Annotated in this window: 51 protein-coding genes and 3 pseudogenes (1 of these 54 running past the window's edge); 36 read left to right on the top strand and 18 right to left on the bottom strand. The window is 63.0% G+C overall.

The annotated features are described in order from the left end of the window. The 11 genes from IQ782_RS23475 to IQ782_RS23425 form a co-directional block, all read left to right on the top strand. Positions 1-947 carry the 3' end of a VirB4 family type IV secretion/conjugal transfer ATPase gene (locus IQ782_RS23475; RefSeq protein ID WP_194137101.1) on the top strand. Its footprint begins 1,408 nt before the window's first position, so 947 of the gene's 2,355 nt are visible here — the last part of the coding sequence; the start codon falls outside the window, past its left edge; its stop codon occupies positions 945-947. A gap of 71 nt (positions 948-1,018) precedes the next feature. Further along, positions 1,019-1,660, top strand: a complete 642-nt coding sequence (locus IQ782_RS23470; protein WP_338092640.1) for a type IV secretion system protein — start codon at positions 1,019-1,021, stop codon at positions 1,658-1,660. Positions 1,661-1,675: 15 nt separating this feature from the next. Further along, entirely contained in the window at positions 1,676-1,936 is a 261-nt protein-coding gene (locus tag IQ782_RS23465; RefSeq protein WP_240989519.1) for an EexN family lipoprotein, read from the top strand. 30 nt (positions 1,937-1,966) lie between these two features. Next, complete coding sequence (locus tag IQ782_RS23460; protein ID WP_194137099.1) at positions 1,967-2,854, top strand: TrbL/VirB6 family protein; 888 nt, start codon at positions 1,967-1,969, stop codon at positions 2,852-2,854. A 47-nt stretch (positions 2,855-2,901) separates the two neighbouring features. Beyond that, positions 2,902-3,102, top strand: a complete 201-nt coding sequence (locus tag IQ782_RS23455) for a hypothetical protein (protein ID WP_194137098.1) — start codon at positions 2,902-2,904, stop codon at positions 3,100-3,102. After that, positions 3,099-3,785, top strand: coding sequence for a VirB8 family type IV secretion system protein (locus IQ782_RS23450; protein ID WP_194137097.1), 687 nt, complete (start codon positions 3,099-3,101; stop codon positions 3,783-3,785). Before IQ782_RS23455 ends, IQ782_RS23450 begins: the two co-directional genes overlap by 4 nt. Further along, positions 3,782-4,633: a P-type conjugative transfer protein VirB9 gene (virB9, locus tag IQ782_RS23445; protein ID WP_194137096.1), complete on the top strand. Its 852-nt coding sequence runs from the start codon at positions 3,782-3,784 to the stop codon at positions 4,631-4,633. The genes IQ782_RS23450 and virB9 overlap by 4 nt, the downstream gene beginning before the upstream one ends. Before the next feature lie 2 nt (positions 4,634-4,635). After that, positions 4,636-5,823: a type IV secretion system protein VirB10 gene (virB10, locus tag IQ782_RS29970; RefSeq protein WP_240989526.1), complete on the top strand. Its 1,188-nt coding sequence runs from the start codon at positions 4,636-4,638 to the stop codon at positions 5,821-5,823. Beyond that, the gene (gene virB11 / locus IQ782_RS23435) at positions 5,820-6,881 is read left to right on the top strand and encodes a P-type DNA transfer ATPase VirB11 (RefSeq protein ID WP_338092639.1); all 1,062 of its coding nucleotides are present in this window, start codon (positions 5,820-5,822) and stop codon (positions 6,879-6,881) included. Before virB10 ends, virB11 begins: the two co-directional genes overlap by 4 nt. Further along, positions 6,878-9,010, top strand: a complete 2,133-nt coding sequence (locus tag IQ782_RS23430; protein WP_194137094.1) for a type IV secretory system conjugative DNA transfer family protein — start codon at positions 6,878-6,880, stop codon at positions 9,008-9,010. The genes virB11 and IQ782_RS23430 overlap by 4 nt, the downstream gene beginning before the upstream one ends. Continuing rightward, the gene (locus tag IQ782_RS23425) at positions 9,003-10,619 is read left to right on the top strand and encodes an LPD7 domain-containing protein (RefSeq protein ID WP_194137093.1); all 1,617 of its coding nucleotides are present in this window, start codon (positions 9,003-9,005) and stop codon (positions 10,617-10,619) included. Before IQ782_RS23430 ends, IQ782_RS23425 begins: the two co-directional genes overlap by 8 nt. A gap of 189 nt (positions 10,620-10,808) precedes the next feature. On the opposite strand, the gene IQ782_RS23420 is transcribed toward IQ782_RS23425, so the two are convergent. After that, the gene (locus IQ782_RS23420; RefSeq protein WP_194137130.1) at positions 10,809-11,999 is read right to left on the bottom strand and encodes a Fic family protein; all 1,191 of its coding nucleotides are present in this window, start codon (positions 11,997-11,999) and stop codon (positions 10,809-10,811) included. A gap of 316 nt (positions 12,000-12,315) precedes the next feature. Here IQ782_RS23420 and IQ782_RS23415 point away from each other — a divergent pair, with 316 nt between their 5' ends. After that, positions 12,316-13,233, top strand: a complete 918-nt coding sequence (locus IQ782_RS23415; protein WP_194137092.1) for a DUF6635 family protein — start codon at positions 12,316-12,318, stop codon at positions 13,231-13,233. Positions 13,234-13,564: 331 nt separating this feature from the next. On the opposite strand, the gene IQ782_RS23410 is transcribed toward IQ782_RS23415, so the two are convergent. Continuing rightward, positions 13,565-16,723, bottom strand: a complete 3,159-nt coding sequence (locus IQ782_RS23410) for an efflux RND transporter permease subunit (RefSeq protein ID WP_194137091.1) — start codon at positions 16,721-16,723, stop codon at positions 13,565-13,567. Next, the gene (locus tag IQ782_RS23405; RefSeq protein WP_240989518.1) at positions 16,720-17,898 is read right to left on the bottom strand and encodes an efflux RND transporter periplasmic adaptor subunit; all 1,179 of its coding nucleotides are present in this window, start codon (positions 17,896-17,898) and stop codon (positions 16,720-16,722) included. The genes IQ782_RS23410 and IQ782_RS23405 overlap by 4 nt, the downstream gene beginning before the upstream one ends. 105 nt (positions 17,899-18,003) lie before the next feature. On the opposite strand from IQ782_RS23405, the gene IQ782_RS23400 reads away from it, so the two are divergent. Further along, on the top strand, positions 18,004-18,702 hold the full coding sequence (locus IQ782_RS23400; RefSeq protein WP_194137089.1) for a TetR family transcriptional regulator: 699 nt from the start codon (positions 18,004-18,006) through the stop codon (positions 18,700-18,702). A gap of 263 nt (positions 18,703-18,965) precedes the next feature. Here the strand turns inward: IQ782_RS23400 and IQ782_RS23395 are convergent, their stop codons facing one another. Together IQ782_RS23395 and IQ782_RS23390 are read right to left on the bottom strand one after the other, a co-directional pair. Continuing rightward, on the bottom strand, positions 18,966-19,865 hold the full coding sequence (locus tag IQ782_RS23395; protein WP_194137088.1) for a LysR family transcriptional regulator: 900 nt from the start codon (positions 19,863-19,865) through the stop codon (positions 18,966-18,968). A gap of 151 nt (positions 19,866-20,016) precedes the next feature. Then, positions 20,017-22,509, bottom strand: coding sequence for a membrane-bound PQQ-dependent dehydrogenase, glucose/quinate/shikimate family (locus IQ782_RS23390; protein ID WP_277347898.1), 2,493 nt, complete (start codon positions 22,507-22,509; stop codon positions 20,017-20,019). Positions 22,510-22,931: 422 nt separating this feature from the next. Here IQ782_RS23390 and IQ782_RS23385 point away from each other — a divergent pair, with 422 nt between their 5' ends. The 4 genes from IQ782_RS23385 (at position 22,932) to IQ782_RS23370 (ending at position 26,719) form a co-directional block, all read left to right on the top strand. Beyond that, entirely contained in the window at positions 22,932-24,161 is a 1,230-nt protein-coding gene (locus tag IQ782_RS23385; RefSeq protein WP_194137087.1) for an MFS transporter, read from the top strand. A gap of 70 nt (positions 24,162-24,231) precedes the next feature. Beyond that, complete coding sequence (locus tag IQ782_RS23380; RefSeq protein WP_194137086.1) at positions 24,232-25,341, top strand: oxidoreductase; 1,110 nt, start codon at positions 24,232-24,234, stop codon at positions 25,339-25,341. A gap of 311 nt (positions 25,342-25,652) precedes the next feature. Next, positions 25,653-26,057, top strand: a complete 405-nt coding sequence (locus IQ782_RS23375) for a DoxX family protein (protein WP_194137085.1) — start codon at positions 25,653-25,655, stop codon at positions 26,055-26,057. 17 nt (positions 26,058-26,074) lie between these two features. Beyond that, the gene (locus IQ782_RS23370) at positions 26,075-26,719 is read left to right on the top strand and encodes a TetR/AcrR family transcriptional regulator (protein ID WP_194137084.1); all 645 of its coding nucleotides are present in this window, start codon (positions 26,075-26,077) and stop codon (positions 26,717-26,719) included. Positions 26,720-26,765: 46 nt separating this feature from the next. On the opposite strand, the gene IQ782_RS23365 is transcribed toward IQ782_RS23370, so the two are convergent. After that, the gene (locus IQ782_RS23365; protein ID WP_194137083.1) at positions 26,766-27,389 is read right to left on the bottom strand and encodes an NADPH-dependent F420 reductase; all 624 of its coding nucleotides are present in this window, start codon (positions 27,387-27,389) and stop codon (positions 26,766-26,768) included. A 107-nt stretch (positions 27,390-27,496) separates the two neighbouring features. Here IQ782_RS23365 and IQ782_RS23360 point away from each other — a divergent pair, with 107 nt between their 5' ends. After that, entirely contained in the window at positions 27,497-28,396 is a 900-nt protein-coding gene (locus tag IQ782_RS23360) for a LysR family transcriptional regulator (RefSeq protein WP_095881291.1), read from the top strand. Positions 28,397-28,546: 150 nt separating this feature from the next. Here the strand turns inward: IQ782_RS23360 and IQ782_RS23355 are convergent. The 3 genes and pseudogenes from IQ782_RS23355 to istB all read right to left on the bottom strand — a co-directional run. After that, a pseudogene (locus IQ782_RS23355) lies at positions 28,547-28,957 on the bottom strand (transposase); the annotation flags it as partial. Between the two features lie 323 nt (positions 28,958-29,280). Further along, positions 29,281-29,367: pseudogene (locus tag IQ782_RS30440) on the bottom strand (hypothetical protein); the annotation flags it as partial. Further along, positions 29,364-30,305 (bottom strand): IS21-like element helper ATPase IstB, encoded by a 942-nt coding sequence (gene istB / locus IQ782_RS23345; RefSeq protein ID WP_194137082.1) that lies wholly within the window; start codon positions 30,303-30,305, stop codon positions 29,364-29,366. The gene istB and the pseudogene IQ782_RS30440, both read right to left, overlap by 4 nt. Here istB and IQ782_RS23340 point away from each other — a divergent pair. The 6 genes from IQ782_RS23340 (at position 30,268) to IQ782_RS23315 (ending at position 35,295) form a co-directional block, all read left to right on the top strand. After that, positions 30,268-30,573 (top strand): type 2 periplasmic-binding domain-containing protein, encoded by a 306-nt coding sequence (locus IQ782_RS23340; protein ID WP_194137081.1) that lies wholly within the window; start codon positions 30,268-30,270, stop codon positions 30,571-30,573. The two genes, istB and IQ782_RS23340, sit on opposite strands and share 38 nt — an antisense overlap. Positions 30,574-30,683: 110 nt before the next feature. Continuing rightward, positions 30,684-31,169 carry a TRAP transporter small permease gene (locus IQ782_RS23335; RefSeq protein ID WP_095881233.1) on the top strand — a complete coding sequence of 162 codons (486 nt, stop codon included), beginning with the start codon at positions 30,684-30,686 and terminating at the stop codon, positions 31,167-31,169. Between the two features lie 4 nt (positions 31,170-31,173). After that, positions 31,174-32,454, top strand: a complete 1,281-nt coding sequence (locus tag IQ782_RS23330) for a TRAP transporter large permease (RefSeq protein ID WP_194137080.1) — start codon at positions 31,174-31,176, stop codon at positions 32,452-32,454. 450 nt (positions 32,455-32,904) lie between these two features. Next, entirely contained in the window at positions 32,905-33,807 is a 903-nt protein-coding gene (locus IQ782_RS23325; protein ID WP_095881234.1) for a 2-dehydro-3-deoxygalactonokinase, read from the top strand. A gap of 1 nt (position 33,808) precedes the next feature. Beyond that, the gene (locus tag IQ782_RS23320) at positions 33,809-34,441 is read left to right on the top strand and encodes a 2-dehydro-3-deoxy-6-phosphogalactonate aldolase (protein ID WP_240989517.1); all 633 of its coding nucleotides are present in this window, start codon (positions 33,809-33,811) and stop codon (positions 34,439-34,441) included. After that, positions 34,438-35,295 (top strand): SMP-30/gluconolactonase/LRE family protein, encoded by an 858-nt coding sequence (locus tag IQ782_RS23315; protein WP_194137079.1) that lies wholly within the window; start codon positions 34,438-34,440, stop codon positions 35,293-35,295. Before IQ782_RS23320 ends, IQ782_RS23315 begins: the two co-directional genes overlap by 4 nt. Before the next feature lie 18 nt (positions 35,296-35,313). Here the strand turns inward: IQ782_RS23315 and IQ782_RS23310 are convergent, their stop codons facing one another. Beyond that, positions 35,314-36,039: a FadR/GntR family transcriptional regulator gene (locus IQ782_RS23310; RefSeq protein WP_194137078.1), complete on the bottom strand. Its 726-nt coding sequence runs from the start codon at positions 36,037-36,039 to the stop codon at positions 35,314-35,316. A 181-nt stretch (positions 36,040-36,220) separates the two neighbouring features. Between IQ782_RS23310 and IQ782_RS23305 the strand changes: the two genes are divergently transcribed. The 7 genes from IQ782_RS23305 (at position 36,221) to IQ782_RS23275 (ending at position 44,298) form a co-directional block, all read left to right on the top strand. Then, positions 36,221-37,186 carry a substrate-binding domain-containing protein gene (locus IQ782_RS23305; protein WP_194137077.1) on the top strand — a complete coding sequence of 322 codons (966 nt, stop codon included), beginning with the start codon at positions 36,221-36,223 and terminating at the stop codon, positions 37,184-37,186. Between the two features lie 101 nt (positions 37,187-37,287). Beyond that, on the top strand, positions 37,288-38,811 hold the full coding sequence (locus IQ782_RS23300) for a sugar ABC transporter ATP-binding protein (RefSeq protein ID WP_194137076.1): 1,524 nt from the start codon (positions 37,288-37,290) through the stop codon (positions 38,809-38,811). A gap of 17 nt (positions 38,812-38,828) precedes the next feature. Further along, entirely contained in the window at positions 38,829-39,827 is a 999-nt protein-coding gene (locus IQ782_RS23295; protein ID WP_194137075.1) for an ABC transporter permease, read from the top strand. 1 nt (position 39,828) lies between these two features. After that, positions 39,829-40,704: an aldose 1-epimerase gene (locus IQ782_RS23290; protein WP_194137074.1), complete on the top strand. Its 876-nt coding sequence runs from the start codon at positions 39,829-39,831 to the stop codon at positions 40,702-40,704. Between the two features lie 9 nt (positions 40,705-40,713). Then, positions 40,714-42,357 (top strand): GMC family oxidoreductase, encoded by a 1,644-nt coding sequence (locus IQ782_RS23285; protein ID WP_194137073.1) that lies wholly within the window; start codon positions 40,714-40,716, stop codon positions 42,355-42,357. Next, positions 42,354-43,502 (top strand): galactonate dehydratase, encoded by a 1,149-nt coding sequence (gene dgoD, locus IQ782_RS23280; protein ID WP_194137072.1) that lies wholly within the window; start codon positions 42,354-42,356, stop codon positions 43,500-43,502. Before IQ782_RS23285 ends, dgoD (IQ782_RS23280) begins: the two co-directional genes overlap by 4 nt. A gap of 13 nt (positions 43,503-43,515) precedes the next feature. After that, positions 43,516-44,298, top strand: coding sequence for an SDR family oxidoreductase (locus tag IQ782_RS23275; RefSeq protein WP_194137071.1), 783 nt, complete (start codon positions 43,516-43,518; stop codon positions 44,296-44,298). 246 nt (positions 44,299-44,544) lie between these two features. Here the strand turns inward: IQ782_RS23275 and IQ782_RS23270 are convergent, their stop codons facing one another. The 8 genes from IQ782_RS23270 to dcuC form a co-directional block, all read right to left on the bottom strand. Continuing rightward, entirely contained in the window at positions 44,545-45,297 is a 753-nt protein-coding gene (locus tag IQ782_RS23270; protein ID WP_194137070.1) for a FadR/GntR family transcriptional regulator, read from the bottom strand. Between the two features lie 7 nt (positions 45,298-45,304). Further along, on the bottom strand, positions 45,305-46,294 hold the full coding sequence (locus tag IQ782_RS23265; protein ID WP_194137069.1) for an ABC transporter permease: 990 nt from the start codon (positions 46,292-46,294) through the stop codon (positions 45,305-45,307). Further along, entirely contained in the window at positions 46,291-47,829 is a 1,539-nt protein-coding gene (locus IQ782_RS23260; RefSeq protein ID WP_194137068.1) for a sugar ABC transporter ATP-binding protein, read from the bottom strand. Before IQ782_RS23260 ends, IQ782_RS23265 begins: the two co-directional genes overlap by 4 nt. A gap of 59 nt (positions 47,830-47,888) precedes the next feature. Next, a complete protein-coding gene (locus IQ782_RS23255; RefSeq protein ID WP_194137067.1) occupies positions 47,889-48,857 on the bottom strand; it encodes a substrate-binding domain-containing protein in 969 nt (322 codons plus the stop codon). 23 nt (positions 48,858-48,880) lie between these two features. Beyond that, positions 48,881-49,642: an SDR family oxidoreductase gene (locus IQ782_RS23250; RefSeq protein ID WP_194137066.1), complete on the bottom strand. Its 762-nt coding sequence runs from the start codon at positions 49,640-49,642 to the stop codon at positions 48,881-48,883. Between the two features lie 5 nt (positions 49,643-49,647). Beyond that, positions 49,648-50,775, bottom strand: coding sequence for a galactonate dehydratase (gene dgoD / locus IQ782_RS23245; RefSeq protein WP_240989516.1), 1,128 nt, complete (start codon positions 50,773-50,775; stop codon positions 49,648-49,650). Between the two features lie 845 nt (positions 50,776-51,620). After that, a complete protein-coding gene (locus IQ782_RS23240; protein WP_194137064.1) occupies positions 51,621-52,757 on the bottom strand; it encodes a M20 family metallopeptidase in 1,137 nt (378 codons plus the stop codon). A gap of 62 nt (positions 52,758-52,819) precedes the next feature. After that, the gene (gene dcuC / locus IQ782_RS23235) at positions 52,820-54,190 is read right to left on the bottom strand and encodes a C4-dicarboxylate transporter DcuC (RefSeq protein WP_194137063.1); all 1,371 of its coding nucleotides are present in this window, start codon (positions 54,188-54,190) and stop codon (positions 52,820-52,822) included. A 166-nt stretch (positions 54,191-54,356) separates the two neighbouring features. On the opposite strand from dcuC, the gene IQ782_RS23230 reads away from it, so the two are divergent. The 5 genes and pseudogenes from IQ782_RS23230 (at position 54,357) to IQ782_RS29950 (ending at position 56,590) form a co-directional block, all read left to right on the top strand. After that, positions 54,357-55,292, top strand: a complete 936-nt coding sequence (locus tag IQ782_RS23230; protein ID WP_194137062.1) for a LysR family transcriptional regulator — start codon at positions 54,357-54,359, stop codon at positions 55,290-55,292. Positions 55,293-55,400: 108 nt separating this feature from the next. Continuing rightward, positions 55,401-55,508 carry a dihydroxy-acid dehydratase domain-containing protein gene (locus tag IQ782_RS30345; protein ID WP_338092638.1) on the top strand — a complete coding sequence of 36 codons (108 nt, stop codon included), beginning with the start codon at positions 55,401-55,403 and terminating at the stop codon, positions 55,506-55,508. A 175-nt stretch (positions 55,509-55,683) separates the two neighbouring features. After that, positions 55,684-55,914 (top strand): hypothetical protein, encoded by a 231-nt coding sequence (locus IQ782_RS29960; RefSeq protein ID WP_240989515.1) that lies wholly within the window; start codon positions 55,684-55,686, stop codon positions 55,912-55,914. A 15-nt stretch (positions 55,915-55,929) separates the two neighbouring features. Next, a complete protein-coding gene (locus IQ782_RS29955; protein WP_240989514.1) occupies positions 55,930-56,067 on the top strand; it encodes a hypothetical protein in 138 nt (45 codons plus the stop codon). Further along, positions 56,021-56,590 (top strand): annotated as a pseudogene (locus tag IQ782_RS29950) (NAD(P)-dependent oxidoreductase). The gene IQ782_RS29955 and the pseudogene IQ782_RS29950 overlap by 47 nt, the downstream one beginning before the upstream one ends. Positions 56,591-56,993: the final 403 nt, after the last annotated feature.

Raw genomic sequence — 56,993 nt, 5'->3', positions numbered from 1 at the left:
AAATTTTCGTGCGGGCCTCGGGCGGAACCTACCTCGATTTCCAGCCCGGTCTGCCCACGGGGTGCGCACCGTTCATGGCGCTCGAGCTTGATGCCGGCGGCCAAGCCTTCCTTGTGGCTCTCGTCAAATCGATGCTGGGCGGCCATCAAACCACCTTCTCGGCCAGCGATGTCCGCCGAATTGAGCAGGCCGTAGCAGGGCTTGCCAATCTTCCGCGTTCCGAGCGCAGCCTATCGGCACTGCGCGAGTTGCTCGGGTTCGGCGGCGGGGCCGAGGACATTGGCGCACGTCTCGACCGCTGGACGGGCGAGGGCCGTCTGGGTTGGGTCTTCGACAATGCGACCGATGAGCTGTCGTTCGACGCCGATCTCGTCGGCTTCGACATCACAGCTTTTCTCGACGATCCGGAAATCCGCAATCCGATCATGATGTATCTCATGCGGCGGGTGGAGCAGCTGATCACCGGCCAGAGGATCGCGATCTTCATCGACGAGTTCTGGAAAGCGCTGTCGGACCCGTATTTTTCCGATTTCGTGAAGAACAAGCTCAAGGTGATCCGCAAGCAGAACGGCATCATCGTCGCGGGCACGCAGTCGGCTTCCGATGTCATTGCAAGCCCGATCGCGCGAACCATCATCGAGCAATGCGCCAGCCAGATCTACTTTGGCACGGACCGCCCCAGCCGAAAGGACCTGGTGGACGAGTTCGGTCTTTCCGAACGTGAGTTCGAGATCGTGCAGAGCGAACTGCCCATGGGGCATTTCCTCATCAAGCAGGCCCAGAATTCTGTGGTCTGCGATCTCAACCTCTCCGGTCTTGATGATGTGCTGACCGTTCTGTCGGGGCGCACCGCGAGCAACGCGCTCATGCATGAGCTGCGGCAGAAATACCCCGCGCCCCGGGACTGGCTCCCGCGGCTCCTCGCGACACGAAAGGACCTGGCATGAAACGGCACGCACTTCGCGCCGCGACCCTACTCGCCTTGCTCGCGCAGCCGGTGCAGGCGCAGGGCGTTCCGGTGATCGACACCACCGCGCTGGCCAATGCCAAGGCGGAATTTGCCCAGCAAATTGCGCAGATGGTGCGGGAGCTCGAGCAGGCGCAGGCCCTTTACGCGTCGATCAACGGCATGACCGACATGGACTCGGTGGTGAATGCGCTCAACTCGCCGGAGGTGCGAGAGCTGCTTGGGCCTGAGGCCATGCAGATCGCCCGGGACTTCGATGTGACAATCGACGATCTGGGTGATCTGGCCAGCACTGCTCAGGACGCGGCGGATTTCGCCTCGCTCGGCAGCACGGACATCGATGCCGAGGATTTCTACCGCAGCGAGCTTGAACGGATCACCAACCGCTCGGCGCGAGACACCGCCATCGGCGAGCGGATCGTGACCCTCTCGGACGACCGGCTCGAGGGGCTCGATCAGCTCCGCGACAAGATTGGTGACGTCTCGACGCAGCGGGAAATGGATGCGCTCTCCGCCCGGATCGCGGTGGAGCAAGCCATGCTGCAGAACGACACCAACCGCATTCAGGGCCTTGCCATGCTGCAGGATGCGCAGACCCGCGTCGAAGACCAGCGCCAAGCGGAAATTGCTGCTCAACGCCGCGCTCGTGAAAGCGCTGGCTACGAGCGCATCTATGGCCCTGACGAATTCTAAGAAGGAGAACCTACCATGAAACTCGCCACTTCGATGCTGGTGACGCTGATCGCGGGCGCCGCGCTGACTGGATGCAAGGAAGAAGAAAACCAGACGGTAGAGTACTTTTCTGCCGACCCCGCCGCGCGCGCCGAGATGCTCGAGTCCTGCGAGGTTTCTGATCGTGCTGCCGAGGATGCCAACTGCGTCAATGCGGACGATGCGGAGCGCGCGGCGCAGCGCGATCAAGACAGCGAGGGCTTCAGCAATGTCTTCGGAGAGCCCTCGTTCGATTGATGTAAGCCCGCGTGGGAAGGGACTGCGGACATGCTGCAAGCTTTGTATGACAACTTCGTCGAGAGTCTGACGGCGAAGATGACGGATATCAGCGCGACGATGTCGGCAGAGCTGACGGCACCGCTGACCGCGGCAATGACCATTTACCTTATCCTCTACGGCTGGGCGATCATCCGCGGCTCTGTTCAGGAGCCGTTGCTCGATTTCACACTGCGGGGCGTCAAGCTCGCCATCATCTGGACCCTTGTTTCTAGCGCCGGCGACTACAGCGCCTGGGTAGGGGACACGATCCTGAACGATATCCCGGACTTTGTTGAACTGCTCGCCGGGGGATCAACAAATTTGCCCTCTGATGCCGTCATGGCAATGGCGGGCCAGATCAGTGTGAAAGTTCAGGAACAGTACGGCTCGGGTTTGGCCGGCACGATGTACGGGTATGCCCTTTCGGTGGTCTTGATCCTGATTGCGGTGCCCTTCGCGGCCCTTGCCTTCGTTTCCAGCCTGCTTGTGCACTTCGGCCTCACGCTATTGGCTGCAATCGGTCCGCTCTTCGTCGCGTTCGCACTCTTCGAGGTAACGCGTGGCTGGTTCTTCGCCTGGCTCGGGCAGGCCATGAACTTCTCGATCCTGAAGCTCTTGGTGATCGTCCTGATGATGACGGTCACGGCGTTCATCGGTGACGTCTATGCGAGCTTCAACATCGAAGAGGCTGCGGCATCGATTTCGGCCTTTCTGGTCGCGATGGCTTGCGGGACGATCTTCTTCTTCCTGCTGCCGTCCATCGCCTCCGCGCTCAGTGCCGGCACGTCGGCATCGACCGGCGCGGCGCAGCGCATGGTCGAGCGCAAGCTGTTTGGCACATCCCCGCGTGCCCATGGCCCCGGCAGTTCGAGTGGCTCGGCAACGCGCACAGATTGAGGTCGACAAATCGGCCTCTCCAACCCGCAAACCTTCAAGGTAACGAGATGAAATTTTCTGTCCTGCTCATGGCTGTTCTCGGCCTGACGGCCTGCGCGACAACCACACCGCTGCCGGATGTCGCTGGTACTCAGGTGCGCCCGCTGAACCCGACCAAATGGAACTACCGGGACGCGGTGCTGCAAAAGCAGCAGGAAATCGGCGTGTCGCCCCGGATCGCAGATACTCGGGGAGGCGCGGAGACATGAAACCCGCGGAGGACAAGGAATTTGCCGCCTATCTCAAAGAGGCGCGCAGCTTTGATTATGACCTGCGCCTTGCCGCCGAGCGCTCCAAGCGCACCGCCTGGATCATAGCCGGGGTCGCAAGCCTCCTTGCTGTGACCAGCGTTGGCGCGGTGGGGGTCATGGCACCGCTCAAGCAGGTCGTGCCCTTCGTGATCCGCGTCGATACCGCAAGCGGTGTTCCGGAGGTCATGACCAGCCTCAGTGATGGCGCCACGAGTTACGAGGAGACCGTCACCCGCTATTTCCTGGCGCGCTATGTCCGCGAACGCGAGGGCTACAGCTTTGCCGAGCGCGAAGCGATCTACCGGGAGGTGACGCTGCTCTCGGCCCCCGCGGAGCAGGCACGCTTCTCGGATGCCTTCAACGGCTCGAACCCCAACAGCCCGCAGTACATCTATGGCACCGACACCCGTGCAGAGATCAAGATAAGATCGATCTCCTTCCTGGGCGACGAGCTCGCGCAGGTCCGTTTCTACAAGACCGCGATCAATGAGCGCCAGAACCTCCGGACCCAAACCCTCTGGGTAGCTACGATCGAGTTTGACTTCGACGGCAGGGCCGAGATCAGCGCCGAGGACCGGACCATCAACCCTCTCGGGTTTCTTGTGGAAAGCTATCGGGCGGATCCGGAGGTGCCGCAATGAGGCTTCGGGCAGCTCTTCTTGCTTGCGCAGTGATGACGGCGGCAACGCCAGTTCTTGCACTCGACGTGCCGCGTCCCTCACGATCAGACACGCGGGTCCGGTCGGTCAGCTACAACGAATGGGACGTGGTGCGCGTAGTTGGCACAATTCGCACCACCGTGCAGGTTGTCTTCGCCCAGACCGAGGAGATCATCGATGTCGGCAGCGGCGATACCGTCTCCTGGGAAATCGTGCCGCGAGGGAACATCCTCTATCTGAAAGCGCGAGAGGCAAACCCGCCGACCAACCTGCAGATCGCCACGATGCGTGCCGATGGGACGACCCGGACGTATTCCTTCGAGCTCATCGTGCGCGAGGGGGCGATCACCAACACGTCCAAGGATGTCTATTTCCAGATCCGCTTTTCCTATCCGACCGATGAGGCCAATAGGCGGCGCGAGGCTGCTGCCACCCAGAAGGCCCGGGCCCAGGAACAGGCGGCCAAGGCTCGGCTGGCGGAGTCGGTGGCGACGTCGGGCTCAAAGAACTGGCGCTATCTCGCGGCCGGCAGCCGAGATCTGCAGCCGACCCAAGCCTACGACAATGGCGAGATGACCGTGCTGACCTTCGCGCGCCGGACCCGCATGCCCGCCGTGTTCATAGTCGGCCGCGCGGGCACCGAGCGTTTGGCCAACACCACCGTGCGGAAAAACCAGGTCATCGTGCACGACGTCGCTCCGGAACTGCGCCTGCGTCTCGGGGGAGAGGTGACCGCCCTTTACAACATGGGGCAGGGCTATGCGGTCGGCGGTGATGCCGGCACTGGCACGACCAGCCCCTCCGTTCGCCGCGAAATCATCGGAGAGTGAGCATGGCCGAGACAGAAAATTCCGATGAAACGCTGGAGGCCGCGGAGACCACCCTTCCGGGCGAGCGGGGCATCTCGTCGTTCGCCGGGGCAAAATCCGCAGGGCTGACCGAGAAGAATAAGAAGCTTCTGGTCGTGACGGGCATCGTGTTCCTTGGCGCAATGGCCTTCCTGCAATGGCCAAGTGACGCAGAGCCCGCCCCGGAGGAGGGGACTGAGCGTAGGGCCAGCACGATCCGCACCGCGGAGGATTTCCAACCCGCGGATCTTCCAGGGCAGGAAGAGAAGACATCCGCGCCTGAGCCTGAGGAGGAGCCCGCGGCGGCAGAGGATCCCGACGCGCTGGGACCCATCGAACGCGCGCGCCAGGAAGAGCAGCAGAGCCAGTCGTCAGAACCCAGCGAAGCCGAGCAGCTCTATGAGGCCTCGAAGCGCGCCCCGCTCATGGCGCATGCGGGCTCAGGGAACTCAGCTATGGGAGGCGCAACGCAAGGCGCAGCGTCCGCAGAAGGCGCCGCACCAACGCTCTTTGGCGGAGGGTCTGCCGAAGGTGCCAGGCGCGAACTCTCAGGACTGGCCGCAGAACTGGTCACCGGCACGCGCGGGGCCGAGCAGGCTCGAGTGCTGGCCCATCCGAACCTGACGGTCACCCAAGGCACCGTCATCCCCTGCGCGCTCGACACGGCGATGGATTCCACCGCGCCCGGTATGGTGCGCTGCACCGTCACGGATGATGTCTATGCCACCACCGGCGCTGTCATCCTTCTCGACCGCGGCACGAAGATCGTTGGCGAGTACCGGGGCGGTCTGCAACGTGGGCAGAAGCGACTCTTCGTTCTGTGGACTCGGGCCGAGACGCCGGCCGGGGTCATCGTGAACTTGGGCTCGCCCGGCGCCGACGCGCTGGGACGCACGGGTCTTGAGGGCGACATCGACACCCAGTTCTGGACGCGCTTCGGCGGCACGATGATGCTGTCGATCATAGATGACGCTCTGATCCTCGCGACCCGCTCGGGCACGGATGACGAGAGCAGCTACGAGAACACGCGTGACGCAGCGCGCAGCCTTGCGGAGACCGAGCTCGAGAGCACGATTGATGTGCCGGTCATCCTGCGCAAGAATCAGGGTGAAGAGGTCTCGGTCATGGTCGCCCGCGATCTCGATTTCTCCGGCGTGTACCGGCTGCGATGATGCAAGTGCGCGACACGAGTCTTGCAGAGCCGAGAGCTGCCAGCAGGGTCGTGCCCTCGGCTCTTGCCTCCCATCTGGAACCGCTTGCGCCTTGGCTCGCGCGGAGCGACGTGCTCGAGATCTGCATCAACCGCCCCGGAGAGGTGTTTGTCGAAGACGCCTCCGGAACCTGGGAGCAGGTTTCCGCTACGGCGTTCACCTATTCCTTTTTGCAGGGTCTCGTCGCCACCGTCGGCAGTTGGACTCGCCAGCAGATCAATGACCAGACGCCGCTCCTGTCTGGTGCCCTGCCGGGCGGTGAGCGCATTCAGGTCGTCCTGCCGCCGGCGGTGCCTGAAGGCACGATCAGCGTTACGATCCGCAAGCCGGCCCAGAAGAGCTACACGCTCGATGACCTGGTGGCTCAGGGCATGTTTGAGCAGGTGAAAAGCTGCTCGCAGGCTGGCGCCTTGAGTGCGGAGGACGAGAGCCTTCTGTCTCTGCACCGCGGCGGCAGCTGGCCGGCGTTCCTGACCTTGGCGGTACGGGCGAAGAAAAACATTCTGGTTTCCGGTGCCACCGGCTCGGGCAAGACCACGTTTTCGAAAGCGCTGCTCCCGCTCATCCCGTCGCACGAGCGGCTAATCACAATCGAGGACACGCTCGAGCTCGACCTGCCGCATCAGAATGTTGTGCGGTTGATCTATTCAAAGGGGGAGCAGGGCGCAGCGCGCATCACCGCCCGCGATCTTCTGGAAAGCGCCCTGCGCATGCGCCCGGACAGGATCTTCCTGCAGGAGCTGCGCGATGCCGCGGCCTTTTACTACCTGCGGAACGTCAACACCGGCCACGGCGGATCGATCACGACGATCCACGCAGACTCCCCCGCGCTCGCCTTCGAGCAGCTGGCGCTGCTGGTCAAGGAAAGCGACGCCGGCCGGGACCTCACGCGCGGCGAAATCAAGGAGATGCTGATCCACATGGTCGATGTCGTCGTGCAGCTCAAACGCACCGAGGTGGGGCGCCGCGTCACCGAGATCTACTTCGACCCCCTCCAGAAGCTGGGAGGCGGCACATGATCGTTCAGAACTGGCATCGTCTCGGCACGCCGGCGCGGGCCGCCGCAATCACCGCGGCCGCCGGCATTGGCGTGGTGGGCGGGCTCATGACCTCGGCCTACGCCCTGCAGTGGGGCCTCAAAGTTCCGGTGCATCTGCCCCGCGACTTGCTGCTCTGGCCGCGCGCGGCGCTCGCCGGGTACACCGATCCCGAGACCCTGAAGTGGGTCAAGCTTGCCGGCTACGCCGGGCTTCTACCCACTGCTGTCCTGGGAGCGGCTATCCTCAAGGCAAAGCCCAAGCCGAATGTCCACGGGAGGGCCGAGTTTGCCCGCGAGCGCGACATCCGGGGCGCAGGCATGCGCTCGAGCGGCGGTCTGATCGCGGGCTTCACCTCCACGCGCCCCCACAAGACTTACGGCAAGCCCGTGGACAGATGGGGCAGGGCGGTCGAGCACGGCGGCAAGCTCAAGATCCACAAGGTGGGGCACCTCAACACCCACAACCTGCTGATGTACAGCGGGGATGAGCATGTGCTCCTCTATGCCCCGACCCGCTCGGGGAAGGGTGTCGGTGTGGTCATTCCCAACTTGCTGAATTGGCCGGGCTCCGCTGTCATCCTCGACATCAAGAAGGAGAATTGGGCGCTGACCGCGGGTTTCCGTAAGTCCGGAGGGCAGGAGGTCTTCCTCTTCGATCCGCTCGAGCCTTCCGGCAAGACCCACCGCTGGAATCCGCTGGCGACCGTGCGCCGGGGCAGCGAGTTCCAGATCGAGGATCTGCAGCGCCTGGCTGATCTCTTCATCCCTGTGGCGTCCAAGGACCCGTTTTTCGACCGGGCCGCGCAGACTGCCTTTGTCGGTGTCGGTGGCTATCTCGCCGAAACCCCCGAGCTGCCGTTCACGCTCGGGGAGATTTACCGGCAGCTCACGCTGACCCCGTCCTTTGCAAAAACGTTCCGCAAGCGCATCGAGGACCGCGCGAAATCCGAACGGCCGCTCTCGATGCAGACGGTCTCGACGCTGAACGACTTCCTGTCGAAGAGCGAAAATACCTTCGAGAGCGTCAAGTCGACCATCACCGCCAATCTTGGGCTCTTCGCGAACCCCATGCTGGATCGGGCGACCGCGGCGTCAGACTTTGATTTTGCCGATCTGCGGCGCAAGCCTATGTCGATCTATGTCGGCATCTCGCCAAACAACCTTGGCCGTCTCGCGCCGCTGATGAACCTCTTCTTTCAGTCCTGTGTCGATGCGAACATGCAGGAATTGCCAGAGCAGAATCCGGCGCTGAAGCACAAGGTGCTCCTTTGCATGGACGAGTTCGCTTCCGTGGGCGAGCTGCCCGCCTTCAAGCGCGGCATTGGCTATTTTGCCGGCTATGGGCTCAAGGTGCTGACCATCGTGCAGACCCCGGCGCAGCTGGCCGACATCTACGGCCGCGATGGTGCCGATGCCTACATGGACAACTCTGGCGTCAGCATTGTTTTCACACCCAAGGGGCTCACCGAGGCGAAGAACCTCTCCGAGCGGCTCGGCACTCTGGGCGTCGAGGTGGAGAGCGAGAGCAAGTCCAAATACCTGGCCAATCGCCAGGGCACGACCGTCAGCCAGAGCGAGCAGCGGCGGTCTCTCATGTTGCCGCAGGAATTGCTGCAGATGGACCAGAGCGAGGCCCTGGTGCTGGTGGGTGGCCATCCGCCGATCAAGGCAAAGAAGATCCGCTACTACGCGGAATCTGCGTTGCTCAAGCGCACGAAGATTCCAGCGCCGCATGTTCCGTCCATCGCGGGCAGCACGCTCGAGCGAGAGCTCGCCGTGGTCAAGGCGCAGAATGCCATGCTGATCGCGCGCCAGGCGGAGATGCAGGAAAAGGTCGATCACATCCTCAGCCTGCAGGCCGCTCATGCGGAGAACATCGCCAAGGGCGAACCCGCGGAAGTGCCGATGTCTGAAGACGAGATCACCGATCCGAGCACAATTTCCTACGAGCGGCTGAGCCTGACGGGACATCAGCAACAGGCAAAGATTGCAGAGCTCAACACCGCCGGAACGATCGGAACAAAAGAAGGCGCCATCGAACTGCTCGAGGCTTTTGGATGTGGCGACATCGCGAACCAGCAGGGCGACGAAAGGGATGAGCATGGATGAGAAACAGAACGAGGTGGGGTTCACCCTTTCCTATGCCGGCAATGACACCATGGTGCGGTTTGCCACGGCAGCGGAGGCCGGACGGGCATTCGCCGATGCGGATGCAGCGCAGCGGCCGCGGGTCATAGAGGCGGTGGGGCAGGGCGCGCGCACGCTGGCCTCGACCGTGACCATCGGGACGGACGTGCAAAAGTCGGTGCCGGCGCTGGAGAGCTTGCCCGACGTCTCGGCGAAGGAGATCGGTTCCAAATCCCGTGAAGGGTTTGGCGAGTGCGACCTCGCGTTTTGGACCGCGTATCATGAGCGCGTTGCGGAGCAGAAGCGAGAGGACGCCGTGAAATCCCCGGTGGCCGAGGTCGCCGCAACAGCGCGAGAGGAACAAGGCCGGGGAACGATCGCCCCGGACGAAGCCACGAAAACCCGGGCAGGGGAGGATCGGTTCTCCCTCCCGGCCAGCTACCATGACCGTTTCCTCGTGACGAAGGCCGCGCATCAGCAGGATCTCTACCGGTCCTACGAAGACGCGCGCCCGGCAATCAGCGACGCGGGTGACCGGCTCAGCACACGCAATGCGGATCGCGGCACCGCCATGGACATGATCGAGCTCGCGGCGCACCGTGGCTGGCAGAACCTGACAGCCCGGGGGCCGGAAGAGTTTCGCCGCGAGATGTGGATCGAGGGCACGGCGCAGGGCCTGAAGGTCCAGGGTTATCGACCGTCCGAGAAGGATCGCGAAGAAGCCAGTCGTCGGGGGCAGATGCTCGGCGAGCGCGTGCTCGAACGCACGGAGGGTGAGCAGATCGAGCGCGGCGGCAGTACAGGAGGGTCGTTGCGATCTGACGGGCCGGCGAAGGACGGAAACGTGGTGCGGATGCCGCGCGCCAACTTCGCCGAGGGGATCACCGGCACGATCACCGAAATCGGCTCTGCACCCTACCGCAATCGCGAAGGCGCCGATCCCGTGCCATTCATCGAACTCACGCGCGAGGGCGGAAAAGCAGAGCGTCTCTGGAGCGTGACCCTGCCCGACGCCGTCGAGAAACATGATCTCAAGGCTGGGGATCAGGTGACGCTGTATTCGCCGGGGGTCGAGCCGGTGACCTACAAAACCATAGACAAGAAGTCAGGCGAAGAGGTCGAAAGACGGGGGCATCGGCGCCTTTGGGATGCGCGGGATATTCAGCGAGCAGCAGAGGTCAATCGGGGTGCGCCGAGCGTCGTCGAGGCGCAACCACGGGAAAAGTCGGCAGCTGTAGCCGAGGAGAATAGCACAGTGTCCGACAAACCGCGGGACCAGGAACTGTCCTCAGAACGTCTCGAGGATCGCATCAAGCACTACGAGCCCGGCGATCAGGTTGTCAAAGGCCCGGCCAGTGTGCTCGCGCATATGGACGCGCGGATGCGGGCCGGCGGGGTGTCGGAAAAGGATCGGGAGGCGGCGCGAGAGAATGTCGCCAAGCTCCTGTCGCAGGGGCTGCAGGCTGGCAAGTCGGTCCGGGTTCAGAGCTTGGCGAATGTTTCCAAGGAGCAGGAAAGGGGGGCGCAGAACGCGGGGCAGGTGGCTGAGAAAGAGCGGGAGCGTGGCGCGCAGAAGGGACAGGAGCGGTGAATGCCGCACGTGGCGTGGTGGGTTGCGGGATTTCAGAATTGGGTCCTGTCCGCATGCTCGTGGGAGTTGCGGCCTTGGTCTGGCTGGAACTCCAGATTTCGATGCATTTGGCACTATGCCATTGACGGCGCTTTGGTCTGTGGACACTAGCTCCACCTGAGGTAGATCTCGCGCCCGTGACGTGCGGCATCAGGCTTCAAAGAGGCGGGGGAAAAGCATCTCGTGCGTCTGACTGGGGAAGCGCAGTTGCAGGGGCGCGCGGGGCGTGGTGGATCCCAGCACCCCATCATCGGTGAGTTCCTTGATAACGGCGCGTGCGGTGCGCGGGGCCACGCCCAGGATGGCCGCTGCATCGCCGCGGTCAACTTCGCCCCGAACGAGGACTGCCCGCAACAGATCAGACGCGCCGGCACGGAAGTCGCGGCTTTTCGCATAGCGCGCGAGACGCTTGCCCATCCCGTCAAATCCCAGAAGCTCGTCCATGAACTCTACCTGGTCGAGACAAACCTTCAGGAACCAGTCGGTATAGGTGGTTAGTGCCGCCAGGGAGAGATTGCCACGCCCGTCGCGATCGCCCTGCCGAACCCGGTCGGCCAAATGCATCATTGACTTGTACTCGTCGCGCCCGGGTAGACCTCCCTCCAGTCCGCGGGCGAGCCCCCGGGAGACCGACCAGAGGCCGCTGGCACCGATCCCGGCATGATGGGCCAGAGCATGGCTCATGAGCCGACTGACGCGGCCGTTGCCATCGTAGAACGGATGGATGAAGTTGAGCCGGTGGTGGGCCGTGGCCACCGCGAGGATCCGGGCCGTCTGCCCGTGCAGCCAGTCAAGCCGGAAGCGCGCATGGAAGTAATCCATGAAGGCCGGCACCTTGTCATGGGGCGGAGGCACATGCTCGCCGATCTCCACGTCCCCGTCACGCCATTCTCCCGGCACCATGACCACCGGGTGCGCGCCTTCCCGGATCGTCAGGGCGGAGGCGTCAAGGTCCCGGTAAAATTCAGCGTGAAGCCAGCGGATGAAGTCGGGTCCGGTCGGATCCTCGAGCGTGCCGGCTGCGGCCTTCGCATCGATCTGCGCCTGGATGCGGACGTGGGCGGCGCTTTCCTGTTGCAGGGCGCGGCGCTTCGGGTCGGCATCAAAAGTGCCTGACAAGGCGCGCTCAATCTCCCGGGGCCGGGTGTTGTTGCCCTCGATCCGGTTCGAGTAGTAGCTGTTCATCACCCGGATCATTGAGGCGACCTCGGCCAAGGTCTCGGCGGGCAAGTTTCGACCCAGCTTTGTGGCAGCCGACGCTAAAGCCAGGGCGCAGTCGGCCAGCTTGATCGGCAGATCCTCGATCCGGGCAGGCTCGATTCGCGTAGGGGCGATGATCATCTCGGCCACTCCGGAACTCCATTTCGTGCCACTAAGTTACTTGTCTAAGTATCTGCATTGTGGAGAATTATTCAAGGATATTTCAATTTCATGCCACTAAGGTACGCCACTACTTCGTGCCACTCTGCCCGACTGCTAGAAATCCCGACGCTTCCCGAGCCGGTGAAGGAGATAGACTACGGCCAGCCAGTGCTGTGACGGCGGGGCGGCGTCCGTGTGGAGGCATGCTAGGTATTGCTCATGGCTTGGAAGCCAGCCGAGGGCGTATTATCTGCGAACAGGGCGGGCAGGGGGCTCGGCCCGGTGAGAGGACAAAATGCAGCGCGGCGCGATCCAGCCTTCGGAGCCCAAGGACTACTTTGCGGAAGCGCGGGCGCGCGTCGATGGTCATATCACATCGACTTTCTCCCTCGCGGGCTCGGCCCGGCTGCATCGCAGGGCCCTGGGCCTCGATATCCTCTGTGCCCCGCTCAACGTGGTCCTGGCGCCCCTGCATGCTCTCCTGCGCCTCATCGCCCTCCTGTTTCGGGCGGTGCGCCTGAGACGCGCTGCAGGCCTTCTGGGGCGCGTCCACCTGATCCTGCCCACGCGCACGGCTCGCGCGGTGGAGGAGGGGCTTCTCGAGCATGTCTTTGCCCTGCCGGACGGTCCGGGGCGCTCTATCGCCGATCGCTTCGCCGAGGCTCCCCCGCTTCGAGATGGCACTTCCCTCAGCGAAGATGAAACGCGCAGGCGGGCGGAGCGGGCCGCAGCGACTATCAAGACCTACACCGGCACCCGGTCGGCCGTGGCCGAAATGACCACGGCACTTCTGACCATCTGCTTCGGGGCCTGGCTATTCCATCGCCTGACGCCGGGCATGCTGTCTCTGGCGCCTGCGCTGGCTGATAGCTATGCCATGGACGCCGCGATCGGGAACTTCCCGCTCGGGAGTGGGCTGGGCGGCCTCTGGTATGGCGCATTCCCTGTCGGCGCTTCGCCTCTGGCCATTGTCACGGTCGCCCTGATGCTGATCGTATCGGCGGCCGTCGTAACGGCCTTTGCGGGCATCCTCGCCGATCCCGTCCAGACCCGGCTCGGTGTTCACCAGGCACGTCTGCGTCGGTTGGTCACCGCGGTGGAGCGGGATATGTCGGGGTCGGACTCGGTGACCTTCGCGGCGCGCGAACACCTCTATGCGCGAGTCTTCGACATCGCCGATATCGCCGGCGGACTGTTCAGGCACTTCCGCTGAGGTCAGCCTGGACCTCGGTGGCTCGGGCGGTGTCGTTGCGTGCTCTTTTCCTTGCGAGCATCTTCTGGACGAACTCGCTTTCCTCAGCCGTGGTGCTGGCAATTATCTCTCCACGGTGGCCCAAGCAAGCGTACCCGCGCTTGGTCGCGAACTTCTGATGATCGCGGAGTGAGCTGACTGGGTAGGGCTGACCTCGATTTCACGACCTCTGCCACCACCGCAGCGGTGTTTCGGATTAGCCGAATAGAACCTCTTCCAGGCCACCGCTCACGAATCGTTAACACTAATTGTTGCAGTGCCAATTCTGGTTCGTGAACCTTCGCGCAACACCTCAGACTTCCCGAGGAGTCCCATCCTCTGTGTCCCGGCCTTGCTCCGGCGCTTTGGAGGGCACCGCACAGGCCGTCCGCGTCTCCCGCAGCATCAGCATCGCCGGGGTCACCACGAGAGTGAGCACGGTGGCGATCACCAGCCCGCCTGCGATCGCGCTCGACAGCTCGGTCCAATACTGCGTCGAGGGGGCACCGAAGACGATCTCGCGCGAGATGAAATTGATGTTCATTCCCAGAACCATCGGCATCAGACCCAGCGCCGTGGTGATCGAGGTGAGCACCACCGGCCGGAGACGCTGCGCGCCGGTGCGCAGTGCCGCCTCGAGCGGCGAGAGCCCGTCCTTGCGCAGATCGTTGTAGGCATCGATCAGCACGATGTTGTTGTTCACAACGATCCCCGCAAGAGCAATGACCCCGACGCCGCCCATGACGATGCCGAAGGGGCGCCCGGTGACGATCAGCCCCAGCAGCACCCCGCCGATGGAAAAGACGATGGCGCTCATCACCACGAAGGACTGGTAGAAGCTGTTGAACTGGACCACGAGGATCAGGAACATCAGCACGATGGCGGCGACGAAGGCGAGCGCCAGAAAGGTCATCGACTCCTGCTGGTCCTCGGCCTCGCCTGCGAACTCATAGCTTGCGCTTTCGGGCAGATCGGCCTCTACAAGCGCGGCGCGCAGGGCGGTGACCTGATCGTTGACCAGCAGCCCCGGGGCGACATTGGCCTCGATGGTGGTGACGCGCTGCTCGTCGATGCGGCGGATGACGCCGACGCGCTCCACCGGCTCGAAAGTCACGAAGTTGGAGATCGGCACGAGCCCCGCCGATGTGGGGACGCGCAGGTTGGTCAGTTCCGACAGCGAGCGCGAGTCGTTCGGGAAGCGCACCCGCACGTCGAGCTCGCCGTCGGCGTCCGGCGGGCGATAGTCGGTGACGGTGATGCCTTGGGTGAGCAGTTGCACCGCCTGTCCCAGCAGGCTGACATCGGCACCAAAGCGCGCGGCCTCGGCGCGGTCGACTTTGATCGCCACCTCGACGCCGGGCAGCGGGCGGGTGTCGGTCACATCGGTGAAGCCGCCGACACGCTCCATCGCCGCCAGCACCTTATCGACCGCCGCGCTCTGCTCGGTGAAATCTTCGGCCGAGACGCGCAGGTTCACCGGCTTGCCGCTGGACGGGCCGCCGCTTTCGGTCTCGACTTGCACGTCGATGCCCGCGATGTCGGCCATCTTGGCGCGGATGTCCTCGCCGATCTCGGCGGCGGTGCGGCGCGCCTGCCAGTCCACCAGATCGAGCTGCAGAGTGCCGATCACGTCTTCCTCGCCGCCACCCGCGCTCATGGTCGAGCGAGCGTAGACGCTCTCGATGCCCTCGGTGCCAGTGAGCCTGTCCTCGACCTTGCGGACCAGATCGTCGCGCTCGTAGATCGACAGGTTGTCGCGGGCGCGCACCTGCACCTGCATGAATTCCGGCTCGACCGAGGGGAAGAACGAGATGCCACGCCCGAACTGCCCATAGAGGGCAAACCCGCCGAGCAGCAGCGCCAGCGCCAGAACGACGGTGGTCCAGGGCCGCAGGATCGCGCGCTCCAAGAGCCGCACGTAGGCGCCGGTAAAGCCGGGGACGCGGCGCGGGTCGCCGCGCTCGGCGGCGTGCAGAGTGGCCTTTGCCTTGGCGGTCTGCGGCTGGTTGCGCCCGATCATACCGCCGAGCACGGGGATGAAGATCAGCGCCATGAAGAGCGAGGCGCCCAGCGTCAGGATCACGGTGATCGGCAGGTATTTCATGAACTGCCCGATCAGCCCGGTCCAGAACAGCAGCGGGAAGAACACCGAAAGCGTGGTGGCGGTGGAGGCGATGATCGGCCAGGCCATGCGCTTGGCGGCATGGGCGTAGGCGGCCTTGGGGCTGTCGCCCTCCTGCAGGCGGCGGTCGGCAAGCTCGACGGTGACAATGGCACCATCGACCAGCATGCCCACCACGAGGATCAGCGCGAAAAGCACCACGATATTCATGGTGAACCCCATCGCCCAGATGATGGCGACCCCGGCGAGGAATGCGCCCGGAATGGACAGACCGACAAGGATCGCCGAGCGCAGTCCGAGGGCGAAGACGATGACGATCATCACCAGCATGACGGCGGCCATGACGTTGGCCTCGAGATCGGAAAGCAGCGTCTTCACCTGCTCGGACTGGTCCTGCAGGTAGGTGACGCGCAGGCTCTCGGGCCAGTCGGCGCTCATCTCGTCGATGACCGCTTTGGTGGCGGCGACGGTGTCGATGATATTGGCACCCGAGCGTTTGGTGACCTCCAGCGCCAGCGAGGGCTGGCCGTCGATGCGCGCATAACCGGTGGGGTCTTCGAAGGTGCGGCGCACGGTGGCGACATCGCCAAAGGTGACGACGGTGGTGCCATCGACCTTCACCGGCATGGCCATCACGTCCTCGAGGTCTTCGATCAGCCCGGGCACCTTCAGCACGATGCGCCCGCCGCCGGTCTCGATGGCGCCTGCGGCGATCAGCTGGTTGTTGCGCTGCAGCTGGCTGGTCAGCGTCTCGAAGCTGAGGTTGTAGGTCTGGAAGACGGTCGGGTCGATCAGCACCTCGAGGAATTCCTCGCGCGCGCCGCCGATATCCACTTCCAGCACACCGGGCAGTGCTTCGAGCTTGTCCTGCACCGCCTCGGCGACGTCATTGAGGGTGCGCTCGGGCAGGGGGCCGGACAGCACGGCGGTGATAATCGGGAAGAGCGCGGTGTTGATCTCGGTGACGTTGAGCGTGGTGGCGTCTTCGGGCAGGTCGCTCTGCACCGTGTCGGCGGCCTCGCGCACCTTGTCGAGCGCCTCGTCGATATCGCCGCCAGCGGCAAATTCGAGCTGCACGCTGGCAAAGCCCTCGGTGGCCTCGGCGGACATTTTCTCGAGCCCTTCGATGGCGCCGAACTCGGCCTCCATCGGCTCGATCAGCAGGCGTTCGGCGTCGGACGGGCTGATGCCATCGAGCGTTGTGCTGACATAGACCAGCGGTAGCGGAACCTCGGGGTTCGCTTCCTTGGGGATCGAGATATAGGCGACGGCACCAAAGGCGAGGATCATCCCCAGTAGGATCATCATCGCCCGGCCACGGGAGAAGGCGGCGTCGATCAGGCTGTTCACGGCTTGTCCTCCGCGATCTCGAGCGGCACGCCCGCGGCTGCATCCGACACCTGCTCAGTCTCTTCCTGAGGCTCGGCGCGGACCTCCTCGCCGTCGCGCACAAAGCCCTGGCCCACGGTGATGATCGTGACGTCGTCGTCGAGCCCGGTGACCCAGACGCTGTCGATCTCGGTCTTCACGATCTGGATCGGGTGGAAGGCGACGCGCCCGTCCTCGACCGTCTTGAGGCCGATCTGCCCGGCCTCGTCCAGCGAGATGATCGACGGGGCGACGCGGTGGGCCGTGGCCTCGCCGGTGGGGATCGTCACTTGCGCCGACACACCGGCGGGCACCTCGCCGCCGGGATTTGCGACCTCGATCTCGGTCAGGAAGGTGCGGGTCTCCGAGGCGGCAGCGGCGCCAACAAAGCTGACCCAGCCCTCGCGCGTCTGGCCGGTGATGAAGTTGACCTCGGCGCTCTGACCCTCGCTGATCCGGCTCAGCGCCTGTTGCGGCACCTGAATGGCGACGGTCAGCGGATCATTGTCGACCACGCGCGAGATCGTGGCCCCGGCCTGCACATACTCCCCCTCGCTTGCGGGAAGCCCTTCGATGCGCCCGGCAAAGGGGGCCTCGACGACAAGATTGTCGATGGCCTCTTCGGCGCTGGCCACATCGGCCTCGGCGGCGGCGAGCGCGGCGCGGGCCTCGGACAGCCGGTCGTTGGTGGCGACCCCGCGTTCGAACAGTTGCGCGGCGTTGTCGAACTCGCGCTGCGCATTGGCCCGCTGCTCTTCGGCTTGGGTGAGCGCCGCCTCGGCGCGGGCGGAATTGAGCCGCGCCAGCACGTCGCCGCGCTGCACCCGGTCGCCCTTGGCAAAGGGCATTTCGATCACCGTGCCTGCGGTTTCGGCGATGACGTCGGTATCGCGGTCGGGCAGGGCCTGACCTTCGGCGCGGTAGCTGAGGGTGACCGGCTCGGCCTTGGACTGCAGGACCATGACCGACGGCGGCAGCGGATCGTCGGCGGCGGCTTCCGCCGCGGGCTCGGAGCCGGGCAGGAAGAAACCGCTGCCCATCCAGAGAATGATGGCGGCGACCAAGAAAATCGCAATCCAGAACGGGCGCGACGAGCCGCGGTCGGTCTCGAACCGCAGAGCTTCGGGCGTCGCCTCGGCGGCGGGGTGGTCGGTCATGCTGCTACTCTCGCTCATCAAGGCGTGATCGAAATGACGTCTGAGCCGCTTTACATACCGGCGGTCGGTCGGTAATCAAGGCCAGAGCTGACGGAGAACGTAATCGTGAACACCAAACGTTCCAGAATGTCCGCCGAAGATCGCCGCACCGCGATCCTCGACGTTGCCACCGACCTGCTGTCGACCCACCCGTGGGAGGAGGTGACCGTGGCGCTGCTGCTTGATGCGGCGGGTATCTCCAAGGGCGGATTTTATCATCACTTCACGTCCAAGGACGATGTTCTCGGCGCTGTGCTTCTGCGGCTCACGGACGCCAGCAATTCTGCCGGGCAGGCGGTTTACGAGCGCAGCGAAGGCGGCGCGGCGGCGCGGTTCACGGCCTATCTCGACGGCACCACCCGCTGGGAGTTGGAGCACGCCGACAAGATCATGGGCGTCATCCGGATCGCCATGATGGCGGGCAATGAGGCGATCTTTCTCAAGCTCGAGCAAGAGGCGCGTCGGCGCGCGACGCCCTTGATGCGCACGCTGGTAGAAGAGGGCGTTCGGGAGGGGGTCTTTGACGTGATCGACGCCCCTATGACGGTCGATCTGCTGCAGCACGCGTGGCGCATGCGCTGGGTGGTCTTCGCGCAGGCGCGTCAGCGCTGTGCGGCGGGCGATCTGGCCGGAGGCGAGGCGATGCTGGAAGAGCGCCTCAGGCTCGAAGAGCGGATGACCAACCGGTTGCTTGGTTGCGATTCCGCGACGCCGGTGGTCATGCCAGCCGTCGAGAAATTCTTGGGGTTCCTGCAGGCTGCCTGACGCGATGCACGCCGATGTTCCAATCCCTGCGCAGGGGGACCTAGCCCGTCTGTCTCGCTACACGTATGGATCGCAGTTCAGATAAGATACTTGTACAACTGTCGGCGCCAGGCACCTTTCAAACTCACATAATTCGACCTTATGCGTCTGGAACATCGGCACAACGTCAGTCAAGGATCGGCGCGGCTCCGATCGCTGGCGACCTGCAGCACCCGCGATTCCATGCCTAGGACGAAGCGCATGCACCAGTCATCGCTCTGAAATTACAGTTGAAGTGCGCGACGCACTGAATCGCGGAAAAGATCGGCGGCGGGGTTCATCGTAGACGTACCACTCTGACTGGCCCAGTACATACCCAAGCCCCAATTAGGCAACGGTGCGCCGCCAAGGTCTACATCCAGTGCCTTGATCGGCATGTCACGAATGAAAACTTCCGGGACCATAGCCAGCCCCAGTCCGCGTTCGACAAATTCCAGAAGCACGGCCACGTCCTCGACCTCGAAAGAGGATTTCCGCCGCATGCCGTGGCTCAGAAAAACCTGATCTACGAGTTTGCGCAGTTCCCATCGAACAGAGACATCGACAAACCGCTCTTGCAACAGGTCGCCTGCGGAGACGGCGCGCTTGTTTGCAAGTTCATGGTCTAGTGATGCGGCAACAACCAACTTGGCGTCGAGCAGGGGTTGCACGTCCAGACCGGGATGAGACACGCCGTAATGGGGCATAAACGCGACATCGACAGAACCGCGTTTCAACTCGGAGGTCAGGTCACCGGGCCGCGTCTCGCGGACATGAATCTCGACATCGGGATTCGCATAACTGAAATCTTGGAGGATACGAGGAAGATCTAGGAGGGATGCTAGGCTTTGTACCATCGAGACAACGATACGGCCGGAAACGCCGGTCTTTACCGCCGAAAGCGCGTGCCTTGCTGCCGTAAGTGCAGACAGGATGCGCCGGGCTTCTGGCAAGAAGACCTCACCAGCTGCGCTCAGTTCCACGCGGCGCGTATTGCGGATGAAAAGAGAGGTGCCCAGCTCTGTCTCAAGCGCTCTTATGGCGGTGGATAGGCCAGACTGGACAATGTTGCAGCGCTCAGCCGCACGTGAAAAGTGCTGCTCTTCAGCTGCGGCGACGAACATCTCGATCTGACGTATCTCCATGGCGACCCTGTTGGTATCCCTCAGAGAGATATATCCTTAGCTGATTAATCTTCACAGGGCATTCTTGCTGTAACAAACTAAGACGAAAATCTGCTGCATCGCACTGCCCCCCCCCGACGACAGAAACCTAGATGGGGGCAGTGCAACGATGTCACCTGGTCATATCAGAACGCACGACTTTCGGCCCGGTATAGCCCTCAGGTCGCAGGCCCCAGGCGACATAGCCATCACCCGAAGTCGTACCCATCCCATCATGACCACCGACCTGCGCAACGATGAGCTGTTGCCCATTGATCTCGTAACTCATCGGGTTCGCGTTGACGCCCGCGTCGGTGCGATACTCCCAAACAAGTTCGCCTGACAGGCTGTCATAGGCGCGCAAGTAATTGTCCAGCGCAGCTCCGATGAACATCAGGCCGCCCGCGGTCGCGAGGGGGCCGCCATTCGAGGGCGTGCCGACGGTGACTGGGAGCCCCGTTTTGATGCCAAGCGGGCCTGAATCCGCGGCAGTTCCCATCGGGCGCCGCCACAGCACATCTTTGCTCTTCAGGTCTAGCGCGGCAACATACCCCCAAGGCGGCGCGATGCAGGGCATTTTAAGCGGCCCCATCCACGGTTGCTTCTTCGCACCGTAGGGCAGACCGATCTGCGGCATGAAGGGGGTCTTGTGGTCCCGATCGTCAACCACGGATTTTGCGTCGGCGATGTCATCGCGTGGGATGAGATAGATCTGGTAGGGGATACGTTCGGAATTGATCAGCATCAGACCCCGGTCCGGATCGATCGCACCGCCACCCCAGTTCATGCCACCATGGTTGCCGGGAAAGCTGATGGAGCCGATGCCGACGGTTGGGGGCGTGAACAGTCCATCATAACGCATCTGGTGAAACTGGATGCGGCAGAGCAGCTGGTCGAAGGGCGAAATGCCCCAGGCGTCCGCTTCGGCAAGCGTCTCGATCTCGCCCTTGTTCGGCGCCCCGATTGTGTTCGGCATGTTGGGCGACATCGGCTGCTGCGCCGAAACGCGCTCTCCGGGAACACCGGGGCCCGTGGTGGCATCGTACATCTCAATCGGCTCTAGGGGCTCGCCGGTTTCGCGGTCGAGGACGAAAATGGAGCCGGCCTTCGTCGCTTGGATCAGAGCTGGACGCAAGCCATTTTCCGTTGGCCAGTCCACGAGGTTCATCGCTGGTCCTATGTCGAAGTCCCAAAGGTCATGATGGACGGTGCGGAAATGCCAGCGTTCCTCGCCGGTACGCGCATCAAGCGCGACAACCGCGTCGGTGTATTCTTCATCCTTTTCGGAACGATTGCCGCCATAGAAATCCCCCGAGGCATTGCCCGTTCCGACATAGACAAGGTTCAAGTCGGAATCGGCCGACATCGGTGACCATACATTGGGCGTTGCGTGCGTGAAATGCTCCCCCTCTGCCAGCGGTGCATTCGGCGTTTCACGACCAAGATCCCAAGCCCACCGAAGCTCTCCGGTAACCGCATCGATGGCGCGCACCACGCCCGCAGGGGCACGGTAATCCTGACCGTCGACGACCATGTGACCGACCACCGCGACGCCGTCGACAATCGTGGGGGCGCTGGTCACAGAAATGAACCCGGGGACGTCCGTGTCAGTATTCTGTTTCAGGTCGTATGCGCCACCATCGGCCCAGTCCTCACAGGGCGCACCGGTTTGAGCATCAACGGCCAGCAGACGGCTGTCCATAGTGCCCCAGATGATGCGGCTTTGACATTGCGTCAGCTGTTGGGGCGCTTCGTAATAAGCAACCCCACGGCAAATAGTTACCCCGTTGGTAAACCCTGCCGCCTTGTCCACATGGGGGTCATAGTGCCACTTCTCCTCACCCGTGCTCGCGTTGATCGCAAAGACGGCGTGGCTGGGGCTGCACAGATACAGTGTGTCCCCCACTTTCAGTGGCGTATTTTCCGCAGCATATCCATATCTGGCATCGGCTGGCCTCAGGTCTCCGGTGTGGAACTCCCAGAGCTTGACCATATCCCCGACATTTTCCGGCGTAATCTGCGAGGCTAGAGAGAATTTCTGGCTCAGGTTGGAGCCGCCATAAGCCGTCCAGCTGCTGGCGTCATGCGATGACGACACTCCGACCGCTCGATCCGGAGCGTTCCGACTGAAGATCGCGGTATCGCGTTCTTTCAGAACAGCATGGTCCGCGGTGTTTACGGCAGGATTGTCCAAGATGGGAACGATGATGCAGGTCAGCATGAAAATTGCCGGAACAAGCGTTGCGACAAAATAGGGGCCGGCTTTGTGGAACGCGAAGACACGGCGGGACACCGGCCACAGGGCGGCCAGGACCCCCCCCATTACGACAAGCCAGTCAAAGCGCGGGATCAGTGCCCAGCCGTTCCATCCGGCTTCCATCAGCCCCCAGACCAGCGTCGCGACAGACAATCCGCAGAGAACCCATACCGACCAGACGCTTTTGCGGAAGATCAGGGCACCAATAAGGATCGCGGCGACAGAGGCGAAGAGGTAATAGGCGCTGCCGCCGACCACCACTAGACGCGCGCCGAGATAGAGCAGCGCCACTCCGGTGAGTATTGATAACACTGCATATGCTATGAGCAACGTTCCAACTCCGCGGAACGACCTAGGATTTTCGCTCATCTTTTTACACTTTCTTCATGCCCGAAAGCCCCGACGGGTGGCTTTATCGGGGCGAGAAGCGGGCTCGACCAATCTGAATTGGAGACCCTCCACCCAATCGGCCTCGCGGAGGCTGCTATCGCCGCCCCACTCATTCAACAAACATGGATTATGGATCACGTTTATCTCACGCGGAGATATGTTGTGTCTTCGATCGCTCCGCCCCGAGGTCGGCTAAAAGCGCGGCTTCGCTCGCTCGGAACCGTTGGCACATCCGACACGAGATGCGCACAGCTCGTCGAGCTGCCCCGTCAGTGAAGTCATGACACTCAACCGGGCGTCTGCAATTCATCGCCAAAAGAGATATGTAGCATCTAAGAAATTCACTTCATCTGATTTATGACTTGCGTCATCCCAGCGAGCCCAACCAAGGACTTGCTCAGATGACACAGACTCAAGACATGATGGAAACGTCGCCGCCCCCACACCACAAGATCGCTGCAAGACGTAAGAGGGTTCTGCCTGCTCTGAGCGTGCTGCTCGTAGTGTTCGTCGCCATGAACCTCCGCCCCTTGCTCACCAGTGTCGCGCCGCTTGTACCCGACATCAGCGCAGGCCTTTCTTTGTCTAATTTCTGGATGAGCGTCCTCGTTACCATCCCGGTAATTTGCCTCGGAATCTTCGGGCCGTTCGCCGCGGTTCTGAACCGTCGCATGGCGCTGGAGTCTGTCATTCTGACCGCACTTGTCACGGCGTTCGTCGGTGCGGCCCTGCGGCCCTTTGGCGTTGTTCCGCTCTACCTTGGAACTATCCTGATCGGCGGCAGCATGTCGATCCTGAGCGTGCTGACTCCGGTCCTGATCCGACGCGACTTTCCCGAAAAGGTCGGCCTGATGATGGGCGTGTTTGCTATGGTGCTCGGGCTCGGGGCCGCCGTCTCGACCGCGTCGGCGGTCCCTATCCGGAATGTCCTGGGCGGCTGGCAGCCGAGCCTGCTGGTATGGGTCCTGCCGATCATCCTTGCAGCTGTGATCACGCTGGCGATGCTTCTCTTACGCGACGGGGCCGAAAGCTCCCAGCCGGCGCACAAAGCGGCAATCTTGCACGACCCAATATCCTGGCAGCTTGCCATCTTCTTCGCATTGATCGCGTCCTCGGCGTATGCGGTCATAAGCTGGGGGCCCAGCATGCTTGCTGATCGGGGCCTCGATCCCGAAACCAGCGGCTTCATCATGTCGCTCTTTTTCCTTGCGCAGATGCCGAGTGGATTCCTGACCCCGATCTTCGCCGGTCGCATGCGAGACCAGCGGCTGATCACTTCGGTCATGGTGCTGCTTTCGACACTCGGACTGATCGCATTTCTTTTCGCACCAACCTGGTCGCTGGCCGGTGTCGCAGTGATCGTGGGAATCGGACAGGGCGGAGGCTTTGCGCTTGCGCTGACGCTGATCGTCCTGCGCTCCGGGACGCAACATGTCGCCGCGCGGCTTTCAGGCGTAGTGCAGAGCGTCGGTTATGTTGGGGGAGGCCTCATCGGCCCCTTCGCCGTTGGCGCGCTGCACGATATCTCAGGTGACTGGACGGTCGTAGCCTGGTTCTTCGCGGCTCTCGGCCTGCTATCGCTGGCCTTCGGCTACGGGTGCAGTCGCAACCATCTGATTTCCGAAGGCTGATTTCTCACTCTTTTATGAAGAATAAGGTCGCACATCAGGTGCGACAGAACTCGACTCCAAAGGACTCAGAATGTCTAAGCTGTTCACGCCATACACGCTCAAGGATGTCACACTTCGCAACCGAATTGCCGTGGCGCCTATGTGCCAATATCGGGCAGTCGACGGTCACGTGACTGACTGGCACCTGGCTCACTACACCTCGCTTGCCCGTGGCGGGGCGGGGCTGGTGATCGTCGAAGCGACCGCGGTCTCGCCCGAGGGTCGCATTACTCCTGGCTGCACCGGCCTCTGGGAGGATGCGCAGATCGAAGGGCTGGCCCGCATTGCAGCCGCAATCCGGGATGCCGGGGCTGTGCCTGGCATTCAGATCGGTCATGCCGGACGCAAGGCTAGCGCCAATCTTCCATGGGAGGGCGACGATCACATTCTGGAAGGCGACCCGCGCGGTTGGCAGACAATTGCGCCCTCCGCCCAGGCTTTCGGGGGCGCATTGTCGAAGGTCCCACATGAGATGGACCTGTCGGAGATCGCCCGCGTTCAAAGCAATTTTGCAGCCGCCGCGCGGCGGGCACGCGCTGCTGGTTTCGAGTGGCTAGAATTGCACTTCGCTCACGGATACCTCGCCTCCAGCTTTGCATCGGCCTATTCCAACTACCGGACGGATACCTACGGCGGTGACGCGGAGGGTCGGTACCGGTTCTTGGTGGAGACCTTGGCAGCCGTCAGAGAGGAATGGCCGGAGCGCCTACCCCTCACCGCGCGCATGGGGCTGATGGAGTTCGACGGTCAGGACGAGGACCGCTGGCACGAGACGGTTGGCGCCGTTGCAAAGCTCAAGTCGGGCGGACTAGATTTAGTAAGCGCCAGCATGGCCTTCTCCGCACCCGTCGGCCGGGTGCCTTGGGGTCCGGCCTTCCTGATGCCAACGGCTGCGCGGCTGCGCGACGAAGCCGGGATCCCGGTCAGCTCGGCCTGGCTTCTGGATGCTCCGTCCGACGCGGAACGGGCCATTGCCGACGATCACATCGATATCGTGATGATGGCGCGCGCATTCTTGGCTAACCCGCACTATCCTTACCATTTGGCCTTGACTCTTGGTGCGACGCGCCCGGCCTGGACGCTCCCCGCGCCCTATGCCCATTGGTTGACCCGCTATAGGGCCAACAATGGCGGCCTTTGAACTGTAGCCTGACGGTTCAGAGACCTACCCCTTGCCAGTAGGGATACCGGCAAGGGGTAGGTCAGCATGCTCTGCGTTTTAGGTGATCGGCACGGGCAAACACGGAGACGCTTCGGCTCTACCAGGCCTTTTTCCTTGCCACCTGAACCTCGGTGATCTCCGCGCAGGGCAGGGCTGTTCCGTAAGCTCATGGCATGGCCGCTGAGGGACAGAACGTCAGGCGACACGCACGAGACTCCCAAAAATACCGTACTGGACAGTTTGAAAATTATATACCAGAACATCGAGTGCGATAAATCATCGAGAGCTTCATGGAACAGTTACTTCACACCGTCCTCACCCACCCACACGCGATCATCTTCATGAAGGTGATCCTCACCTCTTTCTTCTGGATGGCGGGGCTATTTGGAGTCTTCAACTTCAAGGTCATCGTTCAAGAGATGATCGACGCCAACCTTCCGCGGCCAGTGGCCTTCGCGGTCGCAACGATCGTATGCCAGCTAGGGGGCGCAATGCTATTGATCACCGATTTTCGGGATCTTGCCTGGCTCGGCGCTGGCGCGCTTGGGGTCTTTACCTTGCTGTGTATTCCGATCGGCCACGCGTTCTGGAAATTTGACGGAGAGAAAGGCATGCATGAGTTTCAGGTGGCGCTGGAGCATTTTGCGATGGTGGGCGGGCTGATGATCGCGGCCGCAATTTCCATGATTTACTGAAGGCGGAGAGGGTGCCCATGGACCAGAAGAAACGTCGTCGAGGGCGCCCTAGGGATGCTTCGAAAAAGGCCGCCGTGCTTGAGGCGGCACGGCGGCTGCTTCTGACAAACGGACCTGATGTGACTATCGACGAGATCGCAGCAGAAGCGGGCGTTTCCAAGAGTACGGTCTACGCAAATTTTGCCGGCAAGGAAGATCTGGTAGAGGCCGTGATCCGCCGCGAAGCCGAAGGGACCATCGCCGAAGCGGCCTTCGCTTCGCTCGTCGATGAGATTGTTACAGCCGAAACGCTCGTTTCATTCGGGCTGAGGTATGCGGGCTTCGTGAACAATTTAGATCTTGTGGGCTGGGACCGGGTGATCGCCTCTCTTGAAGCTGAAGCGGCTCGCTCCGACCTGCCTGGCAGGTTCTTCGAGCTGGGGCCTGGACGCGCGCAGAGGCTGCTCGAAACACTTCTGGACAAGGCTCTGGCCGACGGATTGATCCAGACGACCGACACACGTCTTGCGGCGGACCAACTGACCGGTCTGTGGCTCGGTTTCGCCAATCTGGAGGTGAAGCTTGGGGTTCGCAATCCGCTTGCCGAAGCCGAGCTTCAGGTTCGGGTCAGGGCCGGAGTTGAGATTTTCCTGAACTATTACGGCCCCGGAGCCGTAATTTAGCCTGAAGTTGCCGCGGTACATTGCGTACCGCGGCAAACCGACAACGTCAGGCGGCGACCTCGGTCCAGGTCGGAGCGCGCGAGGTGCCCTTGCCAAGGCCGTACCCCATGCGGATGTTCAGCATGGCCAGCGGCTCCAGCAAACGGGCACCATCGAGACCGCCCACGCTCTCGGGTACGAAGCCTGCCTTCTCGACGAGTGCCGCGACGGCGGACAGGGCGTCATGGTCGTCACCTGCGAGGAAGACCGGCACAGTGGAGGTCGCGGCGCGGTCGGTTGCGAACAGTCCGGCGAAGATGGTGTTGAAGCCCTTGACCACCCTGGCGCCCGACGCGACCTTTTGGATCTCCTCGGCGGCCGAAGTCGTGTGCCCGATCTGCAGGCCCGAGAAGTCGGGCAGCACGGGGTTGGTTAGGTCCACGACGATCTTGCCGACAAGCTGGGGCAGGGCGGCCACGCTCAGCGCCGCGTCGTAGCCAAGGGCCAGAACGACGATGTCGGCGCCCTCGATGGCGGCCTCGACGCTGACGCCCTGCGCGCCCGAAAGCGTGGTCGCCAGCGCGGCGGCGTCGTCAGGGTTGCGGCTGGCCAGCAGGAGGGGGATCTGCCCGGACAGGCGCTGCGCAAGGCCTTTGCCCATGTTGCCGAGACCGATGATTGCCGTAGTCATGATGAACTCCCTTTCGATGCGGATCATGTTCTGACTGCAAGCTATCGTTGATCTCATATTACGTGTAGTGAGTGAATGCGCGTTTCTGAATTGCAGGAAAGTATCGAATGAGTGACATCCCCGAACTAGAGACCTTCGTTTGCGTTGCCCATGCCGGAAGCTTCGCAGCAGCGGCTCGCCGTCTGGGGTTGTCACCCGCTATGGTTGGCAGACGGGTTCAGTCACTAGAGGATCGCTATGGCGTGCGGCTTGTCGAACGCACCACGCGCTCGCTGCGGCTCACCGATCAGGGTCAGGAATTCCTCGCTCAAACCAAACGGATTCTCGACGGCGTCGAGGCTCTGGCCGATATTGGTCAGACGAAGGCGGCTCTGAAGGGCAGAGTGCGGATTTCGGCTCCGACCACGCTCGGCACCAAGAAGCTGGCCACAATTGTTGCCGGGCTGATCGAGACTGCGCCCATGTTGACGGTCGAGCTGTCGCTTAATGACCGGAAGGTTGATCTGATCAGCGAGGGCTACGATTGTGCTATTCGCGTAGGGAATCTCCAACCAAGTGGGCTTGTCGCGCGGCGGATTGGGACGTACCGCTTTGTCTGCTGTGCGTCCCCAGATTTCCTTTCGCGCAATACTGCCCCGACTACTCCAGCAGACCTGTCTGGGTTGCCCTGTATTCTCAATCTCAATCTGCAGCCACGAGATCAATGGCGCTTCTTGGACTCATCAGGTCAGCCAGTGATCGCCGAGGTTAAGGGGGCAATAGAACTCGACTATGACGAGGCGCAGAGGATGGCAGCACTTGCCGGAGCGGGTATAGTCCAAGTCCCGCTGCATCTGGTCGAGGAAGACATTTCTCGAGGCGCCCTGATTGAAGTTCTGGCTTCGTGGGGGCAGCCTCAACTGCCCATTCATGCTGTCTATCCTTCGCGGCGCTACGTTCCGCAGAGGGTCGCTGCCTTGGTAGATGCCATCAAAGAAGGTTTGAGAGAAGCCGTGCAAGCCGGATAAATTCAATAAAAAGGTCATTTCTGATGATGTTCCGGGTGGTTCATTAATCGCTTTGGTCAAGTGCTGATCGTACTGCTGGTCCTTCTGCGTGCCGTGAGGTGGTCCCCATTTCCCGGACAGTTTTGCGGCGCTGCTAAGCTTGCCTGGTGATCATGCTGCCGCCTTTAGGTCAGGGCCCTGATGGGCCTCGACCGGTGTTCTACCGCCGAGTGCCGAATGCGGGTGCTCGGTGTCATAGAAGTCGATCCACTTGCCGATGCCTGCCCGGGCTGCGGACCCGGTTTCGAAGGCGTGGAGGTAGACGCACTCGTATTCCAGTGACCGCCATAGACGTTCGATCATGACGTTGTCCATCCAGCGTCCTCGACCGTCCATGGAGACCTTCACCGTCGCGTCCAGCAAGGGCTGCGTGAAGCGCGGGCTGGTGAACTGGCTGCCCTGATCCGTGTTGAAGATCTCGGGCCGTCCGTGAAGCCGAAAGGCATCCTCCAGCGCCTCGATGCAGAATTCGGTGTCCATCGTGTTTGAGAGCCGCCAAGATAGCACCCGGCGCGTCGCCCAATGCCGCTGTCCTGGGAGCGATCTTGCCCTCGCCGCGCGTCCCGGCTGGACGCATTCGGGAGTAGTGAAGTTAGCGTCATGGATCTGGCTTGTTCAGAGGACGGCATCCTCCCGGAAGGGTTTGCCGGTGCGCCAAATGGCGTGCAGCGTGACAGCCAGTTTCCTTGCCATCGCGACCTTTGCCTTCCGCGGTCCGGTGCGTTCTGCAATTGCCTTGGCCCAGTCGCGAAGGCGTCCGCCACCCAGCTTCCGGCAGTAGATCGCGTTTGCCGCCTCGAAAGGCACTTCCTGGTGAACGCATAGCCGCGCTTCGAGACGCGGCCGTTCCGGCTGATCTCGCCCGACTCATAACGGCGCGGCGTCAGGCCAAGATAGCCGGTTCGACCATTCGCCTTGTTCCCACTTGTCATGGGTTAGCATTCGCACTCTCCTGGGCTCGCCATGTGTCAAACGACATCAGGAACTGACCCCTCGGCGTCACGAAGAACTGCCCCCCCTCCATTCTGGGCTGAACATTGGTGTTGTCTTGCGGCGGAGCGGCCTTCCGCAGAAGGCCGCTCCGCCGCTTTTCGCGTAGTCGGTAGCTCTCGCCGCGGATGGTGACCACGTGGCTGTGGTGCAGGATCCGATCGAGGATCGCGGTGGCAACCACGGAGTCGTCAAAGACGGTGCCCCATTCTCCCACCGCCCGGTTCGAGGTCACCAGCAAGGCGCCACGTTCATACCGGCGACTGACGAGCTGGAAGAACATGTGGGCGGCATCTGGCTCGAACGGGAGGTAGCCGAGCTCATCGACGATCAGCAGCTTCGGCTTGGGGTAATGGGTGAGCTTTTCTTCCAGTCGCCCCTCGGTGTGGGCCTTGGCCAGCGTCGCGACCAGCGTCGTCGCCGGCACGAACAGCACGGTGTAGCCCGCGACGATGGCCTCAAGGCCGATGGCAACGGCCAGATGCGTCTTGCCGACACCGGGAGGCCCGAGAAGTAGCACCGCCTCGCCATTGGCGATGAAGCGCCCCGTGGCGAGGTCCCGGATCTGGCCGCGGTCGATGGAGGGCTGCGCGGCGAAGTCGAACCCGGCGAGATCGCGGTAGAACGGGAAGCGGGCCAGGCCGAAGCTCATCTCGATCCGGCGCTGGTCCTTGCGCGCGATCTCGCGTTCACACAGCATGGTCAGCGCCTCGCGGATCGTGAGCTCGCGGCGCCCGGCTTCGTCGAGCAAGCTGTCGAGCTGATCCCGTATGGCTGTCAGCTTCAGGCGCGTCAGCATCCGGTCCAGATGGTCGCGCAGATCGGGCAACCGCACGCCCAGGATGAACAAGGATGAATACTGGCAGAGCGTCGGCTTCATGGTGAACACCCGCGCCCTGGAGGGCCTCTCGCCCGAAACCCGCGACGCGCTGGAACGCGCCTATGCCGATGCCGCCGCCTATGGCACCGAGCAGGTCGAGGCCGCCGCAGCGGAATCGGTCGAGCGGATGAAGGCCGAAGGCGTGAACTTCTACGACATGGACCTCACGCCCTTCGTGGAGACCATGGCAACCTTCTATGACGCGCATTCCGGCGATCTGCCCGATGGCTTCTTCGCCGCCGTCGACGCGACCCGCACCGCGCAGTAAGCGCTGAGCCCTCACAAGACAGCGTTCGGCGGCGCGCCTCACGGGACGCCGCCGAACGCCGCAATTTCCCAAGAGCCGCTCCGCTCGTGACCTACCCCCCTGGAGACAACATGCACCGCATACAAACAAGGCTGTCGGCCGGTCTGGATAGACTGTCCCAGGTCTGCACCGTCCTGATTTGCATCGGCATCACCGTCATGGCCCTGCTCAACGGCGTCAATATCACCTGGCGGGGCCTCTTCGGGACCGACGTCGGAGCGGTCATTCCCTGGACCGTCGTCATCTTCGTCTGGACGGTCTTCCTGGGGTTCTTCCCGCTGACCCACCTGGGCCATGACGTCGTGCTGGAATACTTCCGCACGCGCATGCCCGAGGGTGTGGTGCGCGTTCTGGACGTGCTGGTGGACCTGCTGATCATCGCGGTCTGCGCCGTGATCCTGTGGCAGGCGCCGCGCGCCATCTCGATGCAGGTCGGGCCGATCCCGATGGTCGGGTTTGACCGCTACTGGATGTCCATCCCCCTGTTCCTCTCCTGCGCCCTGATCCTTGTCGACAAGGCCAACAACCTGACGGCACGCCGTCACCCGGAGGTCTGACCCAATGGCATGGATTCTCTTCGGCGGCTTCATTGCCCTCATGATCCTCGGCGTGCCCGCGATCTTCGCCCTGCTCGCCGCCACCCTGGCAGGCGTTCTCTGGGCGGGCTTCGGCGGCATGCTCTTCATCCTGCCCCAGCAGATCCTGGACGGGGTCGAAAGCGACACGCTGCCGGCGATCCCCTTCTTCATCCTGGCCGGCAACCTGATGAACATCACCGGCGTCAGCGATCGCATCTTTGCCTTCGCGGATTCGCTGGTCGGTCGTTTCCGGGGCGGGCTGGCACAGGTCAACGTCCTGGCCTCGCTCATCTTCTCGGGCGCGTCGGGCTCTGCCCTGGCCGATATCTCTGGCATGGGCACGATCGAGGTCGAGGCCATGCGCAAACGCGGCTACCCGGCGACCTTCGCGGCCGCCCTGACCGTGGCAACCTCGATGCTCGGCCCGATGCTGCCGCCCTCCATCGGCCTGATCGTCTATGCCTACCTGTCGGAAACCTCGGTTGCGCGCCTCTTCATGGCCACCCTGGTTCCCGGGGGCCTGCTGGCGGTCTTCCTAATGATCTACGTGGCCATCGTCTCGCGCCACAACAACTTCCCCAAGCAGGCTCCGGCCAAGCCGCGCGAAGTGGTCAATGCCGGCCTGCACGGCATCGGCGCACTGGTCACCCCCGCCATCATCCTGGGCGGCATCCTCACCGGCTGGGTCACCGCGACCGAGGCCGGCGTCCTGGCCAGCTTCTACGCGCTGTTCCTCGGGCTGGCCTACCGGACGCTGAACCTCAAGGGCCTCTACCGCGCCCTTGTCAGCACCGCCTTCTCCAGCGTCTTCATCCTGATGATCACCGGCGTATCGGCGCTTGTCGGCTGGCTGATCGCGATCGAGCAGCTGCCCCAGGCGGTCGCCGCATTCACCATGCAGTTCGTTGAGAACAAGGCCGCCTTCACCGTGGTCCTGGTCCTCTTCCTGCTCATCATCGGCTGCTTCATCGAAAGCGTCCCGGCCAAGATCATCCTGGTGCCGGTTCTGCTGCCGATCCTGGATCACTTCGCCATCGACCGGATCCAGTTCGGCGTGATGCTCACGCTGGCGCTCTCCATTGGTATCGCGACCCCACCCATGGGGGTCGGGCTATTCATTGCCTCGAAGATCTCCAACGTGCCGGTGGAACGCATCACGATCGCGGTCCTGCCGATGATGATCCCCCTGATCCTGCTGCTGTTCCTGCTCAGCTTCTTCCCGCAGCTTTCCCTCTTCCTCCCGAACCTTCTGCTCGGACAATGAGCTTCCCACGATTATTCCGCAGCACGGCGACGCCAATCCTAATGTCGCCGTGCACGCACTAGTATGGCCAGCCTAGCTGGCCTCGACCTTCGAGCATGGTGGCTCGCCAGGCTAGATATCAGTACGTGGATTGCCCGCTTTCGTCTCTGGAGCTTGGATGGCGCACTATTGGCTGCGTCGAGGGAAAGGGCGGCAGAGAAAGCGCCGTCGGGCGTCACTTTTTCGCAATCGGGGAGACCACGAGTTTCAGGGTCCAGTATTACTTGCGAACTATATCCACAGGTTCGCTTCGGCCGTCGCTCCGACTGCGTGCCTCGCACGAATGCGCACCGCGGGCGCACTTCGCCTAAAGTACAGATACGTTTTAGATAGTATAAATAAAGAAAAAAATACTACAATAATGCGCGGCAATCCCGTATCGCGGTGTCAAACGATTGGGGAGAGTCTGACATGCACGAGACGTCTGCCGTGCGCGCGGTCCTTGCGGACTGGGGCACAAGCAAGCTGAGGATGTGGGCCTGGTCCGGGGGAACTGAGATATCCGCCCCTGTGACCGACCCGCGTGGGATGAAGTTCCTTGCGCCCGCCGACTACCCGCAGGTGCTCGCCGAGGGGCTCGAAAAGCTCTCGGTGCCGCCGGGTGTGCCAGTGCTGATCTGCGGCATGGCCGGGGCTGCCGGCGGTTGGCAGGAGGCTGGCTATCTCGAGGCGCCGCTCGGGCTCGCGGAGCTCGGGGCCGGTGCCTGCCGGGTCGATCTGCCAGAGCGGGACGTGCGGATCCTGCCCGGCGTCTCAACGCGGAGCCCTACGCCCGACGTGATGCGTGGCGAGGAAACGCAAATCCTCGGGCTGCGCGGCGGCGCGCAGACCCCGCTGGTCTGCCTGCCCGGCACCCATTCAAAGTGGGTGGCTCTGGACGAAGACAGGCTGACCGGCTTCACCACCTATATGACCGGCGAGCTCTTCGAGGTCGTCTCGCAGCACAGCATTCTGGCCAAGACGCTTGATGAGGCGTGGGATGCCTCCGATTTCCGCACTGCGGTGGACGAGGCGCTGGCCGATCCCGTGCGGGTCTGGCAGGCGTTCTTTGGGCTGCGCGCCTCGGTTGTTCTTGGGGCCGGACAAGCGGCCTCGTCACGGGCGCGGCTTTCGGGGCTGTTGATCGGCGCCGAGTGTGCCGCGGCGCGGGCGCAACACGGGCCCGGCAAGATCACCCTGATCGCAGGCGGCGCGATGGCGCAAGCCTATGACACGGCCCTGCGGGCCGCAGGGTTCGACGTGCACCTCCGCGACGGCGAAGAGGTGACCCGCAATGGCCTGATCCGGGCCGCGCAAGACATCTGGAGAGACTGACATGAGCATGAGCCCCTGGCCCAGACTGACCCGCAACCTCGTTGCGATCCTGCGCGGTGTGCGCCCCGAAGAGGTTGAGCCCATCGTCGCGGCGCTGATCGAGGCCGGTTTCGAGGCGATTGAAATTCCGCTGAATTCCCCTGATCCTTTCGAGTCCATCGGTCGGGCTGCGCGGATGGCCCCCGAGGGGGTGCTGATCGGTGCCGGGACCGTGTTGACCGCCGCCGAAGTGCGCCGCCTGTCAGAGGTTGGCGGGCGGCTGCTGGTCAGCCCCAACGTCGATGCCGAGGTGCTGGATGCGGCCGCCGAGCTGGGTCTTGTGTCGATGCCCGGCGTGCTGACGCCGACCGAGGCCTTTTTGGCGCTGCGCCACGGCGCGTCCGCGCTGAAATTCTTCCCGGCGGCGGTGATCGGCCCGTCCGGCATTGCGGCAATGCGCGCAGTGCTGCCGCCGCAGACCGTCATCGGCGCCGTCGGCGGGGTGGACGAGACCAGCTTCGAGGCCTATCGCACCGCTGGGGTCTCGGCCTTCGGGATGGGCTCGAGCCTCTACAAGCCGGGGATGAGCGCGGCGGATGTGGCCGAGCGCGCGCGGCGCACCGTCGCGGCCTACGATCAGGGGGCCGGGGCATGAGCGAAGCCGTCACCGCGCTGGATCATCCGCGCTGCGAACTGGGGGAGGGGCCGACCTACGATCCGCACACCGATACCGCCTGGTGGTTCGACATCACCGGGCGGGCGCTGCATGAATACAGTTTTTCCCAAGGGCTCTCGCGCGTACATGCGCTGCCCTTCGCCGCGTCGGCGTTGGCGCGGGTCGATGCACGGCGACAGGCGCTGTTCACCGAAACGGGGCTGGTGCTGCGCGATGTCGCCAGCGGCGCGCTCACCCCGCTGCAGGCCATCGAAGCGGACGATCCAGAGACCCGCAGCAACGATGCGCGGGTGCATCCGTGCGGCGCGATGTGGCTGGGTACGATGGGCTGGGATGCGCAGCCTGGTGCAGGCATGATATGGCACTACCGCGCCGGGGTGCTGACCCGGCTGTTCGATGGCATCACCATCACTAACGCGATCTGCTTTTCGCCCGATGGCGCGCTTGGCTATTTCGCCGATACCGCGAAGGGCACGATCTTCCGCGTCCCGCTCGACCGCGCAACCGGCCTGCCGACCGGGGCCCCGCAGATCTGGCGCGACCGTTTCGACGGTGGTCCCGATGGCGCGGTGGTGGACGCAGAGGGCTGCCTCTGGGTGGCGGTCTGGGGCAGCGCATCCGTGGTACGCTACAGCCCGGAAGGGGTGGATGTGGCGCGGATCGGATTGCCGGCGTCGCAGCCGAGCTGCCCGGCCTTCGTTGGGCCGAAGGCCGACCGCCTGCTGATTACCACAGCGGCGCTCGGCTTGGATCGGGGCGGCGAGGCCGACGGGCTGACCCACCTTGCGCCGCTTGCGGTACCCGGCCTTCAGGCGCCCGACCTGATCATCTGAAGCGGATCGCGAACCGGGTCAGGGCCGGGGGTGCACGGTTTCCATGTCGTGCCGCGCGTGCCCAAGCAGCGCCTGCATGGCGGCGCGCGCCTCCTCCGGCTTGCGCATGCGGATCGCCTCGAGCACCCGCCCGTGCATCGCCAATGCCTCCTCGAAGGATTGGCTGGCGCGATTGGTCTTGCGGAAACTGGCCAGCAGCGCGGCGCGGATGGCGATGCCGAACTGCGCGAAGACCCAGTTGCCGCTGGCCTCGATGATCGCCGTGTGAAAGCCGAGGTCGGCCTGACTCCACGCTTCTTCGTCGCGTCCGCCAGAGGTGCGCATGGCCTCGAAATGGCGGGTGATCTCCATCAGGGCGCGGTTGTCTGCGCTGGCGGCGGCTGCGGCGGCGGCGGCGGGTTCCAGCACTTCGCGCGCCTCGATCAACGCGTTGTAGAAGGCAAAATCGTCCGCATGGGCCAGCGCCGAGTCGAGAACCACGGGATCGAGCATGTTCCATTGTTCGCGCGGCATGACAGTGGTGCCAGCGCGGGGCCGGGAGCGGATCAGCCCCTGCGCCACCATGTGCTGCATGGTCTCGCGCAGGGTGGTGCGGCTGACCCCGAAGCGGGCCATGAGTTCGGCCTCGCTCGGCAGGGTGGAGCCTTCTGGAAGATCGCCCGACACCACCGCGTTGACGAATTCCCGCAGGCAATTCGACATCACGCGCCGGCCCTGACGGCCAGCGTCGGCCGAAAGGGTCATGAGGGATGTGCTGGCTGGCTTTGAACCTTCCACGGTCTTTGGCTCCTTCAACTTTTAGGTGCACCGCACTTTAGCGCGGCGCCTTTCGACTGTATACGACAAATGAGGTTAATAAATACTATTTACGGATAGGATACCTACTATTATATCCTGAGACGTGAGGATTCGTTGGGAGGAAACCATGAAATCACTTACCGCCGCGATGGTCGCGGCTTCGCTTGTCGTTGCGGCACCCGTTGCCGCGCAGGATGCGCTCAAAGTCGGTGCGATCTACATGGACGCGCAGGGCTTCTACGCCGGCGTCCGCAAAGGCATCCAGGACGCCGCAAGCGAGGCGCAGCGCGATCTCGAAATTATTGAGACCAACGCGCAGGGCGACGTCAGCAAGGAAAGCTCGTTCATCGACTCGCTGATTTCGGCCGGGGTCGAGGCGATCATCGTCTCGCCGGTGTCGGCGGACGGCTCGTACCGTTCGATCCGCCGCGCACATGACGCGGGCATCCCCGTTGTGTGTTATAACACCTGTCTGTCGGAAGCCGATCAGCAGGACTTCGTCTCGGCATATGCCGTTGGCGATCCCTATGAGTTCGGCGCGAAGTTGGGCGATGCTGCCGCGGATTACTTCATCGAGGCCGGCATCGAGGAGCCCAAGATCGCGGTGCTGAACTGCGAGTTCGTCGAAGTCTGCATCACCCGCCGCGAAGGTTTCGAGGCAGCGCTTGGCGAGAAGGTGCCCGGCTACCAGATCGTTGCCAACCAAGAGGGCGCGATCCTCGACAACGCCGTGTCGGTTGCCTCGACCATGCTGTCGTCGCTGGAGGACCTCGATGCGATCTTCGGCGAGGCTGGCGGCGCAACGCTCGGCGCGGCACGCGCAGTGCGCTCGCAGGGCCGGGTTGGTGATGTTGTCGTCTTTGGCGGTGACATGACCACCGAGATCGCCCGCGAGCTTGAGGATTTCGACGTCATCAAGGGCGTCGTCGACATCTCGGGGCAGGGCATGGGCCGGCTGGCTTTTGCCGAGGCCGTGAAGGCCATCGCAGGCGAGACCGACGGTGACATCCAGGCGCCGGCCGAGATCGAACTCTACAATACGTCGGAGGGCGGTGCGGCCTGGCTTCAGGCGCATCCCGACGGCATCCCCTGATCTTTGAGCTGCGGAGCCCGCCCCGCGCTGCCGGAGGAATTGGCGGGGGCGCGCTGAGCGCCCCTGCCGGGCGACCCACGCGGTCGCAGAGAGGAGAGCCCATGAAACACCCCATCCCCAAGGACCGTCCGGTCATCGCCAGGCTTGAGGGCTGCACCAAGCAGTATCCCGGCGTACTGGCGCTCGACAGCGCTGACTTCGAGCTGCGTGAAGGACAGGTCCGCGCGCTTCTGGGCAAGAACGGCGCGGGCAAGTCCACGCTGATCCGCCTTCTGACGGGCGCCGAAGAGCCAGATACCGGCATCGTCACAATCGATGACACACCGCTCTCCGCGAGTGGCGCGCAGCGGGCCGCCGAGGCTTATAGTCACGGCGTGCGGGTGGTCTATCAAGAGCTCAGCCTCGTGCCCGACATGTCGGTCGCCGAGAACCTCTTTCTTGGCCGCTGGCCCGGACGCGGCGGTATGATCGACATGCAGGCGCTGCACGAGGAGGCGCGGCACGCGCTCGACAGTCTCGGCCTCGACATCGATCCCCAACAACCCGTGTCGATCCTTTCGCCCGCCGAGCGCCAGCTGGTCGAGATCGCCCGCGTGCTGCCCGGCAAGCCGCGCATGGTCATCCTTGATGAGCCGACCTCTTCGCTGGCCGATGCGGAGGCGCGCAAGGTGCTTGCTGCTGTCGACCGCATCTCCGCCGCCGGGATTGCCGTGGTCTATGTGAGCCACCGGATGAACGAGATCCGCCAGATCGCCGACAGCGTCACCGTGATGCGCGACGGCCGGATCATCGAGACCGTCGACGTCGAGGGCGCCGACACGCAGGAGATTGTCCGCCTGATGCTGGGGGCCAGCGGCAAGGAGCACGACGCAGTGGTTCCAGCGCAACCGGGTCCGGAGATCCTGCGCGTTGACGCGCTGTCCGTGCAGCCCAAAATCGCCGACGTCGGCTTCTCGCTGCGCGCGGGCGAGGTGCTGGGCATCGCCGGGCTGCTCGGCTCGGGGCGCACCGAGATCCTCGAGGCGATCATGGGCGTGCGCCCGTCCTCTGGCGGCACCGTAAGCGTCGACGGCAAGCCCGTTTCCGGCCGCAGTTTCCGAAAGATGAAAGACCTTGGCTTCGGCTTTACCCCCGAGAGCCGCAAGGACGCAGGCATCGTGCCGCTGCTCGGGGTCGACGAGAACACCGTTGTCACCGACTGGAGCAGCGTGACCCGCAGCGGCGTACTGCAAGCGGGGCTGATCGCCGAGGCGACGCGCCGGGTAATCGAGCGTCTGCACGTCAAGACCGCCCGCACCGACAGCGCCATCTCGACCCTTTCGGGGGGCAACCAGCAGAAGGTGGTCATCGGCCGCTGGGTGCATGCCGGCAGCAGGGTGCTGCTGCTCGACGAGCCGACGCGCGGCGTCGATGTCGAGGCGAAGGCGCAAATCTATCAGATCGTCCGCGAGCTCGCCGCCGAGGGCAAGGCAGTGCTCTTTGTCTCCTCCGAGATCGAAGAGCTGCCGCTGGTCTGCGACCGAGTTCTGGTGCTGCGCGAAGGGCGCATCGCCGAGGAGATGACGGCCCCGGACATCCATCAGGACGCGATCTTTGCGGCCTGCCTGGCGTCCGACGCGGCCTGACTACCGGAGTTTCCAACATGACCGAAGCCACAACCAACCCGTCTGTAACCGGAGGCCGTTCCCCGATGTCCCGACTTGGCCAGCACATGAACGAGCTCAGCCTCTTCGCGGCGATCGTGCTTCTATACATCATCTTCGGCCTGACCGCCGATGGGTTCCTGTCGTTCTACAACCAGACCAACATCCTGCGCGACGCCGCCACCATCGGCATCGCCGCGTGGGCCGCGACGCTGATCATCATCGCTGGCGAGATCGACGTATCGACCGGGCCGATGGTCGCCTTCATCTCGGTGGTTCTAGCCTACCTGATCCAATGGGGCGTGCCGACCGTCGGCGCCTTCGTGCTGGCGATCGTGATCGGCGGGCTGCTGGGCTCTATAGCCGGGGCACTGCGCGCCTATTTCGACGTGCCGTCCTTCGTGGCGACGCTGGGGCTGTGGTCGGCGCTGCGCGGGCTGTCGCTCTACTTCACCGATGCGCTGCCGGTCTCGATCGGTCGCAATGACATCGTCGACATGCTTGACCGTCCGATCTTTGGCCTGCCGCCGGCGGCGATCATCATGATGGTCCTCTTCGCGGTCTTCTGGTTCGTCAGCAAGCGCACCGCCTTCGGCCGATCGGTCTTTGCGGTGGGCGGCAACGCGCAGGCGGCCTTCCTGTCGGGCATCAACGTGCGCCGCATCCGCGTCACTATCTTTGTGCTGGCTGGCATGATGGCGGCGATCTCGGGCATGCTGCTGCTTGCACGTCTTGGCTCGGGCAACGCGACCGCGGCCTCAGGGCTCGAGTTTGACGTGATCGCGGCGGTGGTCGTTGGCGGCACCGCGCTTTCGGGTGGCCGTGGCTCGATGCTGGGCACGTTGCTTGGGGTTCTGGTCATCACGCTGATCGGCAATGGGCTGATCCTGCTTGGCATCAACGCCTTCATCCAAGAAGTGGTGCGCGGCATCATCATCGTCGCGGCGGTTCTTGCCAACATCTATGCGATCAAGCGCGGCGCGGCGAAGAAGGGCTGACATGACCATCATCGCGCTTACCAATGGTGATCTGTCGGCGCGGGTTTCGACCCGCGGCGGCAGCATCCTCCGGCTCGACCAGGGCGAGGTGCCGCTGCTGCGGCCCGCAGCGGACAACGCGGCGGCGATCGACAGCGGCTGCTACCCGCTCGTTCCCTTCGGCAACCGCATCCGCGGCAACGGCTTCGACTTCGATGGCCGTCGCTTCACGCTGACCCCGAACACCGAATGGGACGCCCACTACCTGCACGGCGAGGGTTGGCTCTCGGAGTGGAGCGTGGAGCAGGCCAGCGACGATGCGGTGGTTCTGGCGCACGCCCATGAGGGTAGCGCGCTGCCCTACAGCTACCGCGCCGAGCAGAAATTCGCGCTGCGCGACGGCGGCTTCGAGATGCAGCTTTCGGTGACCAACACGGGAGCCCGCCCGATGCCTTTCGGCATTGGCTGGCATCCCTATTTCCCGATGACGCCACAGACGGAGCTGCAGACGCAGACCGGCGCCATGTGGTCGGAAGAAGAAGGCTGGCTTCCCGGCGCGCCCGGCCCGGTACCGGCGGATCTCGACTTTTCGCAGCCCGCGCCGCTGCCGCACCGCTGGGTGAACAACGGCTTCGAAGACTGGTCAGGGCAGGCCGTAATTCGCTGGCCTGAACGCAACGCCGCGCTGGAGATCGCCGCCGATCCGCTGTTCGACGCGATGTTCCTGTTCGTGTCGGACACGAGTTTCGACCCAAGCTACAAGCGCGACTTCTTCGCGCTCGAGCCGATGAGCCATCTCGCCGACGGGCACAACATGCCCGACCTTGGCGGTCTGCGGGTGCTGGAGCCCGGCGAGACCCTGGGCGGCGGCGTGGTGCTGACCCCACGGAGCCTGTGAGGACGGACTATGGCCAAGGCCTATGACTATATCATCGTCGGCGGTGGTTCCGCCGGTCTTGTGGCGGCTGCAGGGCTTGTCGACGCCGGGGCCGAGGTGCTGCTGCTGGAACGCGGCGGCGCCCGCACCAACCCGATCATGCATTTCCCGGCGGGCTACATGAAGTTCCTCGCCAAGGATACCTATCTCGCGATGCACCAGACCGAGCCGCAGCCGCAGCTCGACGGACGCGGGCCGATCGTGCCGCAGGGCAAGGTTCTGGGCGGCGGCAGCGCCGTCAACGCGATGGTCTATATGCGCGGCCAGCCGGGGGACTACGAGGATTGGAACGCAGCGCTGCGCGGTGCTGGCAACAGCGATCCGGGCTGGGGCTGGGACGCGCTGCTGCCGCATTACGTGGCGCAGGAGGACAACGACAGCCTCGGCGGCGCGGCGCATGGCACCTCGGGGCCGCTGAAGGTCTCGCATCTCGGTCACACCAGCGAGATGACCCGCGCCTACATGAAGACGCTGCAAGACATGGGCATTCCCTACACGCCCGATTTCAACGACGGCACGCTGCATGGTGTCGGCCTGATGCAGCATACTCTGGACTGGAAAACGCGGCGACGCTGCTCGGCGGATGACGCTTTCCTCAAACCGCGGCGAGGGGCGGCAAACCTGACGGTGATCACTGGCGCGCTGGTGGATAAGATCGTCTTCGAGGGCAGCCGAGCCGTCGGCGTCGCCTACCGCAGGGGCGGTGCGGCCCAGACCGCGCACGGGCGCGAGGTGCTTCTCGCCGCCGGGGCATATCAGACGCCGAAGCTGCTCATGCTCTCCGGCATCGGCGGCGAGGCAGCGCTGGAGCCGCATGGCATCGCCACCCGCTTCGCCCTGCCGGGCGTGGGCGAAAACCTGCAGGACCACTACGAATGTCCGGTCGTCGCCACCACCAACGGCGCTTATGGCTATTTCGGTCAGGACCGCGGGCTGAAGATGCTCAAGGCAGGGATTCAGTACCTGCTGTTCAAATCCGGTCCGGTGACCACCACCGGTGTCGAGACCTGCGCCTTCCTCGATCCGCGCGGCGACAATGCGCGGCCAACGATCCAGATGTTCTGCGTGCCCACGGTCTACCTCGACCGCGATGTCATGGGCGCGGATCCGGGCCACGGCGTCACCATCAACTCCCTGCTGCTGCGCCCGAAATCGCGCGGCCGCGTACGGCTGCGCTCGGCCGATCCCGACGCCATGCCGGTGGTCGACACGCAGATCTTTTCCGAGCAGGAGGATCTGGACCGCACCATCGAGGGGCTGCGCTTTGCCCGCACGATCCTTGACGCCACGCCGATGCGCGAGCTGATCGAGCGTGAGATTTTCCCCGGCGCCGAAGTCTCCTCTGACGAAGCTCTCGCGACGCATTGCCGGCGCACGGTGAAGACCGGCTACCACCCGGTCGGCACCGCTCGCATGGGCCATGACGCCGACCCGATGGCGGTGCTCGATGCCGACCTGCGGGTGCGCGGCACCGAGGGGCTGCGGGTGATCGACGCCTCGCTCATGCCCAATATCGTGTCGGGCAACACCAACGCGGCGGTGATGGCCTCTGCCTCGCGTGCCGTCGAACGCATCCTTGCAGCGCCCCAGCGGCGGAATACGGAACCAGCATGAAGATCACCGCTCTCAAGACCTTTATCGTGCCGCCGCGCTGGCTGTTTCTGAAGATCGAGACAGACGAGGGCATCTGCGGCTGGGGCGAGCCGGTGGTGGAGGGCAAGGCCCACACCGTCGAGACCTGCGTGCACGAGATGGCCGACTACCTGATCGGCCGCGACCCGGCCTTCATCGAGGACCATTGGCAGGCGCTCTATCGTGGCGGTTTCTACCGTGGCGGCCCGATCCTGATGAGCGCCATCGCCGGCATCGATCAGGCGCTCTGGGACATCAAGGGCAAGGCGCTCGGTCAGCCGGTGCACCAGCTTCTGGGCGGGCCGTGCCGCGACAGCATCAAGGTCTATTCGTGGATCGGCGGCGACCGCCCGGCGGATGTGGCGCAGAACGCCCGCGACGCGGTCGCCCGTGGCTTCACTGCGCTGAAGATGAACGGCGCCGAGGAGATGCAGATCGTCGACAGCTACGCCAAGGTTGACGAGATTGTCGCCAATGTCGCTGCCGTGCGCGAGGCGGTCGGCCCGCATGTGGGCATCGGCGTCGACTTTCATGGCCGGGTGCAGCGCCCCATGGCCAAGGTGCTGATCCGTGAGCTTGAACCCTTCCGGTTGATGTTCATCGAGGAGCCGCTGCTTTCGGATCAGCTCGAGAGCATTCCCGAGGTGGTCCGGGGGTCGTCGACCCCGATCGCGCTTGGCGAGCGGCTCTACTCGCGCTGGGATTTCAAGCGGGTGTTCGAGTCCCGCTGCGTCGACATCATCCAGCCCGATGTCAGCCATGCAGGTGGCATCACCGAGTGCCGCAAGATAGCAACAATGGCCGAGGCCTACGACGTGGCGCTGGCACCGCATTGCCCGCTGGGCCCAATCGCGCTGGCCGCCTGCCTGCAGATCGACGCGGTGAGCCACAACGCCTTCATTCAGGAACAGAGCCTCGGCATTCACTACAACTCGGGCAGCGATATACTCGACTACCTCGTCGATCCTTCGGTGTTCCAATACGAGGATGGCAGTGTCGCCATCCCACCAGGGTCGGGGCTGGGCGTGGACATCGACGAGGCAGCGGTGCAGCGTGCTGCCGAGATCGGTCACCGCTGGCGCAACCCATTGTGGCGCCATGCCGACGGCTCGGTTGCGGAATGGTAAGGAGGCCGGGACCATGACAGGCAGGCTCGACGGACGCAGGATTGTCATCACCGGCGCGGCACAGGGCATCGGCGAAGCCATTGCCCGCGCCTGCGCCCGTGAAGGTGCCTCGTTGTATCTTCTGGATCTCGACGCAGAGGGTGTGTCGGAGGTCGCCGCCACGCTGTCGGCAGAGCACAAGACGGCCCGGTTTGCCGCGGCAGAGCTCGATATCTCGCGTGGTGCCGACGTGGCGCGGGTGTTCGCGCAGGGTGCGGAGCAGATCGGCACTTTCGACGGGCTGGTCAACAATGCTGGCGTAAATGTCTTCCACGACCCGCTGGAAACCAGTGAGGACGAATGGCGGCGCTGCTTCGGGATCAACCTCGAAGGCGCGTGGAACTGCTGCCGCGCGGTGTTGCCCGGGATGATCAAGGGCGGTGGCGGTGCGATCGTCAACATCGCCTCGACCCATGCATTCACCATTATTCCGCACACATTTCCTTACCCGGTGGCGAAACACGCGCTGCTGGGGATGACCAAGTCGCTCGGGCTGGAATATGCAGACAAGGGCGTGCGGGTGAACGCAATCGCGCCGGGCTATGTCGCCACCCAGAAGGTGATCGACTGGTGGAACGCAGCGCCCGACCCGGAGGCCGCGCGGGCCGAGACCTTGGCCCTGCACCCCTCCGGTCGCATCGCCGAGCCCTCGGAAATCGCGAGCGCGGCGGTGTTCATGGTGTCGGACGAATGCCCCTTCATGAACGCCACTTGCCTGACCATCGACGGCGGCCTGAGCGTGCGCCAGCATGAGTAGTGGGATGTTAGTTTGACGCCGATGACTGAGTGACCATCGGTTAATAGAAAGGAATTAGGGAAGGGGTTAGCAACCTTGCGTCCAGCAAGCTTGCATCCGCGGCACCCAGAATAAGAAAGCTGCTGACCGCGCTTGGCAGTTCGAAAGACTGGTATTCGACCGCTGCTCCTCACGCCGGAGCGAGGATGAGGCGTAGCATTTCGGGAACTAGGTCATTGATGTAATATCTTCAGTTCACCCGGCCGATCAATTGGTCAGGGTTTCTGCATCTGGCTGGCTGCGGGCGCGGGCGAGGTCGCGCGCCGCCACATTGATCAGGTCGGACATCAACTTTCGCGACTGATCGGTTTGGCGCATGCGGATCGCTTCCAGAACGGCGCCGTGCTTTTCGAGCGTCGCGGAAAAGTTCTCGGAGGCTCGGGTCGTCATCCTGAAACTCATGCGGAGGGCAGAACCTGTAACCGCCCCGAAGTTGGCGAAAATATCGTTCTTGGAGGCGATTAGGATCGCGACATGGAAAGCCTCATCGGCATCGACCTTTTCTTCGAGGTCACCGTCGACACTGGCGCACATCCGGTCGTAGGCCGCCTGTATTCGTCCGAGGTCGGTACCGTCTGCCCGGCGTGCCGCCATTTCGGCCGCGGCCGGCTCTATGACCTGCCGTGCCTCGGTCAGAGACCGGATGAAACCCACATCGGGCGGCAGGGATTCCCGCCAAGCAAGAATGTCGCTGTCTAAGTGGTTCCATTGTTCCTGGGGCAGGACGACGGTGCCGATCCGCGGTCTGCTCTCGATCAGCCCCTTGCCGGCAAGCATCCTGACGCTTTCGCGCAGGGCAGTGCGGCTGACATCCATCTCCAAGCCAAGTTCCGCCTCCGTGGGTAGGCGGCTGCCGGGCGCGAATTCTCCTGAGAGTATGCGACGGGCCAGCGTACTGGTTACGATTTCCCGCTGTCGCGGCGATCCGGGTCGCAGCGCTCTCTGTCGGATGTCAGCCATGTTCACCTTAGCTCTTGTTAAGGCGGTATTCTGCCAGGAAGACCGCGAGAATTAGAAGGGTGCCCTTGGCAAGCATTTGGTAGAAGGTCGGAACTGCCGTCAGAATCATACCGTTGTTCAGAACACCGATGATAGCGACGCCCAAGAGTGCCCCAATTACTGTCCCGCGACCGCCCTGCATGGCGCATCCGCCAAGGAAGGCCGCGGTGATCGCCTCGAGTTCGAGCCCGTCGGAACCCGAGATCGGTTGTCCGGAACCGGTCCGCGCGGCAAGAAGGATGCCACCGACGCCCGCCATGACACCGGATACCACGTAGATGGCCACCCTATAACGCGGAATGTTAAGGCCGGAAAGGCGCGCGACGATCGGATTGCCGCCAATGGCATAGTAGTTCCGTCCGACAATGCTTTTGTGCATGAAGATGTAAAAGCCGATGGCAACTGCGACGAGAATCCACAGCGGCACGGGCAGGCCGATGATCCGCCCCGTTCCAATCCAGCGGAAGGAGTCGTTGAATATCGAGATGGACTGGCCATCGGACAGGATGAAGGCAATGCCGCGGAAGATCGCCATGGTGCCGAGCGTTACAATCACAGCGTTGATGCGCCCATAAGTCACCAAAATCCCATTCATCAGGCCAGCCAGCGCGCCAATGATGACACCGGCTAGGATGCCCATACCCGCAGCCTCGGTCGACTGGATAGTCATCGCGGTTGCCACCGTGGTCAGGCCAACAATCGATCCGACGGAAATGTCTAAGCCACCAGAGACGATGACCCCGGTCTGCGAGATCGCGAGTACCCCGAGGATGGCCACGCCCATGCCGATGTTGAGCAGATTTCGAGTGGAGAAGAAGACGTCGCCGCGCAGCGTTCCAAAGATCACCAATAGCCCGACCAAGGCGACCAGAAGGCTCAAGTTGTGGATGCCGATACGCTCGATTGTGCGGTGCATGGAGAATCCAGCCTTTTCGGGGGTTGCGGTCTGGGCGGTCATGCGCCGGCTCCTTCGTGTTTGAGGGCACCGTCAAAGGATTGCCCGTGGGGAATGGCCGCCTGCATAACGGCTTCCTCGGTTGCTTCACTGCGATCAAAATGTGCCCGGACCCGGCCGTCGGACATGACGAGCACCCGGTCCGAGAGGCCCAGAAGTTCCGGCATCTCGGAAGAGATGACGATTACGCCGAGACCCTGTTCGTCGGTCAGTTTGCGGATCAGGTCATAGATCTCGGACTTCGCGCCTACGTCTATGCCGCGGGTCGGTTCGTCCAGAATTAGAACCTTGAGATCGCACGCCAGCCAGCGCGTCAGGACAACCTTCTGCTGATTGCCGCCCGACAGCGAAGTGATCGGCGCGTCGAGCGATGCCGCTTTGAGCCGCATCTGACTGGAGATGCCGGATATCAGGTTCAAGGCTTTGGATCGGCTGAAGAAGCCGCCGTTTGAGACCTTCTGAGGTACGCAGAGTACCGCGTTTTCGAGGATCGTCTGCAAGAGCAGCAGCGCCTCGTCCTTGCGATCCTCTGGCGCGAACCCGATCCCGGCCGCGATCGCCCCTGCGGTGCTGCCTGAGGGCAACTCGATGCCGTCGATCAAGACGGTTCCGGACGTGCGGCGATGGAACCCGAAGATACCCTTGGCCAACTCGGACCGGCCGGCGCCGATCAGGCCGCCGATGCCGAGGACTTCGCCGCGCCGAAGCTCGAAGGACACGTCATGGACGTGCTCTGTCGTCATGCCCTGAACCTTAAGCACGACATCGCCGGTGGCGGGATCGCGATGCGGGAACATCTCAGACAGCGGTCGGCCCACCATCATGCGGGTGATCTGCTGTTCCGTCACGCCCTCGGCCGGAAGGTCGTCGACCAAGGTGCCGTCGCGAAGGACCACCACGCGGTCGGCAAGCGCGATAATTTCCGGTAGACGGTGTGAGATATAAATGATGCCGACGCCATCTGCCTTCAGCCGCCGGATGATCTTGAAAAGGCGGCGCGTCTCCTCCTCGGTTAGCGAGGATGTGGGCTCGTCGAAGGCAATCATCCGCCCCCCGGCTTGTACTGCGCGCATGATTTCGATCATCTGGCGCTGCGCCGGGCCGAGGCCGCTGCACAGCTGCCGCGGATGAAGCTCACTGGCCATGCCAAAGGTCTTCAGAAGCCTGGTCGTTTCGGTTAAGAGCGTCGACCAGTCGAGGAAGTACCGGCCACGGCGGGGCAAGGCACCGGCGAAAATGTTCTCTGCCACGGTGAGATCCGGTACGATCTCAGGTTCCTGGTGGATGACGCGGATCCCGGCGGCATGGGCCTCCTTCGGTTGGGAGAACCGCATTTCCTGCCCGTCAATGTAAATCCTGCCCCGTGTCGGAGCAAAGACACCTTCGAGCAGGCGCATCAGTGTTGATTTTCCTGCCCCGTTTTCGCCGACAAGCGCAAGGACTTGCCCAGCGTGAACGTCGATCGAGATATCCGTCAAGGCGCGGACCGGACCGAAATGCTTGGTCAGCGCTTCGGTCCTGAGAAATGGAGTGGACATTGTTTCCTCCCGTCCCTTTGGGTCGTGGCCGGGCAGCAATCACCGCCTGGCCACGTAGCTCAGTTGCAGAGTTGAGCCTGGTAGTCGCCGAAGTTGTCCATCGTGATGAACTCAGGGTCCGAGAATGTCTCTTTTGGCAGTTCGGTCCCGTCCTTGATGGCAGCGAGCAGGATGTTCACTGCATCGCGTCCATGGTTGGCGGAGTTGAGCCACATTGTGCCTTTATAGGCCGACGCGCGACCATTCCCGAAGGCGTCGCAGGCGCGGCTGCCGTCGATACCGATCCCGATGCCTGCGTCCGCCGGATAACTGGAATTCTCCATCGCGCGAGCTGCACCCAAAACGCCGTCGTCGTTGCAAGCATAGAAGATCCAGTTCTCGTACTGGGGATTGGCCGTTAGTGTCGTGGTCATGACGTCGATCGCGTTGACCATGGTGTTGTCGTAGGCCGCGCGGACGATTTGGTCCTCGGACAGGTCGGAGTTCTCCAAGAGTGCCTTCTCCGCGCCTCCGTTGCGCTGCATGCAGGTGTCGGCTTTGCGGTCCTCAATGGAGACGATGCCGACGGAGCTTTTGTCCCAGCCCGCGGCCTTGTAGAAGTTGGCCAGTTCCGCACCTACGCTTTCTCCAATAGCAAATGCGTTCAGGCCGACATAGGGGACGGGATTGCCGTTCTCGTCCTGGATGTCGTCATCGACGGCGACCAGCGGGATACCGGCTTGCGCCGCTCGGGCCGCAACGACCGGGCCGAGCGCTCGATCAGGCACGACAATGGCGATACCATCGACGCCGTCGCCGATCATGGTGTCGAGCGTGGTGATTGCCAGGTCAGCGTTGAACTGGACGTCCTGGCTAACGAATTCGGCACCGCCGGCCTTTGCGGCCTCACTTGCGCCCGCGACCTCGGCAACGAACCAGGGGTGGTCACCCATCTTATTGATGTAGCCGATTTTCAAATCTTGAGCTTGTGCCGCAAGCGGCAGCAGCAGCGCACCAATGGCGCTTGCGGCAGATGTCAGTTTCTTCATGGTTTCTCCTCCCATTTACCAAGTCAGTCGTGATAGATCGCGGAGCGCCCTCCATCGATCACAATGGTCTCCGCATTGATGAAAGGCGCTTCGTCCGAGGCCAGGAAGACGGCGGTCATGGCCACTTCTTCCGGTTGCCCGATGCGCCGGGGCGGGTGCAGATCCTCAGCCTTGCGACGTTCCGCGACCGGGTCCTCGAAATCGTTCCAGTAGGCCTGTGCGATCTTCGTATCGATGTAGCCGGGCGCGATGGCGTTCACCCGGATTCCTTCGGCGGCGTATTCGACCCCTAGAGACCGGGTCAGCCCGATCAGCCCGTGCTTTGCAACCGGGTACGGGAAGGTGTGTGGAATGATCTTGAAGCCGTGCGTGCTGGCGATATTGACGACTGCACCTTCGCGCCGGTCCCGCATGCCTGGAAGCACGGCCTCGATCATGGCCCAGCAGGCTTCCAAATCCAGTGCCATGCAGCGGGCCCATTCATTCCGCGGCATCTCGTGTGGGCGGTGGAAAACATTGGCCCCCGCATTGTTCACTAGAATATCGATGCGGCCGAACTTTTCCATTGCAGCTGCGACAGTTGCGTCGATGTCGCCTTGGTTGGTGACATCGCAACGACAGAACAGGCCAGAGAACTCCTCGGCGGTCGCTCGTCCCGTCGCCTCGTTGATGTCCGCGACAATCACTTGGGCGCCTTCATTTGCGAAGGCACGAGCTATCGCAGCGCCAATGCCCTGGCCAGCACCGGTTACGAGAGCGATTTTGTCATGAAGGCGTCCGGGCATACGTCTCACCAATCCACGACGGTGCCGTCGGCGAGGACCGCGTTGCGCGTGTGAAGGACTTCTTGCCGGAAGGGATGATCGGCAATTTCCTTCTCATTGACCTCGAGGCCTAGACCCGGCTTATCCGGTCGATCCCAACGTCCGGGGATCTTGTCGATGGGCCATTCAACAACGCTGTCGTACCAAGGCACGGCGCCCACCATCTCTTCCTGAATGATATGGTTCGGGGTCGAGATGCCAAAGTGCAGCGCGGCGATCCCTGCGATCGGGCCAAGCGGGTTGTGGGGAGCCACGCCGATCCCGGCGGTTTCGCACATTGCCGCAATTTTCTTTGTTTCCCAGAGCCCGCCAGCATGCACGATATCAGGTTGGGCGATGTGGAAAGCGCCGGCTTTCAGCGCCGCATCGAACCCAGCGCGACCCACAATCCGCTCGCCTGCGGCGATCGTAATCGGAGAGGTCCTTGTGAGCTCCGCCAGTGCATCAAGGTTTTCCGGCGGCACCGGCTCTTCCGCGAAGAGGATCCGAGATGGCTCCAGAACCTTGAGGAATTCACGCGCTAGAGAGGCCGAGGCCGGTCTGCCGTGGAAGTCCACCATGATGTCAATGTCAGGGCCCACCGCGGAGCGCAGGGCATCCATGGATTCTCCGACTTGGTCGATAGCCCGGTTTGGGGCGATGTAATGGGTGTAGGGGATCGATACGACTTTTACCGCGCCGTAGCCGGCCTGGACAACCGCACGTCCGCGTTCGGCCAACTCGTCTGCACCGGTTTCGTAGACCGAGTTCATGTTGCCCATGCCGAGGTGAGTGTAGGTCCTCAGGTGGTCACGTACCTGACCGCCAAGAAGGCGCCACACCGGTGTGTCGAGGGACTTCCCCAGGATGTCCCAAAGCGCGATTTCGATGCCGCTTATCGCGGACATGCCAATGACGCCCATCCGCCAGAAGCCGTGTCGCGTCATGATCTGGTAGCACTGCTCGATGTCGCGAGGGTCCTGCCCGACCAACAAGGGCTGGATGTCTTCTATGGCTCCGACGACGGCCCTTGTCTTCCATTCCAATGTCGCCTCGCCCCAGCCGATGAGGCCGGGTACGTCGGTTTCGACGCGAACGAATACCCAGTTGCGCATCTCGGCATTGCATACGACAGCCGAAATCTTGGTTATATGCACTACGAATCCTCCCTTATTGTAGTATGATTAATGACCGCAAAAATTTAATCAAGAGAGATGAAACGCGCTCAGGCTCGGGATGAATTGCCGTGCTCAGCGTGGCTGGCAACGGTCCTGACCACGAGATTGCTGGGTCCGCGTCCCTTTGGGGCCTCGTCGGTCTGAGATTCAGACTGACGAATCCGTCAGATTCGTGTGGACGGTGCAGCTTCCACCTTAAGATTGTTTCGTAGACCCAGAAGAGATGCAGAAAGACGGCAATGGGGCGGGCCAGAGCAACCATCGTCCAGTCGCGCCCGCGGCATCTGGCAACACGGGATGGCTATGTCCGGAGTGTATTGCTGCGCCGCCGGTTCAACGTGACCGTGGCCGCCTGGCACAAGGCAACCCTGAGGTTCTCATCTCCGGCCTAGGCGATGCCGCCTGTGACATCTCGCTCCTCAGATGGCTGTGAGAAGGTATCCGGCCACCCCAGGGCCTTAACCTCTTCGATGACCGAAAGTGCGATGATCGCGCAGGACGCCGTTTGGAGAACCCTTAGGTAGGTGGCGTCAATTATCAGGGTCTTCTTCTAGCCGTACTCAGCAGCCAGTTCCGCCATAGTCTTTGCGCAGAAGCGACTTTCATGTGACTCGATGTTGACAACCCGGTGTTGCGGCATGCGTTGCGCGCCAGCTTCACGAAGGGACTGAATTGGGTCTTCACGGGGATCTCCCTCGGGTGACCCGGGCCCCCGCCGTCGGGCGGGGGGTCACTTTTCATGGGACTTTCAAGCATTCTGCCCTAAGCCCTTGGTTGTCGGATCAGTTCTGGTTGGACTTCCCGACAACAGCCATAAGTAGGGCGAAACGCTCAGAGATACTGGCGATCTCAAGGTACTCGTCCCTGCTGTGCGCGGCGCCACCGACTGGTCCAACACCGTCGACGGTCGGAATTCCCAAGGCGGCCGTGAAGTTCCCGTCGGATCCTCCCCCGGTATGCTGCCATCCTATCGTCATCCCCAACCCGAGAGCAGCCTCGTCGAAAACTGTGGCGAGGTCTCGATTGGCTTCGGAGGCAGGCATGGGCGGGCGGGTCATTCCTCCGCTCACATCGACGGTCACACCTGCGGTAGAGGGGCTGGACTGCAACTCGTCGATCCGGCGACGAACCGCGTCTGCCTGCTCTTGCGTGGAGATCCGCACATCCAGCTCTGCTCGCGCCGCGTCGGCCACGGCATTCACCGAGGTTCCACCTTCAATGAGACCGACATTGAGATTTATGCCCTGATCGAAGTCGGTCAGCTTGTGCAACTCGAGGGTCCAATGGGCGAGTTCGTTGATTGCGCTGGCCCCGTTTTGCGGGTCGACCCCTGAATGGGCGGCCTTGCCGTTGAAGGTGAACGTATACCGGCATGATCCCTTACGGGCGATAACAAGATCGCCATTGGCTCGTGCGGGCTCGAGCACAAGGGCTCGGCGAGTGCGTCTGGCCAGGTCCTCGATCCAGCTGCGGGCATGACGCGAGCCGATTTCCTCGTGACTGTTCACGGCAACGCAGATCGAAGGCGGCACCTTTCCGGCGGTATGGTAGGCTCGCGCGAGGTAGAGCGCGAAGAGCGCCCCGGACTTCATGTCCATCACCCCGGGACCGTAGGCGCGCCCGTCCTTCGTCGAAAATGGGCGCTCGGCCACTGTCCCTATGGGGAAGACGGTGTCCGCGTGTGCCAGAAGAAGGTAGTCGATCGTGTCGCCGCATCCGGGGCTGAAGACCTCGAGGCAGGGCGCGAGATCGTCATGGACATGGACCTCGCGGCTGGACCAGCCGAGCTTGGCGAACTCCGCGGCGAAGAACGCGGAGACCTTGCAGACGCCCTCGCGATCATAGCTGCCGCTGTCGATGTTCACCAGGAATTCCAGGTCCGAGAGGTAGCTTGTCAGGTCAAACCCGAAAGTGTTCATTGGGTGTCCCTTTCGTGAATTGGCGATACGCTGCCCCCGGGTATCGGGGGCAGCGCTGCTCGTCAGGTGAAGATCACTGCGCTGAGCATCACGGCGACGATGCCGCCTGCGAGGGGGATGGCGCCGCGGCGCACGATCTCCATCGGGCTGCATTGCCCCGCGTCACTGACGGCGATGATCACACCTGCCACCGGGGACAGGGAGCGGCCCAGGCCCGCGATGAGCTGCATGGGCAGCAGCATCAGCACGGGCGATGCGCCCAGGCCGCCGGCAAGGGCCGGTGCCATGTGGCCGAAGGAGAAGAACGCCGCGTTGCCGGAACCGGTCACGATGGTGACGAGAATCACTAGGATGCACATCAGGACCGTCATCGCCGTGAGGCCGAAGCCAGCACCTTGAGCTAGATCGATCATGAAACCGACCATGCCGATGGTTGTCAGGCCTGCTGCGAAGACTTCGGCGCAGACAACGAGCGAGACAATGCGCGAGAACATGCCCCCCATGCCATCGAAGAAGGCCATGAAATCCTTAGAGACCTGGCGCGGATCACCTTTGCGGAAGAACTCGCAGACAAGGCCGAGGAGCGCACCGATGAACATGGCGGTCACCACGCTGACGCTGATCCAGCTGACAAGCAGCTTGGAGAAGATCAGGATGAAGGTCAGCGGCACCAGCGGGAGCATCGCGTAGAATGCGGGCACGTCGACCTTCTCGGCTGTGCTTGCATTGGCGTTTGCCTCTTGCTCCGCCACATGGCCCGCGCGCTTGTCGAAATACCGTGCGGTGAAATAGGTGAGGATAGCTATCACGGGGATCGTCACGAGGGCTGTTGGGACCTGATACTGGCTGAAGTAGATGGCCACATCGAGGTCAGCGGTCGTGGCCGCGAGGTTTGCGTTGGCGGAGCCAGGACCGAGGTCGAGCACCGAGGTCATGCCGATCATCGTCGCGGCTGCCGCAGGGCTCACGCCAAGCCGAACCAGGGTCGGGAAGAATGTGCCCAGCAGCAGCATCGCAAGACCCGAGGCGGAGGGAATGAAAATGTTGAGGACCTGTCCGACGACATAGCCCAAGGCGAGGACGAGATAGGGTGCCTTCAGCCGCCCCAGCGGACGGATCGCCATGTTCACCATCGCGTCGGTAGCGCCGATATGGTTCATGTACTTCGCGAAGCCGCCCGCTGACATGATGATCAGGCCAAGGCCTGCGATGCGGCCAGCGAGGTTGTCGCTGAAGTAGTCGAAGATATCGAGGAGCGAGAGGCCGGTAGACTCGGACTTTTTGTAGAGGATCGAAGTTTCCGGCTGCACGACCAGCGTCAAGGCGAGCAACAGCATACCCGCCAGAAGCAGGACTGTGTGAGCTTGAAATTTCTTGATGATGAGCCAAGCGGCCGCAAGCGTCACCGCCAGGCCAATGATGAACCCGAGCATATTTTCTTCCTGTCGTTGTGAATCCGACCCTGTTCGGCGGGCCTTGCGCAGCGCAACGGGAGTCGCGCGCTGTCCAGATTCTGTGGTCAGGAAGCCCTAGCAGACTAAAAGCATGACATTTATGCATATATTTTATGGTAGAATCGAATTATCTGATGGATGAGCTATGAACCTTCGCGCCTTGCACGCCTTCTCTGCGGTCATAAGTGAGGGCTCCGTGACCGGGGCAGCCAGAGCTATGAACCTGAGCCAGCCGGCTGTCAGTCGTCTGATTTCAGTTCTGGAAGCTGAGCTGAAATTGAAGCTGTTCCGAAGGAAGGGTCGTAGCCTGAGCCTGACAGATCATGGTCAGGAGTTTGCACGTGAGGCAGGTCGAATCTTGGCAGGAGTCCGCGAGCTCCCTGCGATTGCGGAAGAAATTCGGAACCGTCGGAGCAAGATCTTCAGGGTCGTCAGCATGCCGCGCACCTCGCTGTCCGTCGTCGCGCCAGCTATTGCGCGTTTCTCGGAGGCGCATCCTGACGTCAAGGTGTCGCTGGATGTGAGGTCGCGGCGCGAGCTCGAGAGCTGGATCGCGGGGCGAGAATACGACATGAGTTTCGGGAATGTCCCGATCAGCGTTGCAACGGCGACCAGCGTGCCGCTTGCGCGCGCGGCGCTTGAGGTTTTGATGCCGGTAGGACACCCCTTGGCAGCGAAGGGCGAGGTCACACTACAGGATCTGACCAGCTACGTGCTAATCCAGAACCACCCCGGTCAGATGCTGCGGCGGCAGACGGATGTGCTTTTTGATACTCAGGGCATTCGGATCGAACATGAAATACTTGCCACAACCTCAGGCATGGCGCAGCAACTTGTCGCCGAAGGAGCAGGACTGACGATCCTGGATAGGTTATCCACCTTCGCTACAGACGATCGCGTTGTGACTAGTAGGCCTCTGCTCCCACAAACTTGGGTCAAATTCGGTATCATCCGTCACCGCGATGACGAGTCAAATCCGTTGGTCGATCTTCTCACCGAATTCCTGAGAAACAGGATACTTGAGTGCGCGCGATTGTGCGCCACCTCCGGCTCGATTGTCTCTATCGAGCCGGGGGACTGAGATTCCCAATGGCATGCCTTAATGCGCGGCGACACGATGCGCAGATGTTTGCCGCAGCAGCCGGAGATGGTTTAGATGATGGAAAGGCCGAGCCCGTTTCCCTGAGCGGTGCTGCCTCGCGAGAGCTTCGCCGGCGGGCCGCTGGCGCTGCTGAAGACCGGCGACATCGTGCGGCTCGACCTGCCCAACCGCAGCCTCGACATGCTGGTCGACTAGGAAGAGATCGCCCGCCGCAAGGCCGCATGGACGCCGCCGGAGCCGCGCTTCGAGCGGGGCTGGGGCTACATGTTCTCCCGGCACGTCACCCAGGCCGACAAGGGCTGCGACTTCGACTACCTCGAACGCGACTTCGGCCGTGCCGCCGGTGAGCCCGAAATTTTCTGAAGTGACCATGAACAGACTCGTGCTCTACAAGCTCCGCGCCTTCGCCACGAGCGAGGGACGCCTCCACGGATACCAGCTCACCGGACCCGATCAGACTGGCCGCGACGGCGAGGTGCGGGCCATGGCCGTCGCTTGCACCGGCAAGGTCGATGCCAGGCTGATGGATCGCTTCTCCGCTCTGGAAATCACCGCGAAGTTCGGCCTCGGCTACCACAGCATCGACGTGGCCGCGGCGTAGGCGCGCGGGATCGTGGTGACCAACACGCCCGACGTGCTGACCGAAGAGGTTGCCGACTTTGCGCTCGGCCTGCTGATCGCCACGTCGCGGCAGCTGCCGCAGGCCGCTGCCTACCTGCGCGCCGGGCACTGCCCGCAAAACCCTATCCGCTGACCTTCTCGCTGCGGGGTGGAGGATCGGCCCGCTCGGGCTCGGCCGGATCGGGCAGGCGATTGCCGAGAGGATCACCGCGATGAAGCTCGAGGTCGCCTATTGCACCCGCAGGCCGCGCGATCTGCCCTTTGCCCACTAGCCCGATGCGCTGGCGCTTGCCGAGGTCTGCGACGCGCTGGTGGTGATCGTGCCGGGCGGCGCCGAGACCGCGGGCCTCATCGATGCAAAGGTGATCGAGGCGCTGGGGCCGCAGGGCGTCCTGGTCAACGTCGTGCGCGGGTCCGTGGTGGATGAAGCCGCGCTCATCGCGGCGCTGTCGACGGGCAAACCCGGCGCGGCTGGGCTGGCTGTGTTCGAATACGAGCCGCAGGTGCCGCAGGCGCTGATCGAGCTGCAGAACACGGTGTTGCTGCCGCATGTGGGCTCGGCAACCGAAGTCACCCGCGGGGCGATGGGCGACCGGGTTCTGGACAGCCTCGATGCCTGGTTCAGCGGCGGCAAGGTTCCGGATCAGGTCACCTGAGACGTCCGGGCACTGGAGGCGAAAGCGCTCGCATCGATGCTGTGGGCGCGTCTGCTTCGGGGGCAGGAAGACGGCTCAGCGACCCGCCTTCGCGCGCCAGTCCTGGAAGAGCGGCCCGTATTTCTCTTCGTTGACACGCGGGTAGAGCCCGATGATCGGCTCGCCGCCTTGACCTGCTCAATCTCCTCGACGTGTGTCGTTCGCTCATGGTGCCATCCTCCCGTGAGTGAACCTAACGCGCGCGTCCGAACAGACTTTCGTAGATGCAGCTGAGCGCTGTCCTGCCGCAAAGCACCTCAGGCCCCTTTGTGTCAGGGGATAGAGTATCCTTGACAAGTGCCATCCTGTATAACAGGTTTGTCGCACATCATGAGGGCGCCGCGCGCCCCTGTGCCGGATCAGG

Source organism: Salipiger mangrovisoli (genome assembly GCF_015223355.1).
GTDB classification, from domain to species: Bacteria; Pseudomonadota; Alphaproteobacteria; order Rhodobacterales; family Rhodobacteraceae; genus Salipiger; species Salipiger mangrovisoli.
This window is presented reverse-complemented; position numbering and strand designations above follow the sequence as displayed.

Excerpts from the sequence above, each read along its gene's own strand:
- IQ782_RS23465 (WP_240989519.1), top strand. The coding sequence starts at position 1,676 with ATGAAACTCGCCACTTCGATGCTGGTGACGCTGATCGCGGGCGCCGCG.
- IQ782_RS23460 (WP_194137099.1), top strand. The coding sequence starts at position 1,967 with ATGCTGCAAGCTTTGTATGACAACTTCGTCGAGAGTCTGACGGCGAAG.
- IQ782_RS23455 (WP_194137098.1), top strand. The coding sequence starts at position 2,902 with ATGAAATTTTCTGTCCTGCTCATGGCTGTTCTCGGCCTGACGGCCTGC.
- IQ782_RS23450 (WP_194137097.1), top strand. The coding sequence starts at position 3,099 with ATGAAACCCGCGGAGGACAAGGAATTTGCCGCCTATCTCAAAGAGGCG.
- virB9 (WP_194137096.1), top strand. The coding sequence starts at position 3,782 with ATGAGGCTTCGGGCAGCTCTTCTTGCTTGCGCAGTGATGACGGCGGCA.
- virB10 (WP_240989526.1), top strand. The coding sequence starts at position 4,636 with ATGGCCGAGACAGAAAATTCCGATGAAACGCTGGAGGCCGCGGAGACC.
- virB11 (WP_338092639.1), top strand. The coding sequence starts at position 5,820 with ATGATGCAAGTGCGCGACACGAGTCTTGCAGAGCCGAGAGCTGCCAGC.
- IQ782_RS23430 (WP_194137094.1), top strand. The coding sequence starts at position 6,878 with ATGATCGTTCAGAACTGGCATCGTCTCGGCACGCCGGCGCGGGCCGCC.
- IQ782_RS23425 (WP_194137093.1), top strand. The coding sequence starts at position 9,003 with ATGGATGAGAAACAGAACGAGGTGGGGTTCACCCTTTCCTATGCCGGC.
- IQ782_RS23420 (WP_194137130.1), bottom strand. The coding sequence starts at position 11,999 with ATGATCATCGCCCCTACGCGAATCGAGCCTGCCCGGATCGAGGATCTG.
- IQ782_RS23415 (WP_194137092.1), top strand. The coding sequence starts at position 12,316 with ATGCAGCGCGGCGCGATCCAGCCTTCGGAGCCCAAGGACTACTTTGCG.
- IQ782_RS23405 (WP_240989518.1), bottom strand. The coding sequence starts at position 17,898 with ATGACCGACCACCCCGCCGCCGAGGCGACGCCCGAAGCTCTGCGGTTC.
- IQ782_RS23395 (WP_194137088.1), bottom strand. The coding sequence starts at position 19,865 with ATGGAGATACGTCAGATCGAGATGTTCGTCGCCGCAGCTGAAGAGCAG.
- IQ782_RS23390 (WP_277347898.1), bottom strand. The coding sequence starts at position 22,509 with ATGAGCGAAAATCCTAGGTCGTTCCGCGGAGTTGGAACGTTGCTCATA.
- IQ782_RS23385 (WP_194137087.1), top strand. The coding sequence starts at position 22,932 with ATGACACAGACTCAAGACATGATGGAAACGTCGCCGCCCCCACACCAC.
- IQ782_RS23380 (WP_194137086.1), top strand. The coding sequence starts at position 24,232 with ATGTCTAAGCTGTTCACGCCATACACGCTCAAGGATGTCACACTTCGC.
- IQ782_RS23375 (WP_194137085.1), top strand. The coding sequence starts at position 25,653 with ATGGAACAGTTACTTCACACCGTCCTCACCCACCCACACGCGATCATC.
- IQ782_RS23370 (WP_194137084.1), top strand. The coding sequence starts at position 26,075 with ATGGACCAGAAGAAACGTCGTCGAGGGCGCCCTAGGGATGCTTCGAAA.
- IQ782_RS23365 (WP_194137083.1), bottom strand. The coding sequence starts at position 27,389 with ATGACTACGGCAATCATCGGTCTCGGCAACATGGGCAAAGGCCTTGCG.
- IQ782_RS23360 (WP_095881291.1), top strand. The coding sequence starts at position 27,497 with ATGAGTGACATCCCCGAACTAGAGACCTTCGTTTGCGTTGCCCATGCC.
- IQ782_RS23340 (WP_194137081.1), top strand. The coding sequence starts at position 30,268 with ATGAACAAGGATGAATACTGGCAGAGCGTCGGCTTCATGGTGAACACC.
- istB (WP_194137082.1), bottom strand. The coding sequence starts at position 30,305 with ATGAAGCCGACGCTCTGCCAGTATTCATCCTTGTTCATCCTGGGCGTG.
- IQ782_RS23335 (WP_095881233.1), top strand. The coding sequence starts at position 30,684 with ATGCACCGCATACAAACAAGGCTGTCGGCCGGTCTGGATAGACTGTCC.
- IQ782_RS23330 (WP_194137080.1), top strand. The coding sequence starts at position 31,174 with ATGGCATGGATTCTCTTCGGCGGCTTCATTGCCCTCATGATCCTCGGC.
- IQ782_RS23325 (WP_095881234.1), top strand. The coding sequence starts at position 32,905 with ATGCACGAGACGTCTGCCGTGCGCGCGGTCCTTGCGGACTGGGGCACA.
- IQ782_RS23320 (WP_240989517.1), top strand. The coding sequence starts at position 33,809 with ATGAGCATGAGCCCCTGGCCCAGACTGACCCGCAACCTCGTTGCGATC.
- IQ782_RS23315 (WP_194137079.1), top strand. The coding sequence starts at position 34,438 with ATGAGCGAAGCCGTCACCGCGCTGGATCATCCGCGCTGCGAACTGGGG.
- IQ782_RS23310 (WP_194137078.1), bottom strand. The coding sequence starts at position 36,039 with ATGACCCTTTCGGCCGACGCTGGCCGTCAGGGCCGGCGCGTGATGTCG.
- IQ782_RS23305 (WP_194137077.1), top strand. The coding sequence starts at position 36,221 with ATGAAATCACTTACCGCCGCGATGGTCGCGGCTTCGCTTGTCGTTGCG.
- IQ782_RS23300 (WP_194137076.1), top strand. The coding sequence starts at position 37,288 with ATGAAACACCCCATCCCCAAGGACCGTCCGGTCATCGCCAGGCTTGAG.
- IQ782_RS23295 (WP_194137075.1), top strand. The coding sequence starts at position 38,829 with ATGACCGAAGCCACAACCAACCCGTCTGTAACCGGAGGCCGTTCCCCG.
- IQ782_RS23290 (WP_194137074.1), top strand. The coding sequence starts at position 39,829 with ATGACCATCATCGCGCTTACCAATGGTGATCTGTCGGCGCGGGTTTCG.
- IQ782_RS23285 (WP_194137073.1), top strand. The coding sequence starts at position 40,714 with ATGGCCAAGGCCTATGACTATATCATCGTCGGCGGTGGTTCCGCCGGT.
- dgoD (WP_194137072.1), top strand. The coding sequence starts at position 42,354 with ATGAAGATCACCGCTCTCAAGACCTTTATCGTGCCGCCGCGCTGGCTG.
- IQ782_RS23275 (WP_194137071.1), top strand. The coding sequence starts at position 43,516 with ATGACAGGCAGGCTCGACGGACGCAGGATTGTCATCACCGGCGCGGCA.
- IQ782_RS23270 (WP_194137070.1), bottom strand. The coding sequence starts at position 45,297 with ATGGCTGACATCCGACAGAGAGCGCTGCGACCCGGATCGCCGCGACAG.
- IQ782_RS23265 (WP_194137069.1), bottom strand. The coding sequence starts at position 46,294 with ATGACCGCCCAGACCGCAACCCCCGAAAAGGCTGGATTCTCCATGCAC.
- IQ782_RS23260 (WP_194137068.1), bottom strand. The coding sequence starts at position 47,829 with ATGTCCACTCCATTTCTCAGGACCGAAGCGCTGACCAAGCATTTCGGT.
- IQ782_RS23255 (WP_194137067.1), bottom strand. The coding sequence starts at position 48,857 with ATGAAGAAACTGACATCTGCCGCAAGCGCCATTGGTGCGCTGCTGCTG.
- IQ782_RS23250 (WP_194137066.1), bottom strand. The coding sequence starts at position 49,642 with ATGCCCGGACGCCTTCATGACAAAATCGCTCTCGTAACCGGTGCTGGC.
- dgoD (WP_240989516.1), bottom strand. The coding sequence starts at position 50,775 with ATGCGCAACTGGGTATTCGTTCGCGTCGAAACCGACGTACCCGGCCTC.
- IQ782_RS23240 (WP_194137064.1), bottom strand. The coding sequence starts at position 52,757 with ATGAACACTTTCGGGTTTGACCTGACAAGCTACCTCTCGGACCTGGAA.
- dcuC (WP_194137063.1), bottom strand. The coding sequence starts at position 54,190 with ATGCTCGGGTTCATCATTGGCCTGGCGGTGACGCTTGCGGCCGCTTGG.
- IQ782_RS23230 (WP_194137062.1), top strand. The coding sequence starts at position 54,357 with ATGAACCTTCGCGCCTTGCACGCCTTCTCTGCGGTCATAAGTGAGGGC.
- IQ782_RS29960 (WP_240989515.1), top strand. The coding sequence starts at position 55,684 with ATGAACAGACTCGTGCTCTACAAGCTCCGCGCCTTCGCCACGAGCGAG.